We start from the raw sequence: 44,437 nt of genomic DNA, 5'->3' as shown, positions 1-44,437 counted from the left end.
GCGATTGACGCCGGGTTCTCCGTCGAGGAACGCAAGATCGACATCGACGAATGGCAGAAGAAGGCCGCCGCCGGCGAGATCACCGAGGTGTTCGCCTGCGGCACCGCCGCCGTCATCACGCCGGTCTCGCACGTCAAGTACGGCGACACCGACTTCACCGTCGCCGGCGGCGGCCTTCTTCTGCCATTCGTCGATGTCGATCTTGCGTTCCTCGACGGAGAACCCGGCGTCAATCGCCAACTGCAGCAACGAATCCCGGGTGATCCCGGGCAACAGCGAACCGGACAGCTCCGGGGTGACCAACCGCGCGGACCCGCCGCTGCCGAACACGAAGAAGATGTTCATGCCGCCCATCTCTTCGACGAAGCGGCGTTCGACGGCGTCCAGCCACACCACCTGGTCGCACTGGTGTGCGGCGGCCTCGGCCTGGGCAAGCAGGGAGGCGGCGTAGTTGCCGCCGAACTTCGCCGCGCCGGTGCCGCCCGGGCTGGCCCGCACGTAGTCCGTCGACACCCAAACGGTGACGGGGTTGATGCCGCCCTTGAAGTACGCGCCGGCCGGTGAGGCGATCAGCAGATACCGGTACCGCTTGGACGGCCGCACGCCCAACCCGGGCTCGGTGGCGATGATGAACGGGCGCAGATACAACGCGTCTTCCCCGCCGGCCGACGGCACCCAGGCCTTATCGACGGCGATGAGCTGGCACAGCGAGCCCATGAACAGTTCGTCGGGCAGTTCGGGCATCGCGAGGCGCCGCGCCGACGACCGCATCCGCGCGGCGTTGGCCTCGGCGCGAAACGACACGATCGAGTCATCGGCCCAGCGGTAGGCCTTGAGCCCTTCGAAGATCTCCTGCGCGTAGTGCAGCACGATCGCCGAGGGGTCCAGTTCGATCGGGCCGTACGGGATGACGCGCGCGTTGTGCCAGCCCCGCTCCTCGTCGTAGTCGATCGAGACCATGTGGTCGGTGAAGTATTTGCCGAAACCGGGCGCGGCCAGGATGGATCCACGTTCGGCGTCGGTCGCGGGGTGGGCCGAACGTGAAACCGTGAACTCGAGGGAGCCGCTGGTCATGCGGCTGATTGTATATCCGCCTGCGACCGGGCTTTTCACCTGAACCGGCCGCACTAACGAGTTTTCGCGTCGACGAAGGGCGGCCGCACGACTTCACACTCGGCGGCGCGCCCGCGGATGTCGACGGTCACTCGCTGGCCGTCCTCGACGCCGGCGCCGGTGTCGATCAGCGCCAGCCCGATGCCGACTTGCAGCGTCGGGGAAAAGGTTCCCGACGTGGTGACCCCCACCGGCGTCTCGCCGGCGAGCACCGTCAGACCGGGCCGCAGCACACCGCGGCCGACCATCCGTAGGCCGCGCAGCAGCCGCGGCGGTCCGGCCTCCTTCTCCGCCAGCAGCGCGTCGCGGCCGAAGAACGCGCCCTTCTTCCAGCCGATCGCCCAGCCGCATCGGGCCTGCAGCGGCGAAATATCCAGCGCCAGTTCGTGCCCGTGCAGCGGGTAGCCCATCTCGGTGCGCAGCGTGTCGCGGGCGCCCAGCCCGGCGGGTTCGCCGCCGGCGGCGCCGACCGCCGCGGCCAGCGCGTCGAACACCACACCCGCGGATTCCCACGGCGGCAGCAGCTCGTAGCCGTGCTCCCCCGTGTATCCGGTCCGGCAGACCCGCACCGGGACCCCCGCGTAGGAGGCATCGGCATAGCCCATGTAATCCATGCCGGTCGGCAGGCCCAGCTCGCCGAGCACATCCGTCGAGCGCGGGCCCTGCACCGCGAGCACCGCGTAGGAGCGATGCTCGTTGGTGATCGTCAGACCCGCCGGGGCAGCCGCCCGCAGCGCCTCGACCACCGCGGCGGTGTTGGCCGCGTTGGGCACCAGAAAGATCTCGTCGTCGTCGACGTAGTAGGCGATCAAATCGTCGATGACGCCGCCGGATTCGTTGCAGCACAACGTGTATTGCGCCTTGCCGGGCCCGATTCGGCTCAGGTCGTTGGTGAGCGTCGAGTTGACGAATTCGGCGGCGCCCGGCCCGCGGATCAACGCCTTGCCCAGGTGGCTGACGTCGAACAGGCCGACGGCGTTGCGGGTGGCGTTGTGTTCGCTGACGGTGCCCGCGTACGACACGGGCATGAGCCAGCCGCTGAACTCGGCGAAACTGGCCCCCAGGTCGCGGTGGCGGTCTTCGAGCGGGCCATGCTGCAGGTCATCGGTCACGACGGTTCACCCTAATCGCGGCTGCTGGCACACTTGGGTGGGTGGTCGATTCCCCGGACTTCGAAGCGCTGGAGGCTGCCGGAATCGCTCGTGCGCGCGAACGGTCAGACCTGATCAAGTACCTCGACGAACTCGGCTTCAGCGTCGACGAAATGGTGGAAGCCGAGCAGCGCGGGCGATTGTTCGGGCTTGCCGGCGACGTCCTGCAATGGTCGGGCCGCCCGATCCACACGATGGCGACCGCCGCCGAGCAGCTCGGCTTGTCACCCGAGGAAGTCACCCACGCGTGGGGTCTGCTCGGCCTGACGGTCGCCGGCCCCGACGTCCCCGTGCTGAGCCAGGCCGACGTCGACGCGCTGGCGACCTGGGTCGCCTTGAAGACGGTGGTCGGCGAGGACGGCGCGTTCGGGTTGCTGCGGGTGCTCGGCGCGGCGATGGCCCGACTCGCGGAGGCCGAGTCGACCGCGATCCGGGCCGGGACTCCGGACATCCAGATGACCTACACCAACGACGAGCTCGCCACGGCGCAGGCGTACCGCGCGGTCGCGGAGTTCGTCCCCCGGATTTCGGCGCTGATCGACGTCGTTCACCGCCACCATCTGACCGGCGCCCGAACCCACTTCGAGGGCGTCCTTCGCGACACCTCGGCAAGCGTGGTGTGCGGCATCGGTTTTGCGGATCTGTCCGGCTTCACCGTGCTCACCCGCGCGCTGACCCCCGCCCAGCTTTCGGATCTGCTCAACGAGTTCGCCGGGACCGTCGCGGATGTGGTGCACCGCGACGGCGGCCGGGTGGTGAAGTTCATCGGCGACGAGGTGATGTGGGTGAGCGCGTCGCCCGAATGCCTGGCCAGGGCGGCGGTCGACCTCGTCGAGCACCCGCGGGCGCGCGAGGAGGGCCTGCAGGTCCGCGCCGGCCTCGCCTACGGCAGCGTCCTGGCGATCAACGGGGACTACTTCGGCAGCCCGGTCAACCTGGCGGCGCGCCTGGTCGGGGCCGCCGCCCCGGGCCAGATCCTGGCCGATTCGGCCCTGCACGAGCAACTGCCGGATTGGCCGGCGACGGCCCGCGGTCCCTTTGACCTCAAGGGTTTTGACGCCCCCGTCGTCGCCTTCGAGCTGCAGGGCGCGGGCGCCGCCGACCTCGGCGCGGGCTCCGGCGTTTAGGGTAAATGCCCGTGAGCACCGAATTGAGCTATCCAGGCCCATCCGTCAACGTCGCCACGTCGCTGCCGAAACGCGGGGCGGGTTCTTCGGTATTGATCGTGCCGGTCGTCTCGACCGGCGACGAGGACAGGCCCGGGGCGGCGGTCGCGGCGGGCGAGTCGCTGCTGCCGGCCGACGCGGTCGCCGAGATCGAATCCGGCCTGCGGGCGCTGGACGCCACCGGCGGCAGCGAGCAGGTCCACCGCCTGGTGGTGCCGTCGCTGCCGGCGTCGAGCGTGCTGACGGTCGGCCTGGGTAAACCGCGTCCGGAGTGGCCGGCCGACACCGTCCGGCGCGCCGCGGGTGTGGCGGCGCGGTCGCTGGGTACCGCCGAGGCGGCGCTCCTCACGCTGCCCGGCGACTTTGACGCCGACGTCTGCTCGGCGGCCGTCGAGGGGCTCATCCTGGGCAGCTACCGGTTCACCGAATTCCGCAGCGGCAAGACCGCGCCGAAAGACAAAGGGCTGCGCAAGATCACCGTGCTGTCCGCATCGAAGGACGCCAAAGCGGCCGGCGCGCACGGCGCGGCCGTGGCGACGGCGGCGGCCACCGCCCGCGACTTCGTCAACACGCCGCCAAGTCACCTCTTCCCGGCCGAATTCGCCAAGCGCGCAAAGGCTTTGGGCGAATCCGTCGGACTCGAGGTGGAGGTGCTCGACGACAAGGCGCTACAGAAGGCCGGCTACGGCGGCGTGATCGGCGTCGGGCAGGGCTCGTCGCGGCCGCCGCGGCTGGTGCGGCTGACCCACCGGGGCGCGAAGCTGGCCAAGAAGTCGAAGCAGGCCAAGCGAGTGGCGCTGGTCGGCAAGGGCATCACGTTCGACACCGGCGGCATCTCGATCAAGCCGGCGGCGTCGATGCACTACATGACCTCGGACATGGGCGGCGCGGCCGCGGTCATCGCCACGGTGGCGCTGGCCGCGCAGTTGCGGCTGCCGATCGACGTGATCGCCACCGTGCCGATGGCCGAGAACATGCCGTCGGGTACCGCGCAGCGTCCGGGCGACGTGCTGACCCAGTACGGCGGCATCACCGTCGAGGTGCAGAACACCGACGCCGAGGGTCGGCTCATCCTGGCCGACGCCATCGTGCGGGCGTGCGAGGACAACCCCGACTACCTGATAGAGACGTCCACGTTGACCGGTGCGCAGACGGTGGCGCTGGGCGCCCGGATCCCCGGCGTGATGGGCAGCGACGAGTTCCGCGACCGGGTCGCCGCGATCTCGCAGCGGGTGGGCGAGAACGGTTGGCCGATGCCGCTGCCCGACGAACTCAAGGACGACCTGAAATCGACCGTGGCCGACCTGTCCAACATCAGCGGCCAGCGCTTCGCCGGCATGCTGGTCGCCGGGGTGTTCCTGCGCGAATTCGTCGCCGACGGCGTGAGCTGGGCGCACATCGACGTGGCCGGCCCGGCGTACAACACCGGCAGCCCGTGGGGGTACACCCCCAAGGGCGGCACCGGTGTGCCGACGCGGACCATGTTCGCGGTGCTCGAGGACATCGCCGAGAACGGCTAGCGCTTACCCGCCACCAACGAGAAGACGGCCCGCTGCACCGTGCGGCGGGGCCAGCCGGTCGCGCCGTCGGCGGCCAGCGCGGCGTTGGCCGCGTTGCGCCCGCAGGCCCCGTGCACGGAGCCGCCCGGGGTCGCCGACGCGCTGCCCAGATACAGCCCCTGCACCGGGGTTTCGGCCCGGCCCATGCCGGGTGCCGGGCGAAAGATCAGCATCTGCTGCAATTGCGCGGTGCCGCCGTTGAGCGCCCCCATGTGCAGGTTGGCGTCGCTGGCCTCCAGGTCCGACGGCCGCTGCACGAACCTGTCGATGACCGCCGAACCGAAGCCGGGCGCGTGTTCCTCGATGACCCGGTCCATCCGCTCGGCGAGCCGGTCGGCCGACGCGTCGTCGGCAACATTGCGCGGCAAATGCGTATAGGCCCAAACACTTTCGGTACCCGCCGGAGACCTGCTCGGATCCGCGGTAGTGGTCTGGCCGAACAACATGAACGGATGCTCGGGCACCACCCGGGTGTTCAGGTCGGCCATCCAGCGAACCAGCCCGTCGCCGTCGGCCCCCAGGTGGACGGTGCCGACATCGTGCAGGTCTTTGGCCCGCCAGGGAACGGCCTTGCCGAGCGCGTAGTTGACCTTGACCACCGGCGGATCCCACGTGAAGTGCTCGAGGTCGCGTAACAGTTTGGGCGGCAACGCATCGGCGGTCAGCATGTCACCGAACAGGCGCGGTGCCGTCACGTCGGCGACGATCGCCCGCCGGGCCGCGACGGTGCGCCCCTCGGCCGTCGTCACCCCGACCGCGCGACCACCCCGCACCTGGATGCGGGAAACGTTCTGGTTGCATTCGATTCGCGCGCCCGCCGAGCGGGCACGGTTGACCAGCGCGGCCGTCAGCTGACCGGAACCCCCGACCGGCACGGGCCAGCCGCCGTCCTGGGCCAGCATCGTCATCAGGAATCCCATGGCGCCGCTGATCGGCGCGTCGGGAGGGACATCGGCATGCATCGCGTTGCCCAACAACAGAACTCGGGGCGCCTCGCCGACGAACAGCTCGCTCGCCATCGTGTTGGCCGGCTGCACCAACAGTCGCGCCACCCGAATCGCCTCGGCCGTACCGAGTTTGGTCAGCAGTCGCATCAGCGGGCGCACGGGCGGGAAGGGCGCCAGCATGGCGTCGAGCAGCGGAGCCTTGATCCGCTGCCACAAGTCCACCAGCCGCCACCAGTTATCGCCGTCGGCGGGTTCCCGCCGCGCGAATTCCGTTGCGGTGCGGGCGGGGTCGCGATACACGATGGGCGGATCGTCATCGGCCGTGCTGCGCGGATGCCCGACCACCGCCGGCGCGTGCGACCACCGCAACCCGTGGTCTTCGAGCCGCAGCGCCGCCATCGCCGGTGAGGCCACCGTCATCGGGTAGTAGGAACTGAACAGGTCGGTGATGTAGCCGGGCGTCAGCTCCGCGCTGCGGACCGCGCCGCCAGGTTCCGGCTGGGCTTCGAGCACCAGCACGTCCCATCCGGCGTCGGCCAGCATCGAGGCGGCGACCAGGCCGTGGTGTCCGGCCCCGATGACGACGGCGTCCGCGGTGTCCCGCACGATCACTTCACCTGGCTCGGCTCCTTGCGCTCCGCCAGGGCCCCCAGTCGCCACAGGCATTCCTTGTTGCGCGGGTAAGCCGCGGCCAGCGCAAGCGAATTGGGCACGGCGCCCATCGGGCCCTCGACGGGCACTTCGATCATCTCCACCCGGCAGCCCGTCGGGGTCTCGTGCAGCAGCATCGTTATCCGCGCGGCGCCGAGCGGCCCAAGGCGGGCACACAGCACCAGCTTGTGCGGCGGTTCCGCCTCTTCGACGACGGTCGCGTCGTTGATCACCAGCGGCCAGATCCCGATCGAGTGCCTTATCGATGAGCCGGGCTCCGGCCAGTTCGGATCGACCGCCCGCATGCGGCTGTTGCCCACCACCCATTGGGTGTAGGTCCACCCTTGGGCCAGCACTTCCCACACCCGCTCGCAAGGCGCGGCCACGTCCCGCGTCGCACTCAGCACCACAACCAATTCCCCTTTCGCTACCGCGGCGGAATACCCACGTAGCGGGCGTCGTACCGGATCAAATTCGGGTTTACCGGCCCCCGACAGTGGTTAATCTTCTAGCGGTCCAAATCCGGACGGCGAAAGGCGAGATCGTGACGATTCGACGGTTGATCCTCGGTGTGGGCGCGGTTCTTTTGCTGGCCGGTGTGATCGGGCTGTTGGCGCCGGTGTCGATTTCCGACGGCAACGGCCATTCGATCGGGTGCGGCAACGCCGTCGCGACGGACCTGTCCGCGGCCAGAAGCGCGAACAACAACAGCGTGGCGAACATCCCGATCCTGAATCAGGTCGTGCCCCACACCGACTATGTGGCGCAGTGCCAGTCGTCGGTGGGCAGTCGGCGCATGTGGTCCATTCCGCTGGCCGTCATCGGGCTGATCGCGATCGGCGGGGTGTTGCTCACGGGCCGTCAGGGCGCGGCGCGGGCGGGCACCTGAACCGCGGGTCAGATCACCCGCATCCGCGCGAAGTTGCGCAGGCCCTGCGGCGCGACGCGCGAAAGTCCGTACAGCGCATAGGCTTCGGGGGCCACGGGGCGAATCGGCTTCTTCTTCTTGACCGACGACAGGATCGCGTTGGCGACCTTGTCGGGGCCGTAGTGCCGCAGCGCGAACATCTTGCCGAGCTGGCCGCGCCGGCCGTCGACCTGTTCGACCTTTCCGGCGGGCGCGTCGAACCGGGTGGTGTTGATGATGTTGGTGTCGATGACGCCCGGGCAGATAGTGGTCAGCCCCACTCCCGCGGCGTCGAGTTCGGCGCGCAGGCAATCGGAGAACATGTAGGTCGCCGCCTTCGAGGTGCAGTACGCGTTCAGCGACTGCAGCGGGGCGTAGGCGGCCATCGACGACACGTTGACGATGTACCCGCCGGTGCCCCGCTCGACCAGCCGGCGCGCGAAGGACCGGCAGCCGTTGACCACGCCGCCCAGGTTAACGTCGAGCACCCGGTCGAACTGGTCGGCCGGGGTGTCCAGGAAGCCCCCGGCTTGGCCGATGCCGGCGTTGTTGACCACGATGTCGGGCACCCCGTGCTCGGCGCTGACCCGCTCGGCGAACGCCTCCACGGCCGCGGCGTCGGACACGTCCAGCACGTAGGGGTGCGCGACGCCGCCGCGGGTGGCGATCTCGTCGGCCGTGGCCTTGACGGCCGCCTCGTCGATGTCGCTGATGACCAGCTCGGCGCCCTCCCGTGCGAACGCGAACGCCGTCTCGCGACCGATTCCGCTGCCGGCGCCGGTGACCGACACCAGGGTGTCGCCGAAGGATCCGCGGGGGCGGCCGACCTGCGCGCGCAGTAGCGCGCGGCTGGGTGGTTTGCCCTCGGCCAGGTCGGCGAACTCGTGCACCGCAGCCGCCATCACCTGCGGGTGGGACATCGGCGAAAAGTGGCCGGCCTTGATGTCGCGCCGCCACAGCCGCGGCACGAAGCGCGGGGTGTGGTCGTACCCGTACGGCCGCACGTACTTGTCCTTGGTGTTGACGATCAGCTGCACGGGCACGTCGACGACGTGGACGCCCTGCCCGCGGCCGGAGAACGAGCGAAAGTAGTTGGCGGGATAGGTCTTCACCGAACGGGCGGCGTCGCGGGCCAGGTGCGGCGAGTGGTGAATCTGCTCGACGGGGATGTTGTCCACCGCGTTGCGCCGAAGCGCCGGGATCGACAGCGTCAGCCGCAACGCCAGCGGCGCGAGCACCGGGATCGAGAAGAAGATCATGTAGGTCAGCCGCAGCGCCTGGCTGATCGCCCGGGCGAAGGTGCGCGGGCGCCAGGGCCGCCGCAGGCCGCTGAAGATGTAGTCGACCAGTTGGTCCTGGCTGGGGCCGGACACCGACGTGAACGTGGCGACCCGGTCAGCGGCGCCCGGCCGCTTCAGGTAGTGCCACACGCCGACCGAGCCCCAGTCGTGGGCGAGCACGTGCACGGGCCGGCCGGGGCTGAGCTCGGCGGTCACCGCGGCGAAGTCATCGGCGAACCGGTCCATGCGGTACGCCGACACCGGCTTGGGCGCCGAGGACTCACCGACGCCACGGTTGTCGTACCGCAGGATGCGGAACCGGTCGGCCAGCAGCGGCACGACACCGCCCCACAGCACGTGGGAGTCGGGGAAGCCGTGCACCAACACGACGGTGGGCCCGTCGGGGTTGCCTTCCTCGTAGACCGCGATTCGCGCGCCGTCGGCGCTGTCGACGAAATGCTGGACTAGCTGTTGTGTTGCCGGCATCTCCGACCTCCCCGCTTCAACTGCAGTGGCCACACCGTAGCAAGGGCGTTCGGGGCGTCCCGGCAACCGCGCGCGGTCCGCCCTGGATGTGTGCCGGTGCGGACGCAGTGACAGGATAGTTTTGGATAGTTACTTCGAACGGCTAGCGACATGTTCGACCCACCCCGACCCACGAGCGATCGAGGAGTCAAAAACGATGGCCTTCTCCGTCCAGATGCCGGCACTCGGTGAGAGCGTCACCGAAGGGACGGTCACCCGGTGGCTCAAGCAGGAAGGCGACACGGTCGAGCTCGACGAGCCCCTCGTCGAGGTGTCCACCGACAAGGTCGACACCGAAATCCCGTCGCCCGCCGCGGGTGTGCTGACCAAGATCGTCGCCCAGGAGGACGACACCGTCGAGGTGGGCGGCGAGCTGGCCGTGATCGGCGACTCGGCGGAGGGTGGTTCGGAGGGCGGCGGTTCCGAGGCGGCCCCGCAGGCGCCCAGCCAGCCCGAGCCGCAGGCCGAATCCGCCCCGCCGGCCCAACCCGAGCCCGAACCCGAAGCGCCGGCCCAGCCGGAGCCCGAGCCCCAGCCCGCTGCGCAGAGCTCCGGCGGCGGCGACGCCACCCCGGTGTTGATGCCCGAGCTCGGCGAGTCTGTGGCCGAGGGCACGGTGACCCGCTGGCTGAAGAAGGTCGGCGACTCGGTCCAGGTGGACGACGCGCTGGTGGAGGTGTCGACCGACAAGGTGGACACCGAGATCCCGTCCCCGGTGGCCGGCGTCCTGATCAGCATCACCGCCGAAGAGGACGCCACCGTCCCGGTCGGCGGCGAGCTGGCCCGCATCGGCAGCGGCTCGGAAGCCGCTTCCGCGCCCACGCCCCCGCCCGCCCCCAAACCGGAACCCAAGCCCGAGCCGGCACCCGAGCCGCCCAAGGCCGAGGCGAAGCCCGAACCGCAGCCGGTTTCGCAGCCCGAGCCCGCACCGAAAGCCCAACCGGCGCAGGCACAACCGGCGGCCGAGCCGAGCGGCTCGAGCCCGAACGGCGCACCGTACGTGACCCCGCTGGTGCGCAAACTTGCCACCGAGCACAACATCGATCTCGCCGAAATCAGCGGCACCGGCGTCGGCGGCCGCATCCGCAAGCAAGACGTGCTCGCCGCGGCGGAAAAGAAGCAACAGGCCCAGAAGGCGCCCGCGCCGCCGCAGGCGCCGCCCGCTGCCGCGCCGGCCCGGGACGGCAAGCCGGCTCCGGCGGCCGCGCCCACCCCGGCGCCGGCGCTGGCGCACCTGCGCGGCACCACGCAGAAGGCCAGCCGGATCCGCCAGCTCACGGCGAACAAAACTCGGGAATCCCTGCAGGCCACGGCCCAGCTCACCCAGACGCACGAGGTCGACATGACCAGGATCGTCGGGTTGCGGGCCAGGGCGAAGTCGGCGTTCGCCGAACGCGAGGGGGTGAACCTGACGTTCCTGCCGTTCATCGCCAGGGCGGTGATCGACGCGTTGAAGATCCACCCCAACATCAACGCGAGCTACAACGAGCAGACCAAGGAGATCACCTACTACGACGCCGAACATCTCGGCTTCGCCGTCGACACCGATCAGGGCCTGCTCTCCCCCGTCATCCACAACGCCGGCGACCTCTCGCTGGCGGGACTGGCCCGGGCCATCGCCGACATCGCCGCGCGCGCCCGCTCCGGTGACCTCAAACCGGACGAACTGTCCGGCGGAACCTTCACCATCACCAACATCGGCAGCCAGGGCGCGTTGTTCGACACCCCCATCCTGGTCCCGCCGCAGGCCGCCATGCTGGGCACCGGGGCCATCGTGAAGCGGCCCAGGGTGATAGTCGACGAATTCGGCAACGAGTCCATCGGCGTGCGCTCCATCTGCTATCTCCCGCTCACCTATGACCATCGGCTCATCGACGGCGCTGATGCCGGACGCTTCCTCACCACGATCAAGAACCGGCTCGAAGAGGGAGCGTTCGAGGCCGACTTGGGTCTTTAGGGGGGCGGGCATACGGTGGCCAAGCTCGTCATCGCCATAGCGGGTTCGTCCGGACTGATCGGATCCGCTTTGACCGCGGCGCTGCGTGCGGCCGACCACCGGGTGTTGCGCATCGTGCGCCGCGCGCCGTCGAATTCCGACGAATTGCACTGGAACCCCGAGAGCGGCGAGATCGACGTCGACGCGATCAGCGACGTCGACGCCGTCGTCAACCTGTGCGGTGTCAACATCGGCCAGCGTCGCTGGTCGGGCGCCTTCAAGCAGGGCCTGCGGGACAGCCGCATCGCTCCCACCGAAGTCTTGGCGCACGCCGTCGCCGAGGCCGGGGTGGGCACCCTGGTCAACGCCAGCGCGGTGGGCTACTACGGGAACACCAAGGACCGCGTGGTCGACGAAAACGACCGGGCGGGAAAGGGATTCCTGGCCCAGCTGTGCGAAGACTGGGAGGCCGCCACGCTGCCGGCGCAATACGGTGGCGCCCGGGTGGTGCTCGCCCGCACCGGGCTGGTGTTCTCCCCCGCGGGCGGCGCGCTGGGGCGCCTACGGCCGTTGTTTCGGACGGGCCTCGGGGCCAGGCTGGGCAGCGGCCGTCAATACATGTCCTGGATCACCCTGGAGGACGAGGTGCGCGCGCTGCTGTTCGCGATCACCAACACCGCGCTGTCCGGGCCGGTCAACCTGACCGGGCCCGCGCCGGTCACCAATGCCGAATTCACCACCGCATTCGGGCGGGCGGTCAACCGACCGACGCCGTTGATGATGCCTGGGTTCGCCGTGCGGGCCGCGCTCGGTGAGTTCGCCGACGAGGGTGTGCTGATCGGCCAGCGCGCCATCCCGTCCGCGCTGGAGCGGGCCGGTTTCCAGTTCCACCACAACACGATTGGTGAGGCGCTCGGCTACGCCACGGCGCGACGCGACCGCGACTAGCCACGGCCGGCGAGTGTGGCTGACGCCGCCCAGCGTCACGCCAGCGTGGCGCGGCGTCGCGGGGCGCCTGCCCGGCGAGTACCGTCGCGAACGTGATCGACTCCATCCGGTCCAGCCGGGCCGCGATCGACGTTCGCCAGCTCGGAACGGTCGACTACCGCACCGCCTGGCAGCTGCAGCGCGAGCTGGCCGATGCGAGGGTCGCCGGCGGCAGCGACACACTGCTGCTGCTGGAGCACCCGCCCGTCTACACCGCGGGGCGGCGCACCGAGCCGCACGAACGGCCGGTGAACGGCACCCCCGTGGTCGACACCGACCGCGGCGGCAAGATCACCTGGCACGGCCCGGGGCAGCTGGTCGGGTATCCGATCATCGGCCTGGCTGAACCGCTCGACGTGGTGAACTACGTTCGCCGCCTCGAGGAGGCGCTGATCAAGGTGTGCGGCGACCTGGGCCTTCAGACATGCCGGGTGCACGGCCGCTCCGGGGTGTGGGTGCCCGGCAGTGGCGGCCGCCCCGACCGCAAGGTGGCGGCCATCGGCGTCCGGGTGTCACGCGCGACCACCCTGCACGGGTTCGCGCTCAACTGCGACTGCGACCTCGGCGCGTTCGGCACGATCGTGCCCTGTGGCATCAGCGACGCCGGCGTGACGTCGTTGTCCGCCGAGCTGGGACGTCCGGTGGTGGTCGACGACGTCCGCGCGGCCGTGGCCGCCGCGGTCTGCGATGCCCTCGACGGCGCCCTGCCGGTCCAGGAACACCCGGGCACGCGCGTAGCATCAGCCATGTGACTGTCGCACCCGAAGGCCGCAAATTGCTGCGCCTCGAGGTCCGCAACGCGCAAACGCCGATCGAACGCAAGCCGCCGTGGATCAAGGTCCGGGCCCGGATGGGACCCGAATACACCCAGTTGAAGGGCCTGGTCCGCCGCGAGGGACTGCACACGGTCTGCGAAGAGGCCGGCTGCCCCAACATCTTCGAGTGCTGGGAGGACCGGGAAGCCACCTTTCTGATCGGTGGTGACCAGTGCACCCGGCGCTGCGACTTCTGCCAGATCGACACCGGCAAGCCCGCCGACTTGGACCGCGACGAGCCGAGGCGCGTCGCCGACAGCGTGCGCACCATGGGACTGCGTTACGCGACCATCACCGGCGTGGCCCGCGATGACCTGCCCGACGGCGGGGCCTGGCTCTACGCCGAGACGGTGCGCGCCATCAAGGAACTCAACCCGTCGACCGGCGTCGAACTGTTGATCCCCGACTTCAACGGCGAGCCCGCCCGGCTTGCCGAGGTTTTCGGGTCCCGCCCGGAAGTGTTGGCGCACAACGTCGAAACCGTGCCCCGCATCTTCAAGCGGATCCGGCCCGCGTTCAGCTACCGGCGCAGCCTCGGCGTCATCACCGCGGCGCGCGATGCCGGGCTGGTCACCAAGAGCAATCTCATTCTCGGGCTGGGCGAAACCGCCGATGAGGTGCGCACCGCCCTGGCCGACCTGCGGGGCGCCGGCTGCGACATCGTCACCATCACCCAATACCTGCGACCGTCGACGCGGCACCATCCGGTCGAACGCTGGGTGCATCCCGACGAGTTCGTCGAGTTCGCCCGGCACGCCGAGGCGCTGGGCTTCGCCGGCGTGCTGGCCGGGCCGCTGGTGCGGTCGTCCTACCGGGCGGGCCGGCTCTACGAGCAGGCCGCGCGCACCCGCGCCTGAAGATGCCGCGGCGCGCTAGTCACCGGCGCCGGTACGTATTCTTTGACTATGGCTAAACCCCGCAACGCCGCTGAGAACAAGGCCGCCCGAGCGCAGGCGCAAGCCGCGCGCAAGGCCGCCGCGAAGGAGCGGCGCGCCCAGCTGTGGCAGGCGTTCAACATGCAGCGCCGCGAGGACAAGCGGCTGCTGCCCTACATGATCGGTGCCTTCGTCCTGATCATCGCCATCTCGGTGGCGGTCGGTTTGTGGGCCGGCGGGCTGACGATGATCACCCTGATCCCGCTGGGCGTGGTGCTGGGCGGGCTGGTCGCCTTCATCATCTTCGGCCGCCGCGCCCAGAAGAGCGTCTACAGCAAGGCCGAGGGCCAAACCGGTGCCGCCGCATGGGCTTTGGATAACTTGCGCGGCAAGTGGCGCGTGACGCCGGGGGTGGCCGCGACCGGCCACCTCGACGCGGTGCACCGGGTCATCGGCCGGCCCGGCGTCATTCTGGTCGGGGAAGGGTCGTCGGCACGGGTCCGGCCGCTGCTGGCCCAGGAGAAGAAGCGCACCGCGCGGCTGATCGGCGACGTGCCGATTTACGACATCATCGTCGGCAATGGCGACGACGAGGTTCCGCTGTCCAAGCTGGAGCGCCACCTCAACCGACTGCCGGCCAACATCACCGCCAAACAGATGGACACGCTGGAGTCCCGGTTGGCCGCGTTGGGAACGCGGGCCGGTGCCGCCGTCCTACCGAAGGGACCGCTCCCCAACGCCGGCAAGATGCGGGGCGTGCAGCGCACCGTGCGCCGCAAGTAGCCCTCGACTCAGCGTCGCACGACCGCGGTTGCGGTCAGCCGATCCTGTAGACCACGGCCGTCCCAGTCGGTGAACAACGCCGGGACGACCGTTCCCACCAGCACGCCCCGCACCACCGCGCGGACGATGCCGACCGCCGCCTGCCCGTCGACCGGCACCACCCGCAGGCCCAGCACCAACTGCCCCGGCGTGAAGCCGAACAGCCGCACCGAGACCACGCCCAGCACGAACCAGATGGCCAGCACCGCCGTCGCCAGCATGTGTTCGGAGAAAGCACCGAAGCGCAGGGCCAGCGCCGCCAGGCCGTAGGAGATCAGCCAGTCGATCATCAACGCGCCGAGCCGGCGTCCCATCGGGGCCAGGGACCCCGGTCCGGTTTCCGGCAGGCCCAGCTTCTCGCCGGGGTACGCGGACCGCGATTCGGACGTCATCGGCCGAAACCGGGGTTCGGCTCCCTGACCTGCACGGGCCGGGCCAAAAAGACAACGCTGCGCTCGGGCGCCGGACCAGATACGATCTTGCGATCCATGGCCCCACAATAGAACCCGCCGCCGACGCCGCCTCTTTTGTGGATGACACGGGTCGCGTAACGTGCGCGCAACACGGGGTTGACTGGCGGGCAACATCTGCTCCATAGCGTCAGGCCGCGGATCTCACCAAGTAAAGGAGCATTTCTGTGACGGAAACGACGCCCGACGACGTCTTCAAACTCGTCAAGGACGAGAACGTCGAGTTTGTCGACGTCCGGTTCTGTGACTTGCCAGGCATCATGCAGCACTTCACGATTCCGGTTTCGTTTTTCGATGAGAGCGTCTTCGAGGACGGCCTGGCCTTCGACGGCTCGTCGATTCGCGGATTCCAGTCCATCCATGAGTCCGACATGCTGCTCCTGCCGGACCCCGCGACGGCGCAGATCGACCTGTTCACCGAGCACAAGACGCTGAACCTGAACTTCTTCGTGCACGACCCGTTCACCCTCGAGCCGTACTCTCGCGACCCGCGCAATATCGCCCGCAAGGCGGAGAACTACCTGATCAGCACCGGCGTCGCGGACACCGCCTACTTCGGCGCCGAGGCCGAGTTCTACATCTTCGACTCGGTCACCTTCGACTCGCGCACCAACGGGTCCTTCTACGAGGTCGACGCGATCTCGGGGTGGTGGAACACCGGCGAGCCGACCGAGAACGACGGCACCCCCAACCGCGGCTACAAGGTCCGCCCGAAGGGCGGGTACTTCCCGGTCGCGCCCGTCGACCACTACGTCGACCTGCGGGCGGACATGCTGTCGAACCTCATCAAGGCGGGCTTCAGCCTGGAGAAGGGCCACCACGAGGTGGGCAGCGGCGGGCAGGCCGAGATCAACTACAAGTTCAACACGCTGCTGCACGCCGCCGACGACATGCAGCTGTACAAGTACATCGTCAAGAACACGGCGTGGCAGGCCGGCAAGACCGTCACGTTCATGCCCAAGCCGCTGTTCGGCGACAACGGATCCGGCATGCACACCCACCAGTCGCTGTGGAAGGACGGCAGCCCGCTGATGTACGACGAGACCGGTTACGCCGGCCTGTCGGACACCGCGCGGCATTACATCGGCGGCCTGCTACACCATGCCCCGTCGCTGCTGGCGTTCACCAACCCGACCGTCAACTCCTACAAGCGACTGGTTCCGGGGTACGAGGCGCCGATCAACCTGGTCTACAGCCAGCGCAACCGCTCGGCGTGTGTCCGCATCCCGATCACCGGCAGCAACCCGAAGGCCAAGCGGCTCGAGTTCCGCTGCCCCGACTCGTCGGGCAACCCGTACCTGGCGTTCTCGGCGATGCTGATGGCCGGGCTCGACGGCATCAAGAACAAGATCGAGCCGCAGGCCCCGGTGGACAAGGACCTGTACGAGTTGCCGCCGGAGGAGGCCGCCAACATCCCGCAGGCGCCCACCCAGCTGTCCGCGGTGATCGACCGGCTGGAAGAGGACCACGAATACCTCACTGAGGGCGGCGTTTTCACGCCCGACCTGATCGAGACGTGGATCAGCTTCAAGCGCGAGAACGAGATCCTGCCGGTGCAGATCCGGCCGCACCCGTACGAGTTCGCGCTCTACTACGACGTCTAACTCGACGTTCGTCCGCAGTAGCTCCGAGAAGAGTCCACCCGCTCCGCGATCAGTTCGTCGATTGCCGAGCGGGTGGACTCATCGCTTTCTGCAGGAAATGTGGCGGAAAGTTCAGATTTGAAGCCTTGCGGCGGCAATGGATTCGGCATTAGTTTTTGGGCCATGACTATCAGCACCGCACAGGTAATGGTTAAGAGCGCCCACATCGGCGGGGGTGCCGGCGGCGGCCGCAATGGCGGCGGAGCCGGCGGGGGCTTCGTTGGTGGCGGTGCCGGCGGGGGCTTCGTCGGCGGCGGTGCCGGCGGGGGCCGCTAACCAATCACACGATCGGGCTAGGCGGCTCGTCGGGGTCGGCGGTGCCGCCCAGGTCGAGTTGCATCCACGCGACGTCGTGCCAGCGACCGTGTTTCCATTCGACGCGCCGGTATAGGCCGGCGTCCTGGAACCCGAACGACCGGTGAAAGCTGGTGCTGGCCTCGTTCGGTTGGGTGATACCGGCGAACGCTCTCCGGTAGCCGCGCTCCGTGAGCCGGCGCAGCAATCGCGTGTAGAGCTGACGACCGCCCCGCGTGCGGTGATGGTCGAGGTCGACATAAATCCCGGTTTCCACCGACCATTGGAAGCTTGGAAGTCGTAGCAGCGCGTGGCCGTAGGCGAAACCGATGGCCCGGCCGTCGCGTTCGAGGACAAGCCAGTCGTGCGCGTCGCGGATGCGGTTGGCCATCTCGCCGACGCTCGGGACTTCGACCTCCCAGCTGATCGTCGTTTGCTCGACATACGGGCGGTAGATCGCAAGGCACGCCGCGGCATCCGCCGCGGACGCCGGACGCACCCGGTCGATGTTCGCTGGCATGCCCGGCATTCTCTCAGGCTTGCAAGGGGTTACCACGGGCCGCCCAATCGCGATCGAACTCGCGAGACATAAACCACGGCGCTCGTTTGCGGCGTGTCGTCGCCATAGGTTAAGTGTCGAGGCGAGCAGGCGAGCGAAGGCGAGCAGGCGAGCATGGCGAGCAGGGCCAAGAGCTAGCCGTCGAGCGCCAGGTCCTTGCGAAAGCGCTGCATGCCGTCGATCTTGTCGGCCAGCGACGCATCCGGCCCCGCGTAGAACATCCACGGCATCGTAATGATGCCCGTGATCCCCGCGTCGGCGGCGCGTTGGTAGTCGGCGGTGGTGAAGGCGTCGGTCAACGGCGTCAGGATGGTGAAATCCTCCATCGACAAACCGTTTTCGGCCCGCAGTTCCCGCAGCCGGCCCACGGCTTCGATGGCGCGCTCGGTCTTGATCAGATCACCGATCCAGCCGTCGTTGCGGGCGGCGCGGCGCAGCGCGATGTCGCTGAGCCCGCCGACGTAGACCGGGATCGGCGGCGGCGTCGGCTCCATTTCCAGCCGAGGCGTGCGATAGAACGTGCCCTCGAATTCCGTCCAGCCCGTCCGCCACAGCGCGCGCATCAGGTCGACGATCTCGTCGGTCCGCTTCCCGCGGGCCTCGAACCGCTCGCCCATCAACGCGAATTCCTCACGGCACCAGCCGACGCCGATGCCGAGCTCCACCCGGCCCGCCGCCAGAACCGCCGCGGTGCCAATGGCTTTGGCGGCCGAATACGGGTTGCGCATCGCGGGGATGTAAACGGTGGTGACGAAGCGCAGCCGCGTGGTGACCTGAGCCAGCGCGCCGATGAGAACCCACGGGTCGGGCCAGTCCGTGAACGGCTGCCAACGCCGTTGCCCGTCCTTGGTGTACGGGTACGGGGTGTTCAGGGTCTCCAGGTTGACGACGTGATCGGGAATCCCGATGCCGTCGTAGCCGAGTTCGTCGGCAGCCTTGGCGAGCTCGATGATCTCCCGGGTGTTCAGGAAGGCGCTGCTGATGTAGAACTTCATTCGGCTTCCCGGGCCCACGCCGGCTCGATGAAGACGCCCTCGGCCTCGACGGTGACCCCCGCGGCATCCGAAATCGTGCCGCGCGCAAAGACTTTGCGGCCCTCCTTGCCGTCGACCCACGCCTCGCAGCGAAGCGGCCCGAGCGGGGTGCCGCGCAGGTACTTCACGGTGATCGTTCCGGTGAAGCGCGCCTTGGACAGCCCCTCGCTGGCCGCCTCGCCGAGCATGTGGTCGAGCACCAGGGCGCTGACCCCGCCGTGCACCAGCTTCGGTGGACCCTCGTAGGCCGACCCGAGGACGAACTCGCTCCAGCAGCGCCCGCCGCCGTCGTGGTGGACGACGATCGGCGGCGCGATCGGGTTGCACACGCCGATCGCGGCGTTGCCCAGCGGCAGCGGGCGGCCGTCGACGCGGTAAGTCACCCCGACCGGCCGGGTGCGTTGCCGCAGCGACTCGGTGACGGCCTCGATCGCGGACCGTGCCTGGGCGACGACGTCGTCGTCGACTTCGGTCCGGATGGTGGCGTCGACGAGCTCGCGCACGGCGTCGGCCAACGGGGCGTAGAGCGCTGTGACTCGCTGCGCCTCCGCCGCGTCGAGCACCTCGAATATGGCGTCCAACGCGCCGGCCTCCTGACTCAACTGCCAAACACCTTCCGTACCACGACTTTTGCCCGTCGCGTCACCCGTAGATAGTTGTCCAAGAACTCCCCGCCGTCGTCGGTCGGCCAGCCCGCGGCCACCGCGACGGCGTTGAGCTGGCGTCCGGGTCCCGGCAGCTGATCGGTCGGCTTGCCGCGGACCAGCACCAGCGCGTTGCGGGCGCGCGTCGCGGTGAGCCACGCCTGCCGCAGCAGATCCACCTCCTCCGCGGGCACCAGGTCGGCCGCGGCGATCGCGTCCAGGCATTGCAGCGTCGAGGTGTTGTGCAGGGCGGGAATCTCGTGCGCGTGCCGCAGCTGCATCAGCTGCACGGTCCATTCGATGTCGGCCAGTCCCCCGCGGCCCAGCTTGGTGTGGGTGTTGGGGTCGGCGCCGCGCGGCAACCGTTCGGACTCGACGCGGGCCTTGATGCGGCGGATCTCCCGCACCGCTTCGGCGGACACCCCGGCGGGTGGGTAGCGCGTCTCGTCGGCCATCAACAAGAACCGCTCGCCCAGGTCCGCGTCGCCGGCGACCGCGTGCGCCCGCAGCAGGGCCTGAATCTCCCAGGGCTGCGCCCACTGCTGGTAGTAGGCGGCGTAGGCACCCAGTGTGCGCACCAGCGGACCCTGGCGGCCTTCGGGCCGCAGGTTGGCGTCCACCTCCAGCGGCGGGTCGACGCTGGGCGTGCCCAGCAGCGTGCGGACCTGCTCGGCCACCGTCGTCGACCAGCGGATCGCCACCGAGTCTTCGACGCCGGCCGCCGCCTCGCACACGAACATCACGTCGGCGTCGGACCCATAGCCCAACTCCATGCCGCCCAGCCTGCCCATACCGATCACCGCGATAACCGCCGGCGCCTTGCCGTCCTTGGGGAGGTTGGCACGGATGATCGCGTCCAGCGCGGCCTGCAGCACGGCCACCCACACCGAGGTGAGCGCCCGGCACACGTCGGTGACCTCGTAGAAGCCGAGCAGGTCGGCCGAGCCGATGCGGGCCAGTTCGCGGCGGCGCAGCGTGCGGGCGGCCGCGATCGCGCGCACCGCGTCGGGGTGACGGCCGGCCGAGGCGACCAGCGCCCTGGCCACCGCGGCGGGATCGGTTTCGAGCAGCTTGGGGCCGGCCGGACCGTCGCTGTAGTCCTCGATCACCCGGGGCGCGCGCATCAACAGGTCCGGCACGTAGGAGGAGGTGCCCAGCACGTGCATGAGGCGCTTCGCCACCGCGGGCTTGTCCCGCAGGGTGGACAGATACCAGGTCTCCGCGGCCAGCGCCTCGGACAGGCGGCGGTAGGCCAGCAGCCCGCCGTCCGGGTCGGGCGCGTAGGACATCCAGTTCAGCAGTCGGGGCAGCAGCACCGACTGCACGCGCCCCCGCCGGCCGCTCTGGTTGACCAGCGCCGACATGTGTTTCAACGCCGTCTGCGGCCCCTCGTAGCCGAGCGCAGCGAGCTGCCGTTCGGCGGCCTCCGAGGTCATGCCGTGCCTGATCTCCAGGCCGGCCGGGCCGATCGACTCCAGCAGCGGCTGGTAGAAGAGCTTGGCGTGCAGCTGCGACACCCGCAGGTTCTGGTGCCGCAGCTCCTCGCGCAGCACGCCCGCGGCGTCGTGCCGCCCGTCGGGGCGGATGTGCGCGGCGCGGGCCAGCCAGCGCACGGCCTCCTCGTCCTCGGCCTCCGGCAACAGGTGGGTGCGTTTGAGCCGCTGCAGCTGCAGCCGGTGCTCGAGGAGCCGGAGGAATTCGTAGGACGCGGTCAGGTTCGCCGCGTCCTCGCGTCCGACGTAGCCGCCCTGCCCCAACGCCTCGAGCGCGTCCACGGTGGACGCGACGTGCAGCGAATCGTCGCTGCGGCCGTGCACCAGCTGCAGCAGCTGCACTGCGAACTCCACGTCCCGCAACCCGCCGCTGCCGAGTTTGATCTCGCGGCCGCGCACGTCGGCGGGCACCAGCTGCTCGACGCGGCGGCGCATGGCCTGCACCTCGCTGACGAAATCCTCGCGCTCGCAGGCGACCCACACCATCGGCATCAACGCGGTCAGGTAGCGCTCGGCGAGTTCATGATCACCCACGGCCGCGCGGGCTTTCAGCAACGCCTGGAATTCCCAGGTTTTCGCCCAGCGCTGGTAGTAGGCGATGTGCGATTCGACGGTGCGGACCAGCTCGCCGCTGCGGCCCTCGGGCCGCAGCCCGGCATCGACCTGGAAGAAGGCCTCCGACGCGATCCGCATCATCTCGCCGGCCAGCCGGGTGGTGAGCGCGTCGGCGCGCTCACCGACGAAGATGACGTCGACGTCGCTGACGTAGTTCAGTTCGCGCGCACCGCATTTGCCCATCGCGATGACGGCCAGCCGTGGCGGTGTGCGGTCCCCGCACACGCTGGCCTCGGCCGCCCGCAGCGCGGCGGCCAGCGCGGCGTCCGCCAGGTCCGCCAGCTGGGCGCCCACCACGGTGAACGGCAGCACCGGCTCGTCTTCCACCGTCGCGGCCAGGTCGAGCGCGGCCAGCACCAGCAGCTGGTCGCGGTACAGGGTCTGCAGGCGCGGCACGATCGAACCCGACGCCTCGTCGACACACTGGGTGAACACCGCCCGCAGCTCGTCGCGCGTGGGCAGTTTGGCCTTGCCCCGCAACAGTTTCCACGACTGCGGGTGGACGGCCAGGTGATCCCCGAGGGCCAACGACGCGCCGAGTACCGCGAACAGCCGCCCGCGCAAGGGCCGTTCGGTGAGCAGCGCGGCGTTGAGCTCGTTCCAGTCGGTGTCGGGGTTCTCCGCCAGCCGAATCAGGGCGCGCAGCGCGGCGTCGGGATCGGGTGCGCGCGACAGCGACCACAGCAGGTCGACGTGGGCTTGGTCGTCGTGGTCGTACCAACCCAGCTGCGCCAGGCGATCGCCCGCGGCAGGATCGACCAGGCCAAGCCGGCCCACGCTGGGCAGCCGGGGGCGCTGCGTCGCGGGTTTGGTCACGCCCACGACGGTATCGCAACCCCCCGCATCGCACGGGCAAGGCGGCCGCCCTGTTAACGGCGACGCGAGTTACAGCGACAGGTAGGTGCTCAGCTCGTACTGCGTGACATGGCTGCGGTAGTTCGCCCACTCCGTGCGCTTGTTGCGCAGGAAGAAGTCAAAAACGTGCTCCCCCAACGTTTCCGCGACGAGTTCGGAGGACTCCATGGCACGCAGCGCGCTGTCCAGGCTGGTCGGCAGCTCGCGGTAGCCCATCGCGATCCGCTCCTCGGGCGTCAGGTCCCACACGTTGTCCTCGGCCTGCGGCCCTAGCACGTAGCCCTTCTCCACCCCGCGCAGCCCGGCGGCCAGCAACACGGCGAACGTCAGGTACGGGTTGCAGGCCGAGTCGGGGCTGCGCACCTCGATGCGCCGCGACGACGTCTTGTGCGGGGTGTACATCGGCACCCGCACCAGCGCGGACCGGTTGGCCGCGCCCCACGACGCGGCGGTGGGTGCCTCTCCGCCCTGCACCAGCCGCTTGTAGGAGTTGACCCACTGATTGGTGACCGCGCTGATCTCGGAGGCGTGCTCCAGGATGCCGGCGATGAACGACTTGCCGACGTCGGACAGCTGCAGCGGGTCGTCGGGGCTGTGGAACGCGTTGACGTCACCCTCGAACAGGCTCATGTGGGTGTGCATCGCCGAGCCGGGGTGTTGCCCGAACGGCTTGGGCATGAACGACGCCCGGGCGCCGTTCTCGATCGCGACCTCCTTGATGACGTAGCGGAACGTCATCACGTTGTCGGCCATCGACAGCGCGTCGGCGAATCGCAGGTCGATCTCCTGCTGGCCGGGCGCGCCTTCGTGGTGGCTGAACTCCACCGAGATGCCCATGAATTCCAGCGCTTCGATCGCGTGGCGGCGGAAGTTCGAGGCGGAGTCGTGCACCGCTTGGTCGAAGTAGCCGGCGTTGTCGACCGGGACCGGCACCGACCCGTCGTCCGGGCCCGGCTTGAGCAGGAAGAACTCGATCTCGGGGTGGACGTAGCAGGAGAAGCCGAGGTCGTTGGCCTTCTGCAGCTGGCGGCGCAGCACATGCCGCGGGTCCGCCCAGGACGGCGAGCCGTCCGGCATGGTGATGTCGCAGAACATCCGGGCCGAGTGGTGGTGGCCGCCGGAAGCCCACGGCAGCACCTGGAAGGTCGAGGGGTCCGGGTTGGCCACGGTGTCGGATTCGGAGACGCGCGAGAAACCCTCGATCGAGGATCCGTCGAAGCCGATCCCTTCCTCGAAGGCGCCTTCGAGTTCGGCCGGGGCGATGGCGACCGACTTGAGGAAACCGAGCACGTCGGTGAACCACAGCCGAACAAAGCGGATATCCCGTTCCTCCAGGGTGCGGAGGACGAATTCCTTCTGGCGATCCATAACCGAAACAGTAGGCAACAGCTGTTAATTCTGTGTTACCGACGCACGATCGGAACAATTGCGAACATTGCAAACAGGCTGCTCAGTGCGGTCATGACTGGCAGCGGTAGGCCGCGGGCGGCAACGTGCCCGCGACGAGATAACGCATGACGGCGGCGTCCACACACTGATCGCCGTTGAACACCGCGGTGTGCTGAGTCCCGTCGTAGGTGATCAACGGGCCGCCCAGCTGGCGCGCCAGGTTCACGCCGGCCTGATATGGGGTGGCCGGGTCGTGCGTGGTGGAAACCACGACCACCTTGCCCGGCGCGGCGGGCGACGCGGCGTGCGGCGTCGATGTCGCCGGGACCGGCCACAGCGCGCACAGATCGCGGGGCGCGTTGCCGGTGAACTGCCCGTAGCTGAGGAACGGCGCGGCCTGGCGGATGCGCTGGTCGGCGGAAACCCAGCTCGCCGAATCCCGCGGCGTGGGCGCGTCGACGCACCGGATCGCGTTGAACGCGTCCTGATCGTTGGTGTAATGCCCACCGCGGTCCCGGCCCTCGTAGTCGTCGGCGAGCAGCAGCAGGTCGCCCGCGTCCGTGCCGCGCTGCAGCCCGAGCAGGCCGCTGGTCAGGTACTTCCAGTGCGCCGGGGTGTACAGCGCGTTGATGGTGCCGGTGGTGGCGTCGGCGTAGCTCAGGCCGCGCGGGTCCGACGTGCGACCGGGCTTGGCGACCAACGGGTCGACCAGCGCGTGGTAACGGTTGACGAACTGGGTCGGGTCGGTGCCCAGCGGGCAGCCCGCCGAGCGGGCGCAGTCGGCGGCGTAGTCGTTGAAGGCGGTTTGGAAGCCCGCCATCTGCTGGACGTTTTCGTCGACCGGGCCGACGGTCGGGTCGATCGCGCCGTCGAGCACCATCGTCCGGACGTGGGCACCGAACTTCTCCAGGTAGGCCGTCCCGAGCTCGGTGCCGTAGCTGTACCCGAGGTAGTTGATCTGGTCGTCGCCCAGCGCCTGGCGGACCGTGTCCATGTCGCGCGCCACGGACGCGGTGCCGACGTTGGCCAGAAACCCGCTGCCCATCCGGGAAACACACTGCTGGGCCAGCTGCTGGTAGAGCTGTTCGATGTGCGCGACGCCGGCCGGGCTGTAGTCGACCATCGGCTCGCGCCGGTAGGCGTCGAACTCGGCGTCCGAGCGGCAGCGCAGCGTCGGGGTCGAGTGACCCACCCCCCGCGGGTCGAAGCCGACCAGGTCGAAGTGCTGCCTGATGGGCGTGCCCTCCAGATTCGGGGCCATCGCGGTCACCATGTCCACCGCGGACCCGCCGGGACCGCCCGGATTGACCAGCAGCGCGCCGATCCGTTGGCCGGTCGCGGGCACGCGAATCACCGCCAGCTTGGCTTGGCCGGCTCCCGGGTTGTCGTAGTCGACCGGGACGGAGACGGTGGTGCATTGCGCGGTGGGCACTTCGTTTGTGTCCGTGGCGAATTGGCCGCAGCTCCCCCAGGCCTGCGGCGTCGCGACCGACGGTTTCGGCGCGGGGGTCTGCCCCGCACCGGGTTCCGGGGTGGCGCCCGCCACCGGCAGTCCCACCGCCGATTGGCCCACCAGCAGCCCGAATGACAGCAGCGCCGAGCTCAATGATCTCAGGCGCGACATGGCTGTCATCGTGTCAGCCCCGGGTACCCGAAGCGGCGCGAAACGGTTACGCCTTGGTCTCGTCTGGCTGCCCTCGCGGGGGTGCGGCCGGCGTCAGACCTCCACGCGCACTAGCACTTCGCGCCGCTGGGCGGCGTGGCGCCGCCGACCAGATACGCCGTGACGTAGTTGTCGATGCAACCGTCGCCCTGGAACACCACCGTGTGCTGGGTTCCGTCGTAGGTGAGCAGCGAACTGCGCAGCTGATTGGCCAGATCCACCCCGGCCTTGTAGGGCGTCGCCGGGTCGTGGGTGGTCGACACCACCACCGTCGGCGCCAGGCCGGGCGCGGAGATGGTGTGCGGCTTGCTCGTCGGCGGCACCGGCCAGAACGCGCAGGTGCCCAGAGGGGCGTCGCCGGTGAACGCGCCGTAGCTCATGAACGGCGCGATCTCCCGCGAGCGACGGTCCTCGTCAATCACCTTGGCGCGGTCGGTGATTGGCGGCTGGTCGACGCAGTTGATCGCCACCCGCGCGTCGGTCGCATTGGTGTAGTGGCCGTGGGCGTCGCGACGCATGTACATGTCGGCCAGGGCGAGCAGGGTGTCGCCGCGGTGGTTGACCAGTTCGCTCAGTCCGTCGGTCAGGTGGTGCCACAACGTCGGTGAGTACAGCGCCATGATCGTGCCGACGATGGCGTCGCTATAGCTCAGTCCCCGTGGGTCGTTCGTCGGCGCCGGCCTGCCGACCATCGGGTTGTTGGGGTCGACGAGCGGGTCGACCAGGCTGTGGTAAACGTCGACGGCCTTGGCCGGATCGGTGCCCAGCGGGCAGCTCGATTGCTTCGCGCAATCGGTCGCGTAGTCGTTGAACGCGTCCTGAAAACCCTTGGCCTGGCGCAAATCTGCCTCGATGGGGTCGGCGTTGGGGTCGACCGCGCCGTCGAGGATCATCGCGCGCACCTTGTCGGGGTAGGCCTCGGCGTAGGCGGAGCCGATCCTGGTGCCGTAGGAGTAGCCGAGGTAGGTCAGCTTGTCGTCGCCCAGCGCCGCCCGGATCGCGTCCAGATCCCGCGCGACGTTGACCGTGCCGATGTTGGCCAGGAAGTTCTTCCCCATCTTGTCGACGCAGCGGCCGACGAATTGTTTGGTCTCGTCCTCGATGTGGGCCACGCCGGCCGGGCTGTAGTCGACGTTCGGCTCCGTGCGCAGCCGGTCGTTGTCGGCGTCGGAGTTGCACCAGACGGACGGCCGCGACGACCCCACCCCGCGGGGGTCGAAGCCGACCAAATCGAACCGTTCGCGGACCCGCTTCGGCAGCGACTGAACGACACCCAGGGCGGCCTCCATACCGGACTCGCCGGGACCGCCGGGGTTGATCACCAACGAACCGATCTTGTCCCCGGTGGCGGGGAAGCGAATCATCGCCAGCGTCGCCACGTCTCCGTCGAGGTGGTCGTAGTCGACCGGTACCGCCAGCTTGCCGCACAGCGCGCCGGCGGGAATCTTGACCTTCGGGTTCGCCGTCCGGCACGGTGTCCACTCCACCGCCTGGCCGAGCTTCGGTTCAGCCAGCAGGGCGCGGCCGCCGACGACTCGCACGCAGCCCGCGACAAGGAGCGCCACGGCAGCGACCGTTGTCCAAACCAGCAGCGTGCGCGCAATCTTGTCGCGGCGAGACAGACCCATGCCAACATATGCTGCCAGAGGAAACCTGAGATCCTCATGAGCGGCACCACCGCCGGCTACCGGGTGGCCGCGAGCAGCTCCTCCATCGCCACCGCGAACTCGTCGGCCATCTCCCACAGGTCCGGCACCAGATCGGGGCACGCGAGGAGCCCGACGTCCAACTTGCCCCGCAGCGACATCGCGGTGATGTTGAGTCCCGACCCGTGAAAGATCGGACCCAGCGGATACATCGCCTTGACCTCGCAGCCCAGCATGTACAGCGGCACCTGCGGGCCGGGCACGTTGGACACCACCAGGTTGTGCACCGGCATGCTGTCGGTGAACCGCGTCCTGGCATAAAGCCGCATCGCGATACCGAAAACGGCCGGCGCGGCGAACTGCGTCCAATCCTGCAACAGCGACGCGCCGATGGCGGAACTGTGTTCTTTGGCAACCGAATTCGCGTGGGCGATGGCCTTCAGGCGCTCCACCGGATCCGCGATATCGGTATGCAGGCTGGAGAACATGGCCGACACCTGGTTGCGGCCGGGCCGCTCGGATTTTCCATGCACGGAAACCGGCACTGACGCCACCAACGGCGAGTCCGGCAAAGCGTTTCGGTCGGCCAGGTACTGGCGCAGCACAGCGGAAACCAACGCCATCACCACGTCATTGACTTTGACGCCGTCGAATCGATTCTTAACCGCCTTGATGTCGTCGAGGTTCAATTCGGCGTAGGCGATGTTTCGGCGGTCGGTGATCCGGGCGTTGAATGCGGTGGCCGGTGCCGCGAACGGCCGCGCCATCGCCTGGCCTTCGAGCGCCCGCCGCAACGTGGTGACCACCGAGGAGACGGTGTCGGGCACCACGTTGGCCAGCTGCAGCGGCCTGGCGGCGAATCGGACGAGCCCGCCCGCGGCGATCTGCCACCCACTGGCGCCCCCGACCCCGCGGGCCGGATCCGGGGGCGGGGCGTCGGGTTCGGTGCCGCACAGCTGCGACATCAGGTTGGCGCCGGTCACGCCGTCGACGCCGGCATGATGCACCTTGGTCATCACCGCCAGCCGCCCGTCACGATGGCAATCGGTGCCCGCCACGCCTTCGACGACCCACATCTCCCACAGCGGCCGGCGCCGGTCCAGCGGCGACTCCGCGATATGCCCGCAAATCTCGGCGAGCTCGGCGCGGCCGCCCGGCGCGGGCAGCGCGATCCGGTGCAGATGGCGGTCGAGATCGAAGTTCTCGTCATCCACCCAGACCGGATGATCGAGATTCAGCGGGTTGTCGGCCAGCTTCTCGCGGAACTCCGGGATCGCTTTGATGCGCAGCGCCAGGGCGTCGCGAAGCCGGTCGAAGGTGTAGCCGCCGGGCATCGTCGAGGTGTCCAACTCCATGATCGAGCACACGTGCATGGGCTGCGACGAGGTCTCCAGGTAGAGGAAGCTGGCGTCGAGTCCGCTGAGCCGCTGCATCCGAGCATGGTATGTCTCACATCACAGGAGCGGTGCAACCGCGCAGCAGAAATGGCAGAATGGCACCGTCAGACGAACCCGGGGACCCTATCCGGCCACGAGGATCGAACCGACCACCTTTAGGGACAATGATGTCTGAGCAAAACGTTTACGGTGCAGGCACATCTGAGCACGCGCAACCGCTCACCAAAATTCGCACGCACCACCTGCAGAAGATGAAGGCCGAAGGCCACAAGTGGGCCATGCTCACGGCCTACGACTATTCGACGGCCCGCATTTTCGATGAGGCGGGCATTCCGGTCCTGCTGGTCGGCGACTCGGCCGCCAACGTCGTATACGGCTACGACACCACGGTGCCCGTCTCGATCGACGAGATGATCCCGCTGGTGCGCGGCGTCGTGCGGGGCGCCCGTCACGCCCTGGTCGTCGCGGACCTGCCGTTCGGCAGCTACGAGGCGGGGCCGGCCGCGGCCCTGGCGTCGGCCACCCGGTTCATGAAGGAGGGCGGCGCACACGCCGTCAAGCTCGAGGGCGGCGAGCGGGTCGCCGAGCAGATCGCCTGCCTGACCGCGGCGGGCATCCCCGTGATGGCGCACATCGGGTTCACGCCGCAGAGCGTCAACAGCTTGGGCGGCTTCCGCGTCCAGGGCCGCGGCGACGCCGCGGAACAGACCGTCGCCGACGCGATCGCCGTCGCCGAAGCCGGCGCCTTCTCCGTCGTCATGGAGATGGTGCCGGCCGACCTGGCCACCCAGATCACCGGCAAGCTGACCATCCCGACCATCGGCATCGGAGCCGGCCCGAACTGCGACGGCCAGGTGCTGGTGTGGCAGGACATGGCGGGCGTCAGCAGCGGCAAGGCCGCCCGCTTCGTCAAGCGGTTCGGCGACATCGGCGCGGAATTGCGCCGGGCCGCAATGCAATATGCGCAAGAAGTGGCCGAGGGGGTCTTCCCGGCCGACGAGCACTGCTTCTGACGGAAGCCACCAGAGGTTTCCGCCCACCGCAACCCCCGATCCTGTCAATTTCCGAAACTCCTTGTGTGGCAGGCGGGTACGATTGCTCTTGGATAAAGTCTCTACTCCGAGAGCAAGGGTGAACACATCGACCGGGAGATTTGCGGTGACTTCGTGCACCGTCGAACGGTACTGAAGCTTCCGTTGTTACTGGCGGGAGGCGCTGCACTGACTCGAGCACCTCGCGCGGCCGCGGAACCCGCGCCTGGCAGCTCGCCGCAGGCGAGCCGCTGGTCACCCGAGCGCGCCAACCGGTGGTATCAGGCGCAGGACTGGCCGGTCGGGGCGAACTACATCACATCGAACGCCATCAATCAGCTGGAGATGTTTCAGCCCGATACGTTCGATCCCCGGCGGATCGACACCGAGTTGGGCTGGGCCCGCGGCATCGGGTTCAACGCGGTCCGCGTCTTCCTGCACGATCTGCTGTGGGAGCAGGGCCCCTGGGGGTTCCAAGTCCGCCTCGCCCAGTTCGTCGACATCGCGGCGCGCCACGACATCAAGCCGCTGTTCGTGTTGTTCGACTCCTGTTGGGATCCTCACCCCCAATCCGGTCCACAGCGCGCGCCGACGCCCGGCGTGCACAACTCGGGCTGGGTGCAGAGCCCGGGTGCGCAACGCCTCGGTGAACGCTCCTACATCCCGACCCTGCGCAGCTACGTCACCGGGGTGCTCAGTCAATTCCGCACCGACGACCGCGTTTTGGGCTGGGACCTGTGGAACGAGCCCGACAATCCGTCCAAGTACTACCGCTCGGTCGAGCGGAAGGACAAGCTCGAATTGGTCACCGACCTGCTCCCCCAGGTGTTCGGTTGGGCCCGTTCGGTCGATCCGAGCCAACCGTTGACGAGCGGCGTCTGGGACGGCGAGTGGGCGAACCCCGCGCGCCGCAGCACGATCAACGGCATCCAGCTGGACAACTCGGACGTGATCACGTTCCACTCCTATGCCCCGCCGGCCGAGTTCGAGAGCCGCATCGCCGAGCTCGCGCCGCTGGGGCGCCCCATCCTGTGCACCGAATACATGGCCCGGCCGTTGGGCAGCACCATCCAGGGCGTGTTGCCCATCGCGAAGCGCCACAACGTCGGCGCGTTCAACTGGGGCCTGGTCGTCGGGAAGACGCAGACCTTCTTCCCCTGGGACTCATGGGAGCACCCCAACCCCGCCATGCCGGCTGAATGGTTCCACGACCTGCTCACGCCCGACGGGCAACCGTTCCGCGATCCCGAGGTTCAGACGATCCGCGAGCTGGGCGGCCTGGCGATGCATCTCCGCGAAGATTCCCCGCCGCCGGCGCCGCCCGGCTGAGCCCCGCGACAGTCGGCGGCCATCGCCGCCAGCCGCGTCACCGCGGTATGGCAGGCTATGAGAGCCCAGCACCACCGTCCATGACGTTCAAGGCCGCGGCGACGCGCCGCAACGGAGCCGAACATGCCTGCAAAAGCGCCGCAAGCCTCGCGCCATCGAGAGGTGGAGCGCAAGTTCGACGTTGGCGAATCCACCGTGTCACCCTCGTTCGAAGGCATCGCCGCCGTGGCGCACGTCGACAAGTCGCCGACTCAGACACTGGACGCGACGTACTTCGACACCCCGGCACAGGACCTGGCCCGCAACAAGATCACCCTGCGCCGCCGCACCGGTGGGTCCGACGCGGGGTGGCACCTCAAGCTGCCGACCGGTCCCGAAGCCCGCACCGAGGTCCGGGTGCCGCTGGACGCGTCCGGCACCGACACCGTGCCGGAGGAGTTGGTGGACGTCGTGCTGGCGATCGTCCGCGACCGCCCCCTCGTACCGGTCGCGCGGATCACCACCCAACGCGAAAGCCAGGTGCTCTACTCCGCCGACGGCGCGCCGCTGGCGGAGTTCAGCAACGACCACGTGACCGCGTGGTCGGCCCGTACTTCCGAGGACGCCGACCTGGAGCCCACGCAACAGGAGTGGCGCGAATGGGAGCTCGAACTCGCCGAGCAGAATGGGGCCCCGGACACCGAGCTGTTGAACCGCTTGGGTAACCGGCTGCTCGACGCCGGCGCCGCACCCGCCGGTCACGCCTCCAAGCTGGCACGCGTGCTCGGCACCACCACGGCGCAGCCCGACAGCGCGCAGCCCGCCGAGCACCCCTTGCAGCGCGCGGTGGCCGAGCAGATTCGCGAACTGTTGGTGTGGGATCGGGCCGTGCGGGCCGACGCCTTCGATTCCATTCACCAGATGCGGGTCACCACCCGCAAGTTGCGCAGCCTGCTGCGCGACTACCAGGAATCGTTTGGATTGCCCGACGACGGCTGGGTTCTCGACGAGCTGCGCGAGCTGGCCGGCATCCTCGGCATCGCGCGCGACGCGGAGGTGCTCGCGGAACGTTACGAGCGTCAATTGGACGGGCTGACACCGGATTTGGTGCGCGGGCCGGTGCACGAACGGCTGGTCGGGGGCGCCCAGCGCCGTTATCAGACCGGGCTGCGCCGGTCGCTGATGGCCATGCGTTCGCAGCGCTATTTCCGGCTGCTCGACGCCCTCGACGCGATAGCGGCGCAACCCCCCGGCAGCGCCTCGGGCGAGGAACACGCGCCGGTCACCATCGACGCCGCCTACAAGAAGGTTCGCAAGGCCGCCAAGGCCGCGACGCAAATTTACCGGGACCACCCGGACGACCAGCATCAGCGCGACGAGGCGGTGCACCGGATCCGCAAGCGGGCCAAGCGACTTCGCTACACCGCGGCGGCCACCGGCGAGGACAAGGTTTCCGAGCAGTCCAAGGCCGTCCAGTCGCTGCTCGGTGACCACCAGGACAGCGTGGTCAGCCGCGAACACCTGCGCCACGAATCCGAAGCCGCGCACGCCGCCGGCGAGGACACCTTCACTTACGGCCTGCTGTACCAGCAGGAGGCCGACCTGGCCGAGCGGTGCGAACAGCAGCTCGACGACGCGCTGCGCAAACTCGCCAAGGCGGTGCGCAAGGCCCGGCACTGAGCGGGGCGGACGAGTTGGCCTGTAAGCCGGATTCTGTTATCTGGGCGTTTGCACCGTTTGCTGTGTTGGCCGAGTCAGAAATACCGAGGTCACAGGGTTGGTTGCGTTGACCAATTACGACTGCGATTAATTCTGCTGCGGACTGGCTGCGGACCAGACCGCCGCCATGGCGACGGTTCCCAACGCCCGGTTATTTCCAGCAGCGGGCCCCAGTCGAACGTGACATCGCGCCATTCCGTACATACGTCGCTGTCACGCTGCAATCCGAACCGTCGGTAACAAACGATGAGCGTTGGCTGGAACCGAATCGCAAGCTGAACAGGAACAGTGAGCGTCGACTATTAGCCCGCGTTGGCTTCTTGCCGGCCTGTTGCGTTGGCGACGTTGACCAATGGGGGCCGCCGTTTGGACCTACTCCGGACGGACTGCGGACGCTTCGTCCGAAGCCATCTGTCCGGAGAGAGACGGTGCTCGCCGTACGAGGCGCACGTCAGTCGGTCGAGCGGACACCCCCCACCCCTATCGATCCCGCCCGACTAGCTCGGAGGGGGTTCGCCTTCGACTTCGCGGAGGTAGCGCTCGACGAGTCCGACTATCTCGGTGTGCCCGGCGGTGATGTCGATTTGGTCCTCCATGAATAGGACTGGCGGGATGACGGTCATCAGGAATGCCACCGCCATGGGCGGAACGCTTCGTTCATCGACGTCGTACTTCTTCAACACGGCGGCGACCATCTCAGCTTGCTGGGCGCGGAACGTCTGTGCGTAGTGGCGTAGTTCGGCTGCGAGTTGCGGACGATGGTTGGCCAGGGCAAGAACCTCGATGGCCCACTTACCCCAAGGGGCATCGCGAATCATCCGCCAGAGTGCCCACAGCGGCTGCGGCGATTCAAGGGCTTCGGCATGTGCTGAGGACCCTGTTTCGGCTTGGCGTTGGAAAACCGCCCGAAGGAGATCGTCCATGGTGCCGAAGTGGTAGTGCACGAGCTGTGAGCCAAGACCGGCTCTCTCAGCAACGCGGCGGCCAGTGACGGCTGCCCAGCCCTCATCGAGCATAAGTTGCTCGGCTGCATCCAGTATCACGGTGCGTGTCTTCGCGTTTGGCGACGCGATCCGTCGTGGCGATGCCATTCATGACTCGCATTCTTCGTAAGTGCTGACGGGTCAGGCTATCGGGTTGACCAGCTTCGCCTCGGCGTGTTAAGCAGGTGCTTAACTTTTAAGCACCTGCTTAAAAGTACTTCACAACCCGGCCAGCGGCAAATAACCGCACGTCGGCGAGGTAGAGGAGCGACAAAATGTCCCGCAACACGATTGGTGAGCTTCGTTTCGACCCTTACGACGTCGACCTTGTCGCCGATCCCTACCCTGTGTACCGGCGGTTACGAGACGAGGTGCCGCTCTACTACAACGAGCAGCACGACTTCTTCGCGCTGAGCCGCTACACAGATGTCGAGAAGGCACTTTTCGACAACAAGACGTTCAGTTCGGCACGCGGCAACATCTTGGAGTTCATCAAGGCGGATATGGAGATTCCGTCCGGGCTTATCGTCGCGGAGGACCCGCCCCGACACGACATTCACCGAAGGCTGTTGTCGCGGATGTTCACCCCGCGCAAGATCAGCGCATTGGAGCCTCAGATTCGAGAGTTCTGCGTGCGCAGCCTCGACCCGCTCGTCGGTGCGGGCGGGTTCGACTTCGTCACGGACTTCGGCGCGGAACTGCCCATGCGGGTAATCGGCATGCTGTTGGGCTTCCCCGATGAGGATCAACTGAGGTCCCGCGACCACGCGAACGCGATTCTGACGACGGAGGCGGGTCGGCCCATGGAAAGCGCGTCGACCGGATTCGATGACGGTCAACTCTGGGCGGACTACATCGACTGGCGAGCCGACAATCCTTCCGATGACATCGTCACCGAACTGCTCAATGTGCAGTTCGAAGACGAGCATGGCGTCACTCGCCACTTGGAGCGCGCCGAGCTGCTCATGTACGTCAACATGGTCGCCCTGGCGGGCAATGAGACGACAGCACGGCTTATCGGATGGGCGGCAAAGGTGCTCGCCGAGCACCCTGACCAACGAAGCGAGCTTGTCGCCGATCCAGGTCTGATCCCTCAGGCGGTCGAGGAGTTATTGCGTTTCGAAGGGCCCGCTCCCTTCGTATCGCGCTACGTCACACGCGAGGTCGAATACTACGGCCAGCAGGTGCCTAGCGGCAGCGTGATGACGCTCCTCATCGGTTCGGCTAACAGAGACGACCGCCAATTCGGTTCCGACGCAGAGAGTTTCAACATACACCGCCAAAACCGGTCACACATCGCCTTCGCTGTCGGTACGCATTTCTGCATCGGTGCGGCCCTGGCGCGTCTGGAAGGGCGCATCGCACTCGAAGAGATCCTTAAACGGTTTCCCGAGTGGGACGTCGACCTCTCGGCCGCACGGATGTCGACCACCTCGACCGTCCGAGGCTGGGAAACCATGCCCGCACTCGTCAGAGATAAATCGTGACACCCACCGACCGGCATGCCGCGAGCGATCAGGTCAACTCGGCGTGGCCCGACCACCCGGACTATCGGATTGACATCACGCCCTCTCAGCACACCGGTCAGGTCTGGCACGGTGACGTGCTCATCGCCGAAAGTGACGGCTGTCTGGTGGTGACCGAGACCGATCATGTTGACCGACTGTATTTCCCGAAGTCCGACGTCCGTTGGGACCTGTTGACGCCCTCGGATCGGACAACGGAATGCCCGTTCAAGGGTCGCGCTGCATATTGGGACCTCGCAGGTGCCCACGACCACGCGGACAGCGTCGCGTGGACCTACCGCACTCCGCTTCCCGAGGTCGCAGGGATCGCGGACTACGTGTCGTTCTACGACACGCCCTGTCGCATCGAAATCGTCGAGCGGTGGCCTGACGGCAGGAGCGTTCCAGCCTCCTTCCCGCTGTGGGGCGACGCTGCCGAGCTGGTGCGGATCATTGATGTCGAGCCCGCCGGTGAGGGCCGGTTCGTCGGCCCCGCGCACGGACCTACCTGGCGCAACGTCGTGGAGGGTGGCCAACTCGTCGCAGAGTCCGTCGTCGCGGTATCCAAGTCGCTTCCGGGCCAACGAGTTACCTCTGTATCGACCATTTTCACAAAATCAGCAGCCTTCGATGGCCCGGTCGATCTAACCGTCGAGGTGCTGCGGCACGGCAAGACCTTCTCTACGACGCAAGTCCACGCCACTCAACACGGTGGGCTGTGCTGCGCGGCGCTAGTGCTCGCCGATTCCGGCGCACCCGACCTGATTCGCGACCAGCCACCCATGCCCGACGTGCCAGGACCCGAGGCGGCGGAAAGCTTTCCGGGATTCGGAGTCACCGGACGCGAGATCCGAGTCGTCAACGGAGCCTACGATTCCGACCCCGACCGCATCGGACCGCCCTACATCGATGTGTGGGTCCGCTTCCGGGATGCGCCTGACGAGTCGTATTTGCACGCTGCGCTTCTTGCCCAATCGACCACACATTGGACCATTGCGGCAGGCATGGCACCGCATCGGGGCTTCGGTGAAGCCCAAGCACACGACACCATCTCGACCGCAGTCATGATGAGCACCATCGCTTTTCACGACGACGTCGATGTCAGCAACTGGCTGCTGTACAGCAATGACGCGTTCTGGTCGGGACGTGGACTGATCCAAGGCAACGGCAAGGTCTTCACCGTCGACGGTCGCCTCGCAGCGTCGTACACAGTGCAGGCCATGGCACGCGCCTTCGACCGCACCCCGGCAGCTATGGGCCGCGACAATCGCACTGCGATGTGATGTATCCGAGGTACTGGAGGGTGCCATGACGACCGCAGAAATCGTCTTCGATCCGTTCTCGGAGGACTTCTTCAACGGGGCCTACCAGACCTACCGACGCATGCGCGATGAGCAACCGGTCTACTACAACGCCGACCTCGACTTCTACGCACTGACCCGCCATGCCGACGTCGCGCCCGCGTATAAAGACGCTGCGACATACTCGTCGGCCCGTGGAACCGACCTCGCCTCGATCCGCAATGGACTACCCGTCGACACCGGCCCACGCATGATCATCATGATGGACCCTCCCAGCCATCGAGACATGCGAAGCTTGCTCAACAAACTCTTCACGCCCAGAGCAATCCAAGCCCAAAAGGCAATGGCGACCGAGAAGATCGACAAGTACCTCAACCGAGTCGACCCCGACGGATTCGACGCCGTCCAGGACTTCACCGCACCGTTTCCAGTGGAAGTCATCACCAGCATGCTCGGCGCACCTGAGGACGACGCACAAAAGGTGCGGCACTGGGTCGACTTGTCCTTAACGCGCGAGATCGGACAACTCGAACTGACCGAGGAGGGCACCCAAGCCTCCATTGATACTGCGATGTACTACTACGGGCTAATCGAACAGCGCCGCGCCCAACCCAGAGATGATCTGCTCACCAAATTGCTCGGAGCCGAGTTGGTCCGTCACGACGGAAAGAAGACTCGACTCGATGACATCGAAATCGCCGCATTCGCAACGATGCTCGGCGGAGCGGGAGCCGAAACCGTGACCAAGCTCGTCGGCAGCGCGATCTACCTCTTCGCCCGGCACCCACACCAATGGCAGAAGTTGCTCGATGATCGGAGCCGGATTCCCGCTGCGGTCGAAGAATTACTGCGGTACGAGGCACCTTCCCAATACAACGTCCGCGTCGCCACGAGAGACGTCCAGCTGCACGGACAAACGATCCCCGAGGGCGCCCCTGTGTTCCTGATCAATGGGTCTGCCAATCGTGACCACCTGGCGTGGACTGACGCCGACACGTTCGACATCGACCGAGACCGCACCGAGGCCCAGAATCTCGGCCTCGGATACGGCATCCACAGTTGCCTCGGTGCCGCCTTGGCTCGCATGGAAAGCGCCATCGCGTTGGAGAAGCTACTCGACTTCATGCCCCGATACGAAGTCGACTTCGACCGGTGCGAACGGGTTCAGATGGCGAATGTCGTCGGCTGGAAAACAATACCGGTACGGGTAATCAGATAGGACTGTAGAAGAGCTAACCCCTGAACGTGCAGCTCAGGATGTTAGCGCGGACGAGTTGGCCTGTAAGCCGGATTCTGTGCCGCACACCTCCGGAAGCCGGAGATGCGCAGTGGCGACCATCCATCTGGACACACCGTCACCGGGTGCCTCGAGCGGCCTACCCGCAGGCTCGGGCGAGCAACCCTCGGACGCCTGCGCGGCCACACCTTTCGGTGCGGCCTTCTTGGCCTTGCTTCGGGTGGGGTTTGCCTAGCCACCCCGGTCACCCGGGATGCTGGTGCGCTCTTACCGCACCGTTTCACCCTTACCACCGCGAGGGTGGCGGTCTGTTTTCTGTGGCACTGTCCCGCGAGTCACCTCGGATTGCCGTTAGCAATCACCCTGCTCTGTGAAGTCCGGACTTTCCTCGAACCGCCTTGCGACGGTCCGCGGCCGCCCGGCCAACTCGTCCGCGACGATCCACGGTACTACCTGCGCGATGCCGGTGCCAGCAACTATCGCGGCTGGACTCTATCGTGGACCTCGTGGACCGGTGGAACAAGCGACTCGACTCCGCCGACTGGGACGGCGTCGCCGCCGCGGTCGACGAGTACGGCGGGGCGCTGCTGCCACGGCTCCTCACCGGCGCCGAGGCGGCCCGGCTGCGCAGACTCTACGCCGACGACAGCCTGTTCCGCTCGACCATCGACATGGCACCCAAGCGGTACGGCGCCGGGCAATACCGCTACTTTCACGCGCCGTATCCCGACCCGATCGAGGACCTCAAACAGGCGCTGTACCCCCGCCTGTTGCCGATCGCCCGCGACTGGTGGGCAAAGCTGGGCCGCGACGCGCCCTGGCCGGACAGCCTCGACGATTGGCTGGCCACCTGCCACGCGGCCGGCCAGACCCGGTCCACCGCGCTGATGCTCAAGTACGGCCCGGGCGATTGGAACGCCTTGCACCGAGACCTTTACGGGGACTTGGTTTTTCCGCTACAGGTGGTGATCAACTTGAGCGAACCCGACACCGATTACACCGGCGGCGAATTCCTGCTCGTCGAACAGCGGCCGCGCGCGCAGTCCCGCGGCACCGCAACGCAATTGCCGCAGGGCCATGGATTCGTGTTCACCACGCGGGAGCGGCCGGTGCCCTCGAGTCGCGGCTGGTCCGCTGCCCCGGTGCGGCACGGGGTCTCGGTGGTGCGCTCCGGTGAGCGTTACGCCATGGGGCTGATCTTTCACGACGCGGCCTGAGCGTCCCCGGCCCGTCGCCACACCATCACATGGTCGGTCACGGTCCCGACTTGCCCTTTCGGGCCGGTCGCCTCGCGTTCGGCCGCCTCAGCCCGGACCCGGGCCCAGCGGTCGCTGTCCAGCCGCAACGAGGCGAGCACCTCGTCGATACCCGGAAGGCGGTGATCGTCGTGCTCTGCCCACGGCGGGGGCGCTCCATGGTCGACGATCAACAGCACACCCCCGACGTTCACGTGCTCGGCCGCGCGTCGCAGCACCGCCTCACGGTCCAACCGGGCCGGCGAGTGCAGATACTGCGCCGATACCAGGTCGAACATGCCGTCGGGAAAGCTCTCGTTGAGGTCGTGTTGCTGAAAGTCGATCTGCACGAGCAGATTCCGCTCCGAGGCCGCCTCCCTCGCGCGTTGCAGCGCGGTGGCCGAGACGTCGACGGCCACCACGCGCCAACCGCGTTCGGCCAGCCATAGCGCGTCGGCGCCCTCCCCGCAGCCGAGGTCGAGGGCACGGCCGGCCGGCACGTCGGCGACCGCTTCGGCAAGGCGGGGATTGACCCGTCCGGTCCACACCCGCCCCGTCGAGCGGTAGCGCTCTTCCCAGAACCGCCGGGCGTCATCGGGTTTGCAAGAAGTTTCCATGCCGCGAGATTGCCCAGCGCCGCCCAATTTGCCAAGGTTATTTGCCATGCAGGCAAAATCTGCTCCCGATATCGACCTTCAGGTGCGCCGGCGGCTGCGGGAACTTCGCATCCAGCGGGGCATGACGTTGCAGGAGGTGGGCGTGCGCGCCGGGATCGACATCTCGACGCTCAGCCGCCTCGAGTCGGGCAAGCGCCGGCTCGCGCTCGACCACCTGCCACGCCTCGCGCGGGCCCTGTCGGTGAGCACCGACGAGTTGTTGGCGACCTCTGAAGCCCACGACCCGCGGGTGCGCGGGGCGGCGCACACCCACCACGGGGTCACCTACTGGCCGCTGACGCGCCAGGGCCCCGCCGGCGGCCTGCACGCCTTCAAGGTCCGCGTCAGCACCCGGCGCCGCACCCCGCCCGCGGAACTGCCGGTGCACGAGGGGCAGGAGTGGATGTACGTCCTGTCCGGTCGACTGCGGTTGGTGCTGGGCGACCGCGACTTCACCATTGCTCCGGGCGAAGCGGTCGAGTTCTCCACCTGGACACCGCACTGGTTCGGGGTGGTCGACGGGCCGGTGGAGGCCATCATGATCTTCGGGGCGCACGGCGAGCGGCTTCACCTGCACAGTTGACGCCCGCGCACCGATTGTGCGACCGCTTAGCATTGACCATTGCCCAGCGGGGATGTTGGTGCCAGTCTGACCAGATGACAGAAACCGAAGGGTTCGTCGACCAGACCGTGACCGGTCTCGCGGAGCCGCAGCCGATGTACAAGGCGCTGCGCGAAACCAGCCCGGTGTTCCGGTCGCCGCAGGCCGTGGTTCTCAGCCGCCTGGCCGACATCGAGATGGCGCTCAAACGCACCGAGGTGTTCTCGTCGAACATGGACGCCGTCGACCTGGGCAACGTGCGGCCGCTGATCCCCCTGCAGATCGACCCGCCCGAACATGCGAAGTACCGCCGCGTCCTCGACCCGCTGTTCACCCCGCGGGAGATGGCCCGCCGGGAACCCCGCGTCACCGAACTGGTGAACGAGATGATCGACCGCTTCGCCGATCGGGGCGAATGCGACTTCCACGCCGAGTTCGCGGTGCCCCTGCCGTGCACCGTCTTCCTGCAGGTGCTCGGGCTGCCGCTGGAGGACCTCGACAAGTTCCTGGAATGGAAGGACGGCGTGATCCGCCCGGAGGGGGATTCCGGCTTCGACCGCCGCCACGAAAGCTCCGCAGCGGTGGCGCAACAGATCTACGACTACTTCGACCGCGCCATCGACGACCACATCGCCAGTCCCCGCGACGACGTGCTGTCGGCGATGATCGCCGCCGAGATCGCCGGGCAGCCGCTGTCGCGCGAAGAGCTCCTGGACATCTGCTTCCTGTTCCTGATCGCCGGCCTGGACACGGTGACCGACTCGCTCGACTGCTTCTTCGTGTACCTCGCCCGCCACCCCGACCACCGTCGCCAGCTGGTCGAGCAGCCCGACGTGCTGCCGGGCGCCGTCGAGGAGTTACTGCGCTGGGAGACACCGGTGCCCGGCGTCGCCCGCGTCGCCATTCAAGACGTCGAGGTGGGCGGGTGTCCCATCAGCAAGGGCGAACGGGTCAGCCCGCTGCTGGGGGCCGCCAACACCGACCCGGCCGAGTTCGCCGACCCGGAACTGGTCGACTTCACCCGCAACCCGAACCGGCACCGCGCATTCGGCGGCGGCCCGCACCGCTGCCTCGGCTCTCACCTCGCCCGCATGGAGCTGCGGGTGGCGTTACGCGAATTCCACCGGCGCATACCGGATTACGAGATCAAGCCCGGCACCCAGCTGACCTACACCGCCGCGCTGCGTTCGGTGGAGTCGCTGCCGCTGGTGTTTCCGGCGCCATGACCCGCATAGTCGTCGACGCCGACCGTTGCACCGGGCACGGACGCTGCTACACCCTGGCGCCCGACGTCTTCGACGCCGACGAGGTCGGCCACTCCGTGGTACTCGTCGCTGAGGTGTCCGGCGAACTCGAGGCGCAGGCCGTCACCGCGGAGCAGAACTGTCCCGAAGGCGCAATCTCCCTATCCCGTTGAAGCAGAACGAAACTCCGGTGGTTGCCCCGCCGTCGAATGAGCGGATGATCGCCGGGGTCGCCGCCGCATCCGTCGCGCTCGGGATGGCCCAGCTGGTGGGCATCCCGTTCGGTGCGCGGGCCGACGCGCGGGCCGCCATCGGCGCGGCGGTCGTCGACCTGACACCCGGCCCGGTCAAAGAGTGGGCGATTCAGACCCTGGGCTCTTTGGACAAACTCTTCCTGGCCGTGGCCGTGCTGGTGGTGATCGCGGCGATCGCCGCGATTGCCGGGACGCTGGAGACCCGGCGCCGCCCACTCGGGAGCGCCGTGATCGCCGCGGCGGGCGCGCTCGGATGCGTCGCGGTGTTGTCGCGACCGGGAGCGACGGCGCTCGACGCGATCCCGACCATCGCGGGCGCGGCGTGCGGCGTGGCGGCCCTGCGCCTGCTAACCCGTCGTTTTCGGCAGGATCCCGAAGACGCTGGCGACCTCGACGAGCCGGATGCCGGCAGACGCAGGTTGGTCGTGCTCGGCGTGCTCGGATTCGGAGTCGTGAGTGGCGTGGCGGGCGCGGTCATCACACGGTTGGCGCATTCGGTGGCCGCGGACCGCACCGGCTTCGCGCTGCCCAAGCCGCGCACGCCGGCACCCCCGGCGCCCGCCGATGTGCAGCCGAAAGGCGTTGCGCTGCCGAGCTTCGTGACCCCCAGCGCCGACTTCTACCGGGTGGACACCGCGCTCACCGTTCCCCAACTCAGCCACTCCGACTGGCGGCTGCGCATTCACGGCATGGTGAATCGCGAAGCCACTTACAGTTTCGCCGACCTCGCCGGCTTCGACGTGATCGAAAAGGTGGCGACGCTCACCTGCGTTTCCAATCCCGTTGGGGGCAACCTCATTTCGACCGGGGTGTGGACGGGCTATCGAGTGGCCGACCTGTTGGCGGCGGCCGGCGTGCGTCCGGAGGCCGACATGGTGCTGTCGACGTCGATCGACGGGTTCACTGCCGGCACGCCGGTGGATGCGCTCACCGATGGCCGCGACGCGCTATTGGCGGTCGCCCTCAACGGTGAGCCCCTGCCGATCGAGCATGGCTATCCGGCCCGGCTGGTCGTCCCGGGGCTCTATGGGTATGTGTCGGCCACCAAGTGGGTCATCGACGTGGAGCTGACCCGCTTCGACAAGGCGCAGGCGTACTGGACGCGGCAGGGCTGGGCACCGCGCGCACCCGTCAAGACCGAGTCGCGGATCGACGTGCCGAAAAACGGTCAGCGGGTGCCGGTGGGTCCCGTCGTTTTCGGCGGCGTCGCGTGGGCGCAGAATCGCGGCGTGCGGTCCGTGGAAGTCCGCATCGACGACGGCGCGTGGCAGGCAGCCGAACAGGGCGCGAGCTACTCCAACCAGACGTGGCGGCTGTGGAGCTTTCCCTGGCAGGCGAAAAGCCCTGGGCAGCACACCATCACCGTGCGCGCCACCGACAACACCGGGGAAACCCAGACCTCGCACAGAGCCGCTACGGTCCCCGACGGCGCCACCGGCTGGCACTCGGTGGACTTCACCGTGACAGGGACGTGAAGCCCTATTTCGACGAGAGTTTCCGCCAGCTGACTACCGCGATCACGATGCCGATCACCGCGGTGATCGGACCGATGACCGACCAGGTGGTGGTGTTGCTCATCGGGCTACCACCGAGCACCCCGAATCCCTGAAGCGCCCAGATCAAGCCGAACAAGGCGACGATCAAACCGAAGGCTAAGGTCGCGACGAATGTCCTTCTCATAGGCGGATGGTACGACCAGGCTCACCGGCGGGCGAGCGCGTGCCACGCCAAGTCGACGATCGCGGCGCAGTAGTCGTCGTCGACGGGAACGTCGGAGTACAGGGCCCGAATGTTGAGCGGCGCCAGCAGGATCTGAACCGCGGCCAGGGTGTTGACGTCGTCGCGCAATTCACCCCGCTCCCTGGCCCGGTCCACGACCGCGCGCATCGCATTGAAATGTGCCCGCCAGAACCGCACCCGGGTGACTTCGTCGTGCCCCCCGCGGCGGTCCATCACCAGCGCGCGCAACAGTGTGCAGCCGACTTCAGTGTTGATCCGATTGGTCACATTGCGGGCCAGGGCCTCCAGGTCTCCTCGCAACGAGCCGGTGTCGGTTCCCGACCTCACCGTCTCGACGTCGGAAAGCACCGCGTCGACCATGAGTTGGCGCCGATCTGCCCAATAGCGGTACACCATCGCGGGGTCGAGGTGATTCCGCTCGGCCAACGCCTCGATGCTGAACCGCTCGACGCCCCATCGGGTCAACTCGTCGAGCACGGCCGGCATCACCAGCGCCCGAACGTCCGCAGGAATCGGATCTGCTGATGGTTGGGACGGCCGCATGAGTTCTCCTTGGCGCCTACAGGTAGCCCGTCTGGTTCACCAGACGCACGGACGACGCCCCGTCAGAATAGAACTCCGCAATGCTCAGCGATGCCAGGTCGAGATGCAGCCGGTACAGGATGCCCGGCCCGGCCTCCAGCGCGAGCCGCAGCAGCATCTTGATCGGCGTCACGTGGGCCACCACCAGCACCGTCGTGCCCTGGTGCGCGGCGATGATGCGTTCGCGCGCCCGCAGTACCCGGTCGAGCACGTCGTCGAAGCTTTCACCGCCCGGCGGGGTGGTGCCGGTGTCCCGCAGCCAGCGCCCGTGCAGTTCCGGGTCGCGCTCGGCGGCCTCGGCGAACGTCAATCCCTCCCAGGCGCCGAAGTCGGTCTCGATCAAGTCGTCGTCGACGGTCACGTCCAGGCCGAGCGCCTTGGCGGCCCTGGCCGCGGTGTCGTAGGCCCGCTGCAGCGGCGAGGCGAACACCGCCGAGATTCCGCCGCGCTGCGCCAGATAACGCGCCGCGGCGTCGGCCTGCCGGCGGCCCACTTCGGTCAGGGCCGGGTTGCCGCGGCCCGAATAGCGGCGCTGCGCCGACAGCTCGGTCTGGCCGTGCCGCAGCAGCAGCAGCCTGGTCGGCGTACCGCGCGCCCCGGTCCAT

The 44,437-nt window shown here is 68.1% G+C and carries 40 protein-coding genes and 1 other RNA gene; 21 read left to right on the top strand and 20 right to left on the bottom strand.

Features of this window, described 5'->3' with window-relative positions; genetic code table 11:
- Both A5709_RS26055 and gcvT read right to left on the bottom strand, forming a co-directional pair.
- Positions 1 to 1,074, bottom strand: a 1,074-nt coding sequence (locus A5709_RS26055) for a branched-chain amino acid aminotransferase (protein WP_231987076.1), incomplete at its 3' end; no start/stop codon positions are given.
- A gap of 53 nt (positions 1,075 to 1,127) precedes the next feature.
- Positions 1,128 to 2,225, bottom strand: a complete 1,098-nt coding sequence (gcvT, locus tag A5709_RS26050) for a glycine cleavage system aminomethyltransferase GcvT (protein ID WP_068123583.1) — start codon at positions 2,223 to 2,225, stop codon at positions 1,128 to 1,130.
- A gap of 41 nt (positions 2,226 to 2,266) precedes the next feature.
- Between gcvT and A5709_RS26045 the strand changes: the two genes are divergently transcribed.
- Together A5709_RS26045 and A5709_RS26040 are read left to right on the top strand one after the other, a co-directional pair.
- Complete coding sequence (locus tag A5709_RS26045) at positions 2,267 to 3,391, top strand: adenylate/guanylate cyclase domain-containing protein (RefSeq protein WP_068123580.1); 1,125 nt, start codon at positions 2,267 to 2,269, stop codon at positions 3,389 to 3,391.
- An 11-nt stretch (positions 3,392 to 3,402) separates the two neighbouring features.
- On the top strand, positions 3,403 to 4,950 hold the full coding sequence (locus A5709_RS26040; RefSeq protein WP_197520239.1) for a leucyl aminopeptidase: 1,548 nt from the start codon (positions 3,403 to 3,405) through the stop codon (positions 4,948 to 4,950).
- On the opposite strand, the gene A5709_RS26035 is transcribed toward A5709_RS26040, so the two are convergent.
- The gene (locus tag A5709_RS26035) at positions 4,947 to 6,548 is read right to left on the bottom strand and encodes an NAD(P)/FAD-dependent oxidoreductase (protein ID WP_082974379.1); all 1,602 of its coding nucleotides are present in this window, start codon (positions 6,546 to 6,548) and stop codon (positions 4,947 to 4,949) included. The genes A5709_RS26040 and A5709_RS26035 overlap by 4 nt on opposite strands.
- Positions 6,545 to 6,994, bottom strand: coding sequence for an SRPBCC domain-containing protein (locus A5709_RS26030; protein ID WP_068008248.1), 450 nt, complete (start codon positions 6,992 to 6,994; stop codon positions 6,545 to 6,547). The genes A5709_RS26035 and A5709_RS26030 overlap by 4 nt, the downstream gene beginning before the upstream one ends.
- 137 nt (positions 6,995 to 7,131) lie before the next feature.
- Between A5709_RS26030 and A5709_RS26025 the strand changes: the two genes are divergently transcribed.
- On the top strand, positions 7,132 to 7,476 hold the full coding sequence (locus tag A5709_RS26025) for an aminopeptidase (protein WP_068008255.1): 345 nt from the start codon (positions 7,132 to 7,134) through the stop codon (positions 7,474 to 7,476).
- A gap of 8 nt (positions 7,477 to 7,484) precedes the next feature.
- On the opposite strand, the gene A5709_RS26020 is transcribed toward A5709_RS26025, so the two are convergent.
- Complete coding sequence (locus tag A5709_RS26020; RefSeq protein ID WP_068008160.1) at positions 7,485 to 9,260, bottom strand: SDR family oxidoreductase; 1,776 nt, start codon at positions 9,258 to 9,260, stop codon at positions 7,485 to 7,487.
- Between the two features lie 196 nt (positions 9,261 to 9,456).
- On the opposite strand from A5709_RS26020, the gene sucB reads away from it, so the two are divergent.
- The 5 genes from sucB to A5709_RS25995 all read left to right on the top strand — a co-directional run bounded on the left by sucB (position 9,457) and on the right by A5709_RS25995 (position 14,695).
- Positions 9,457 to 11,256, top strand: coding sequence for a 2-oxoglutarate dehydrogenase, E2 component, dihydrolipoamide succinyltransferase (sucB, locus tag A5709_RS26015; RefSeq protein WP_068008163.1), 1,800 nt, complete (start codon positions 9,457 to 9,459; stop codon positions 11,254 to 11,256).
- A gap of 15 nt (positions 11,257 to 11,271) precedes the next feature.
- Positions 11,272 to 12,183 carry a TIGR01777 family oxidoreductase gene (locus A5709_RS26010; RefSeq protein WP_068008166.1) on the top strand — a complete coding sequence of 304 codons (912 nt, stop codon included), beginning with the start codon at positions 11,272 to 11,274 and terminating at the stop codon, positions 12,181 to 12,183.
- A gap of 92 nt (positions 12,184 to 12,275) precedes the next feature.
- Positions 12,276 to 12,974 carry a lipoyl(octanoyl) transferase LipB gene (gene lipB / locus A5709_RS26005; RefSeq protein WP_068123572.1) on the top strand — a complete coding sequence of 233 codons (699 nt, stop codon included), beginning with the start codon at positions 12,276 to 12,278 and terminating at the stop codon, positions 12,972 to 12,974.
- Positions 12,971 to 13,894 carry a lipoyl synthase gene (lipA, locus tag A5709_RS26000; RefSeq protein WP_068123569.1) on the top strand — a complete coding sequence of 308 codons (924 nt, stop codon included), beginning with the start codon at positions 12,971 to 12,973 and terminating at the stop codon, positions 13,892 to 13,894. Before lipB ends, lipA begins: the two co-directional genes overlap by 4 nt.
- Before the next feature lie 48 nt (positions 13,895 to 13,942).
- Positions 13,943 to 14,695 carry a DUF4191 domain-containing protein gene (locus A5709_RS25995; RefSeq protein ID WP_067947466.1) on the top strand — a complete coding sequence of 251 codons (753 nt, stop codon included), beginning with the start codon at positions 13,943 to 13,945 and terminating at the stop codon, positions 14,693 to 14,695.
- 8 nt (positions 14,696 to 14,703) lie between these two features.
- On the opposite strand, the gene A5709_RS25990 is transcribed toward A5709_RS25995, so the two are convergent.
- The gene (locus A5709_RS25990) at positions 14,704 to 15,126 is read right to left on the bottom strand and encodes an RDD family protein (RefSeq protein ID WP_067947463.1); all 423 of its coding nucleotides are present in this window, start codon (positions 15,124 to 15,126) and stop codon (positions 14,704 to 14,706) included.
- 245 nt (positions 15,127 to 15,371) lie between these two features.
- On the opposite strand from A5709_RS25990, the gene glnA reads away from it, so the two are divergent.
- Both glnA and A5709_RS28275 read left to right on the top strand, forming a co-directional pair.
- Entirely contained in the window at positions 15,372 to 16,808 is a 1,437-nt protein-coding gene (gene glnA / locus A5709_RS25985; RefSeq protein ID WP_067947462.1) for a type I glutamate--ammonia ligase, read from the top strand.
- A gap of 162 nt (positions 16,809 to 16,970) precedes the next feature.
- On the top strand, positions 16,971 to 17,123 hold the full coding sequence (locus A5709_RS28275; protein WP_156768160.1) for a hypothetical protein: 153 nt from the start codon (positions 16,971 to 16,973) through the stop codon (positions 17,121 to 17,123).
- Positions 17,124 to 17,127: 4 nt separating this feature from the next.
- Here the strand turns inward: A5709_RS28275 and A5709_RS25980 are convergent, their stop codons facing one another.
- The 8 genes from A5709_RS25980 to A5709_RS25945 form a co-directional block, all read right to left on the bottom strand.
- Positions 17,128 to 17,661: a GNAT family N-acetyltransferase gene (locus A5709_RS25980; RefSeq protein WP_068123589.1), complete on the bottom strand. Its 534-nt coding sequence runs from the start codon at positions 17,659 to 17,661 to the stop codon at positions 17,128 to 17,130.
- Positions 17,662 to 17,834: 173 nt separating this feature from the next.
- Positions 17,835 to 18,695 carry a TIGR03619 family F420-dependent LLM class oxidoreductase gene (locus tag A5709_RS25975; protein WP_068123566.1) on the bottom strand — a complete coding sequence of 287 codons (861 nt, stop codon included), beginning with the start codon at positions 18,693 to 18,695 and terminating at the stop codon, positions 17,835 to 17,837.
- Entirely contained in the window at positions 18,692 to 19,336 is a 645-nt protein-coding gene (locus A5709_RS25970) for a PaaI family thioesterase (protein ID WP_067947458.1), read from the bottom strand. Before A5709_RS25970 ends, A5709_RS25975 begins: the two co-directional genes overlap by 4 nt.
- Positions 19,333 to 22,308, bottom strand: coding sequence for a bifunctional [glutamine synthetase] adenylyltransferase/[glutamine synthetase]-adenylyl-L-tyrosine phosphorylase (locus A5709_RS25965; protein ID WP_068123563.1), 2,976 nt, complete (start codon positions 22,306 to 22,308; stop codon positions 19,333 to 19,335). Before A5709_RS25965 ends, A5709_RS25970 begins: the two co-directional genes overlap by 4 nt.
- Before the next feature lie 63 nt (positions 22,309 to 22,371).
- Positions 22,372 to 23,709 carry a glutamine synthetase family protein gene (locus A5709_RS25960; protein ID WP_067947454.1) on the bottom strand — a complete coding sequence of 446 codons (1,338 nt, stop codon included), beginning with the start codon at positions 23,707 to 23,709 and terminating at the stop codon, positions 22,372 to 22,374.
- A gap of 91 nt (positions 23,710 to 23,800) precedes the next feature.
- The gene (locus tag A5709_RS25955) at positions 23,801 to 25,363 is read right to left on the bottom strand and encodes an alpha/beta hydrolase (protein WP_156768159.1); all 1,563 of its coding nucleotides are present in this window, start codon (positions 25,361 to 25,363) and stop codon (positions 23,801 to 23,803) included.
- Positions 25,364 to 25,464: 101 nt separating this feature from the next.
- On the bottom strand, positions 25,465 to 27,021 hold the full coding sequence (locus A5709_RS25950) for an alpha/beta hydrolase (RefSeq protein WP_068123558.1): 1,557 nt from the start codon (positions 27,019 to 27,021) through the stop codon (positions 25,465 to 25,467).
- Between the two features lie 56 nt (positions 27,022 to 27,077).
- Positions 27,078 to 28,472 (bottom strand): wax ester/triacylglycerol synthase family O-acyltransferase, encoded by a 1,395-nt coding sequence (locus A5709_RS25945; RefSeq protein WP_068008194.1) that lies wholly within the window; start codon positions 28,470 to 28,472, stop codon positions 27,078 to 27,080.
- 131 nt (positions 28,473 to 28,603) lie between these two features.
- Between A5709_RS25945 and panB the strand changes: the two genes are divergently transcribed.
- The 3 genes from panB (at position 28,604) to A5709_RS25930 (ending at position 32,455) form a co-directional block, all read left to right on the top strand.
- Positions 28,604 to 29,449 carry a 3-methyl-2-oxobutanoate hydroxymethyltransferase gene (gene panB, locus A5709_RS25940; protein ID WP_067947499.1) on the top strand — a complete coding sequence of 282 codons (846 nt, stop codon included), beginning with the start codon at positions 28,604 to 28,606 and terminating at the stop codon, positions 29,447 to 29,449.
- 153 nt (positions 29,450 to 29,602) lie between these two features.
- The gene (locus A5709_RS25935; protein WP_068123555.1) at positions 29,603 to 30,796 is read left to right on the top strand and encodes a 1,4-beta-xylanase; all 1,194 of its coding nucleotides are present in this window, start codon (positions 29,603 to 29,605) and stop codon (positions 30,794 to 30,796) included.
- Between the two features lie 123 nt (positions 30,797 to 30,919).
- Entirely contained in the window at positions 30,920 to 32,455 is a 1,536-nt protein-coding gene (locus tag A5709_RS25930; RefSeq protein WP_068008200.1) for a CYTH and CHAD domain-containing protein, read from the top strand.
- A 536-nt stretch (positions 32,456 to 32,991) separates the two neighbouring features.
- On the opposite strand, the gene A5709_RS25925 is transcribed toward A5709_RS25930, so the two are convergent.
- A complete protein-coding gene (locus A5709_RS25925; RefSeq protein ID WP_067947442.1) occupies positions 32,992 to 33,585 on the bottom strand; it encodes a TetR/AcrR family transcriptional regulator in 594 nt (197 codons plus the stop codon).
- Between the two features lie 167 nt (positions 33,586 to 33,752).
- Here A5709_RS25925 and A5709_RS25920 point away from each other — a divergent pair, with 167 nt between their 5' ends.
- Genes A5709_RS25920 through A5709_RS25910 form a run of 3 tightly spaced genes read left to right on the top strand, consistent with a single transcriptional unit; the run spans position 33,753 to position 37,502 of the window.
- A complete protein-coding gene (locus A5709_RS25920) occupies positions 33,753 to 34,964 on the top strand; it encodes a cytochrome P450 (protein WP_068008203.1) in 1,212 nt (403 codons plus the stop codon).
- Positions 34,961 to 36,265, top strand: a complete 1,305-nt coding sequence (locus A5709_RS25915; protein ID WP_068008205.1) for a DUF427 domain-containing protein — start codon at positions 34,961 to 34,963, stop codon at positions 36,263 to 36,265. The genes A5709_RS25920 and A5709_RS25915 overlap by 4 nt, the downstream gene beginning before the upstream one ends.
- A 25-nt stretch (positions 36,266 to 36,290) precedes the next feature.
- Positions 36,291 to 37,502: a cytochrome P450 gene (locus tag A5709_RS25910; protein WP_068123553.1), complete on the top strand. Its 1,212-nt coding sequence runs from the start codon at positions 36,291 to 36,293 to the stop codon at positions 37,500 to 37,502.
- A gap of 47 nt (positions 37,503 to 37,549) precedes the next feature.
- On the opposite strand, the gene rnpB is transcribed toward A5709_RS25910, so the two are convergent.
- Positions 37,550 to 37,950: RNase P RNA component class A (rnpB, locus tag A5709_RS25905), an RNA gene on the bottom strand.
- 76 nt (positions 37,951 to 38,026) lie between these two features.
- Between rnpB and A5709_RS25900 the strand changes: the two genes are divergently transcribed.
- Positions 38,027 to 38,737, top strand: a complete 711-nt coding sequence (locus tag A5709_RS25900; protein WP_068008264.1) for a 2OG-Fe(II) oxygenase — start codon at positions 38,027 to 38,029, stop codon at positions 38,735 to 38,737.
- On the opposite strand, the gene A5709_RS25895 is transcribed toward A5709_RS25900, so the two are convergent.
- Positions 38,722 to 39,372 (bottom strand): bifunctional 2-polyprenyl-6-hydroxyphenol methylase/3-demethylubiquinol 3-O-methyltransferase UbiG, encoded by a 651-nt coding sequence (locus A5709_RS25895; protein ID WP_067947432.1) that lies wholly within the window; start codon positions 39,370 to 39,372, stop codon positions 38,722 to 38,724. The genes A5709_RS25900 and A5709_RS25895 overlap by 16 nt on opposite strands.
- A gap of 46 nt (positions 39,373 to 39,418) precedes the next feature.
- On the opposite strand from A5709_RS25895, the gene A5709_RS25890 reads away from it, so the two are divergent.
- The 4 genes from A5709_RS25890 to A5709_RS25875 all read left to right on the top strand — a co-directional run bounded on the left by A5709_RS25890 (position 39,419) and on the right by A5709_RS25875 (position 42,985).
- A complete protein-coding gene (locus A5709_RS25890; protein WP_067947429.1) occupies positions 39,419 to 39,994 on the top strand; it encodes a helix-turn-helix domain-containing protein in 576 nt (191 codons plus the stop codon).
- A 74-nt stretch (positions 39,995 to 40,068) separates the two neighbouring features.
- Complete coding sequence (locus A5709_RS25885; protein ID WP_067947427.1) at positions 40,069 to 41,238, top strand: cytochrome P450; 1,170 nt, start codon at positions 40,069 to 40,071, stop codon at positions 41,236 to 41,238.
- Entirely contained in the window at positions 41,235 to 41,429 is a 195-nt protein-coding gene (locus A5709_RS25880; protein ID WP_067947425.1) for a ferredoxin, read from the top strand. Before A5709_RS25885 ends, A5709_RS25880 begins: the two co-directional genes overlap by 4 nt.
- A 44-nt stretch (positions 41,430 to 41,473) precedes the next feature.
- Positions 41,474 to 42,985 (top strand): molybdopterin-dependent oxidoreductase, encoded by a 1,512-nt coding sequence (locus tag A5709_RS25875; protein WP_068123551.1) that lies wholly within the window; start codon positions 41,474 to 41,476, stop codon positions 42,983 to 42,985.
- Between the two features lie 4 nt (positions 42,986 to 42,989).
- Here A5709_RS25875 and A5709_RS25870 read toward each other — a convergent pair whose 3' ends face one another.
- The 3 genes from A5709_RS25870 to A5709_RS25860 all read right to left on the bottom strand — a co-directional run.
- Entirely contained in the window at positions 42,990 to 43,190 is a 201-nt protein-coding gene (locus tag A5709_RS25870) for a hypothetical protein (RefSeq protein WP_067200991.1), read from the bottom strand.
- 21 nt (positions 43,191 to 43,211) lie between these two features.
- Positions 43,212 to 43,793 carry a TetR-like C-terminal domain-containing protein gene (locus tag A5709_RS25865; protein WP_068008216.1) on the bottom strand — a complete coding sequence of 194 codons (582 nt, stop codon included), beginning with the start codon at positions 43,791 to 43,793 and terminating at the stop codon, positions 43,212 to 43,214.
- Positions 43,794 to 43,809: 16 nt separating this feature from the next.
- Positions 43,810 to 44,437, bottom strand: a 628-nt coding sequence (locus tag A5709_RS25860) for a bifunctional RNase H/acid phosphatase (RefSeq protein ID WP_082974378.1), incomplete at its 5' end; no start/stop codon positions are given.

The sequence above is a fragment of the Mycobacterium sp. E1386 genome (assembly GCF_001672745.1).
Classification (GTDB): Bacteria; Actinomycetota; Actinomycetes; order Mycobacteriales; family Mycobacteriaceae; genus Mycobacterium.
The sequence above is the reverse complement of the archived record's forward strand: the minus strand, read 5'-3'. Positions and strand labels throughout refer to the sequence as shown.

Excerpts from the sequence above, each read along its gene's own strand:
- sucB (WP_068008163.1), top strand. The coding sequence starts at position 9,457 with ATGGCCTTCTCCGTCCAGATGCCGGCACTCGGTGAGAGCGTCACCGAA.
- A5709_RS25870 (WP_067200991.1), bottom strand. The coding sequence starts at position 43,190 with ATGAGAAGGACATTCGTCGCGACCTTAGCCTTCGGTTTGATCGTCGCC.
- A5709_RS25910 (WP_068123553.1), top strand. The coding sequence starts at position 36,291 with ATGACGACCGCAGAAATCGTCTTCGATCCGTTCTCGGAGGACTTCTTC.
- A5709_RS25990 (WP_067947463.1), bottom strand. The coding sequence starts at position 15,126 with ATGACGTCCGAATCGCGGTCCGCGTACCCCGGCGAGAAGCTGGGCCTG.
- A5709_RS28275 (WP_156768160.1), top strand. The coding sequence starts at position 16,971 with ATGACTATCAGCACCGCACAGGTAATGGTTAAGAGCGCCCACATCGGC.
- A5709_RS25930 (WP_068008200.1), top strand. The coding sequence starts at position 30,920 with ATGCCTGCAAAAGCGCCGCAAGCCTCGCGCCATCGAGAGGTGGAGCGC.
- A5709_RS25880 (WP_067947425.1), top strand. The coding sequence starts at position 41,235 with ATGACCCGCATAGTCGTCGACGCCGACCGTTGCACCGGGCACGGACGC.
- A5709_RS25895 (WP_067947432.1), bottom strand. The coding sequence starts at position 39,372 with ATGGAAACTTCTTGCAAACCCGATGACGCCCGGCGGTTCTGGGAAGAG.
- A5709_RS25875 (WP_068123551.1), top strand. The coding sequence starts at position 41,474 with ATGATCGCCGGGGTCGCCGCCGCATCCGTCGCGCTCGGGATGGCCCAG.
- A5709_RS25995 (WP_067947466.1), top strand. The coding sequence starts at position 13,943 with ATGGCTAAACCCCGCAACGCCGCTGAGAACAAGGCCGCCCGAGCGCAG.
- A5709_RS25865 (WP_068008216.1), bottom strand. The coding sequence starts at position 43,793 with ATGCGGCCGTCCCAACCATCAGCAGATCCGATTCCTGCGGACGTTCGG.
- A5709_RS25890 (WP_067947429.1), top strand. The coding sequence starts at position 39,419 with ATGCAGGCAAAATCTGCTCCCGATATCGACCTTCAGGTGCGCCGGCGG.
- A5709_RS25955 (WP_156768159.1), bottom strand. The coding sequence starts at position 25,363 with ATGACAGCCATGTCGCGCCTGAGATCATTGAGCTCGGCGCTGCTGTCA.
- A5709_RS25885 (WP_067947427.1), top strand. The coding sequence starts at position 40,069 with ATGACAGAAACCGAAGGGTTCGTCGACCAGACCGTGACCGGTCTCGCG.
- A5709_RS25925 (WP_067947442.1), bottom strand. The coding sequence starts at position 33,585 with ATGGCATCGCCACGACGGATCGCGTCGCCAAACGCGAAGACACGCACC.
- A5709_RS25960 (WP_067947454.1), bottom strand. The coding sequence starts at position 23,709 with ATGGATCGCCAGAAGGAATTCGTCCTCCGCACCCTGGAGGAACGGGAT.
- A5709_RS25975 (WP_068123566.1), bottom strand. The coding sequence starts at position 18,695 with ATGAAGTTCTACATCAGCAGCGCCTTCCTGAACACCCGGGAGATCATC.
- panB (WP_067947499.1), top strand. The coding sequence starts at position 28,604 with ATGTCTGAGCAAAACGTTTACGGTGCAGGCACATCTGAGCACGCGCAA.
- A5709_RS25945 (WP_068008194.1), bottom strand. The coding sequence starts at position 28,472 with ATGCAGCGGCTCAGCGGACTCGACGCCAGCTTCCTCTACCTGGAGACC.
- A5709_RS25980 (WP_068123589.1), bottom strand. The coding sequence starts at position 17,661 with ATGCCAGCGAACATCGACCGGGTGCGTCCGGCGTCCGCGGCGGATGCC.
- A5709_RS26020 (WP_068008160.1), bottom strand. The coding sequence starts at position 9,260 with ATGCCGGCAACACAACAGCTAGTCCAGCATTTCGTCGACAGCGCCGAC.
- A5709_RS25920 (WP_068008203.1), top strand. The coding sequence starts at position 33,753 with ATGTCCCGCAACACGATTGGTGAGCTTCGTTTCGACCCTTACGACGTC.
- A5709_RS25950 (WP_068123558.1), bottom strand. The coding sequence starts at position 27,021 with ATGGGTCTGTCTCGCCGCGACAAGATTGCGCGCACGCTGCTGGTTTGG.